This is a genomic window from Phenylobacterium sp. (assembly GCF_030645195.1).
Classification (GTDB): Bacteria; Pseudomonadota; Alphaproteobacteria; order Caulobacterales; family Caulobacteraceae; genus Phenylobacterium.
In genome coordinates this window covers 168177-210893 of sequence record NZ_JAUSLW010000198.1, presented here as the reverse complement: position 1 = coordinate 210893, position 42717 = coordinate 168177, and the positions used below count along the sequence as shown (strand labels likewise).

Here is a 42717-nt window from a genome sequence, read left to right as displayed (position 1 = left end):
AGTGGATGAGCGAGTGCCAGCGCGTCCTGAAGGACGACGGCGCCATGTGGGTGATCGGCAGCTATCACAACATCTTCCGGGTCGGCGCCATCCTGCAGACCCTCGGGTTCTGGATCCTGAACGACATCGTCTGGCGCAAGTCCAACCCGATGCCGAACTTCAAGGGCACCCGCTTCACCAACGCCCACGAGACCCTGATTTGGGCCGCCAAGGGCCGAGGCTCGCGCCGCTACACCTTCAACTACGACGCCATGAAGATGGCCAATGACGACCTGCAGATGCGGTCGGACTGGACCTTCCCGCTGTGCACCGGCGAGGAGCGGCTGAAGGACGAGAACGGGGTCAAGGCCCACCCGACCCAGAAGCCCGAGGCCCTGCTGCGCCGGGTGATCCTGGCGTCCACCAAGCCGGGCGACATCATCCTGGACCCCTTCTTCGGCACCGGCACCACGGGCGCGGCGGCCAAGCAGCTGGGCCGCAAGTACATCGGCCTGGAGCGCGAGGAACAGTACGCGACCCTGGCCCGCGAGCGGATCGCCAAGGTGATCCCCCTGACCGAGGCCGACCTGGAGACCATGGGCTCCAAGCGCCAGGAACCGCGCATCCCCGTCGGCCAGATCGTGGAGTCGGGCATGCTGCGCCCCGGCGACACTCTCTATTGCTCCAAGGGCGAGCGCTCGGCCCGGGTGCGGGCCGACGGCAGCCTGGTGATCGGCGACATGGCCGGCTCCATCCACAAGGTGGGCGCCATGATCCAGTCGGCGCCGGCCTGCAACGGCTGGACCTACTGGCACTTCAAGACCGACAAGGGCCTGGCCCCGATCGATGTGCTGCGGATGAAGATGCGTTCGTCCATGGCGCAGCTGGCCGCCTGACTCCAATTCACCCGGCCGCCGTCCATTTTGTCTGGCGGTCGGTACGTCGGCGGTTAAGCTCGGGTCCATGAACCCGCGTATCTACGTCCTGACCCTGGTGACCTTCGCCTTCGGGTCGGGAGCCTTCATCTTCGCCGGCTTGCTGGAGAGTCTCGCCGCCGACCTGGGGGTGACGACCGCCGTGGCCGGCCAGTTGCAGACGGTCTTCGTCCTGACCTCGGCCGTGCTGGGGCCAGTGGCGGCCTGGCTGTTCGCGCGGGTGGACCGCAAGATCATGGTGATGACGGCCCTGGCCCTGGGCGCCGCCCTGCATATCGCCTGCGCGCTGACGCCGAATTTCGAGGTGCTGATGGTGCTGCGCGCCCTGGCGGGCCTTGCCGGCGCCATGTCGGGACCGGCCGCCAGCGTGGCCGCCGCGGCCCTGGTTCCGCCCGAGCGCCGGGGCTCGGCCCTGGCCATGGTCTCGGGCGGCATGACCCTGGCCTTCGTGGTGGGCATTCCGCTGGGCAGCATCATCGGCTCGGTCTTCGACTGGCGAGCCACCTTCCTGTTCGCCGCCGGCCTGTCGCTGTTCGCCCTGGCCGCCGTGGTGTTCTTCCTGCCCAAGGTGCCGGCGCCGCCGAAGCGCGAGGGCGGCGGCGACACGGTGAAAGTGCTGCTGCCGATCATCTGGCCCTTCTACCTGACCACCTTCCTGACCTTCGCCGCCAACATGACGCTGAACCTCTACATCGCCCCCATCGTGCGGGTCGGGGCCGGCGTCACGGGCGCCGGCGTCGGCGCCTTCCAGGCGATGATCGGGGTGGGCTCCATCGCGGGCCTGTGGCTGGGGGCGCGGGCCGCCGACCGGGCCGCCGGCCGGTCCTGGATCCTGCAGGGCTTCATGATCCAGGCCGCCGCCATGAGCGTGCACTTCGCCGCCACCCACCATGTCCTGCCCGACGGCTGGCCGAGCGCGACCCTGGTGGCGCTGGGGATCTTCCTGGCGGCCACGGCCCTGTTCTCGATCACCCCGGTGATCCAATCCAGCCTGATCCAGGCTACCGGCGGCGCCCCCGTGGCCCTGGCCTTGAACGGCTCGGTGATCTCGGTGGGTCAGGCCCTGGGCTCGACCGTGGGCGGGGCGGCCCTGGCCACCTACGGGGTGCCGGCCATCCCGGCCGCGGCGCTGGCCATGTCGCTGACGGCGCTGATCACGCTGACCTTCCTGTTCCCCCGGGCCGCGACGGTGGCGGAGGCCAAGGCGGAGGCCGGCAAGGTCTGACCACATCGATAGCCTTCCCCCTCGATGGGGAAGGGCGTCTAGAGCAGGTTGTTCAGCGCCGCCCTGGCCGCCTTCAGGAACACGCTGGGCAAGCCATCCAGATCGCGCCGCGGCGACCAGATCACGCCCTCGGCGTCGCCCTCGGCGCGGAGCAGTTTCAGGGTCAGTGTGAAGTGGGTGAAGCCGTGCTCCACCTCGCCGACATGGCGCCACGCCGCGTCGGCGGGGGCTGAGGCGCTAGCCTCGTCATCGCCAAACGGGTCGGCGCGCCAGTCGCTGGTGGGCAGGGCCAGCATGCCGCCCAGCAGGCCTTTCGGCGGCCGACGGACCAACGCCACCAAGTCGCCACGCGTGAGCACATAAGCCACGCCGTTGCGGTGGGGCCGCACCGCCTTGGCGGTCTTGCGCGGATAGGTCTCAGGTGACCCGGTGGCGAGCGCCGCGCAGTCGAGAGCCACCGGGCAGCGACCACAGAGCGGCGACTTCGGCTTGCAGATCGTCGCGCCCAGATCCATCAGGGCCTGGGCCCAGTCACCGGGCCGCTCATCACGCACCAGGGTCTCCGCCAGCCGCTTCAGCTCCGGCTTGGCGTCCGGCAGCGGGGCCTCGACCGCAAACAGCCGCGAGATGACCCGCTCGACATTGCCATCCACGACATTGGTGGGCCGGTCGAAGGCGATGGCGGCCACGGCGGCGGCGGTATAGGGGCCAAGCCCCGGCAGGCCCCGCAGCCCCTCCTCGGTGTCGGGGAAAACGCCACCGTGGTCGTTGGCCCCGGCCCGGGCGCAGGCCAGCAGGTTGCGGGCGCGGGCGTAGTAGCCGAGCCCCGCCCAGGCGGCCATGACCTCGCCGTCCTGCTCGGCGGCCAGGGCCGTCACGGTGGGCCAGCGGGCGGTGAACTTGAGGAAATAGGGCGTGGCGTGCGGCACGGTGGTCTGCTGCAGCATCACCTCCGACAGCCAGACCCGGTAGGGGTCCTGGCGCACACCCACCCGACCGCCCGCAGGCCCCACCCGCCAGGCGAGGTCGCGCGCCTGGTCGTCGTACCAGGCCAGCAGCCTGGCGCGGAGGACCTCGGGGTTCATTCCGCCTGGCGCTTGAGGAGGAACAGCGCCGTCAGGCTGATGAGGGCCGCGCCGCTGAGATAGTAGCCGACGGGGACGAGACCGCCCCGGTCGGCCAGGGCCTGGGCGATCATCGGGGCTAGGCCGCCGCCCAGGATGCCGCCGACATTGAAGGCCACCGACGCGCCGGTGTAGCGGACGCGCGCCGGGAACAGGCCGGGCAGGAAGGCGCCGAGGGGTCCATAGACCAGTCCCATCATGACCAGGGCCAGGGACAGGAAGCCCCAGATCAGCCAGAGCGAGCCGGAGCCCATCATCGGAGCCAGCAGGAAGCCCCCCGCCACCGTGGCGATGCAGCCGGCCATCAGGACCCGGCGGGGGCTGGTGGCGTCGGCCCAGTAGCCGGCGGCGATGATCCCCGCGGCCATGAAGCCGATGGCGCCAAGCTGCACCCCCAGGAAGGTCTCTCGGCTGTAGCCCAGCTTGGTCGTGCCATAGCCCAGGGCGAAGGCGGTGGTCAGGTAGAAGATGGCGAAGCAGCAGACCACGGCGAAGGTGCCGGCCAGGGTCTGCAGCGGATAGTTCTTGAGCAGCTCGCCCAGGGGCGCCTTGGCGGGCGGGGCCTCCTTCATGGCTTCGGCGAAGGCCGGGGTCTCGGTAAGCTTCAGCCGGACCCAGAGGCCGACGCCCACCAGGACGATGCTGAGCAGGAAGGGAATGCGCCAGCCCCAGGCCAGGAACTGCTCCGGCGTCAGCAGCACCCCCAGCAGCAGGAAGAGGCCGTTGGCCGCGACGAAGCCGACTGGTGCGCCGAGCTGGGGGAACATGCCGAAGCGGGCGCGCCAGCCAGGCGGCGCGTTCTCCACGGCCAGCAGGGCCGCCCCGCCCCACTCGCCCCCCAATCCGAAGCCCTGGCCAAAGCGCAGCACGCACAGCAGGAAGGGCGCGACCCAGCCGGCCTGGGCGTAGGTGGGCAGGAAGGCGATGGCGAGCGTGGATCCTCCCATCAGCATCAGCGAGGCGACGAGTGTCGACTTGCGCCCCAGCCGGTCGCCGAAGTGGCCGAACACGGCGGCGCCCAGGGGCCGGGCGAAGAAGGCGAGCGCGAAGGTGGCGTAGGCGCTCATCAACTGGGCCGAGGGCGAGGCCACCGGGAAGAACAGCTTGCCGAACACCAGGGAGGCGGCGGTGGCGTAGATGTAGAAGTCGTAGAATTCGACCGCCGTCCCCACCAGGCTGGCGGCCAGGATGCGGCGGTGCGAGGCCGCTGGCTTGGTGTCGGACATGGTTTCGGCCCCCCGGTTGTTGGGGCCGGTGATTGCGACCTGGGGACGGGGGCGTCAAGGCGGGCGGGAAGAGGAGAACCACGAACCTCTTCGGACTGGTGACCGACGGGGCTCCGACGCTGTAAGCTGCGCCCATGCCCAAGCGTCCCCTGCCCACCGCCGCGGAGGCGGCCTTCATCCTGTCGCGGAAGCGGACGCGGCCGCAGCGGCGGCCGCCGCCGGCGGCGGGGCGTGGCCTGTCCAAGCTGCTCAAGGATCTGGACGCACGGTTCGGCCAGGGGCCTGGCGCCCTGCAGGCGCGCTGGAAGGAGATCGTCGGCGAGCAGATCGCCAAGCGCACCGAGCCGGTGAAGCTGTCGAAGGTGAAGGCCGGCGAGCCCGCCGCCCTGGAGATCCGGGTGGCCGGGGCCGCCGCGGCTCTGATCCAGCACCAGGCGCCGGAAATCGTGGCCCGCGTGAACCTGTTCCTGGGGGCGGGCGCAGTGAACAAGCTGCGGATCGTCCAGGGGCCGCTGCGCAATGTGAACCCGGAGAGCGTGCGGCCTGTGCGCCGCCCCCTGCCCCCGCTGGACGCTGGAAAAGAGGCCGAGTTGGCCGCCAGCCTGGCCGCCGAGCCCGACGGCCCTCTGAAAGCCGCATTGCTGAGCTTGGGTCGGGGCGTGCTGCGCGATCGACGCACCCGTTGACTTTGCCCCCGGCCTGGGGGGAATCGCGCTTTAATCTTTCATTCGGAATTCCGTAGAGGGCTCAAATGCCGAACTTCAGCCGTCGCCTCCTCGTCGTCGCCGCCCTGGGCGCCCTCGCCCTCGCCGGCTGTTCCCAGGGCGGGGCCAAGACCGACGCCGCCGACATGACCCTGGGCGACCCCAAGGCGGCGGTGAAGATCACCGAATATGCCTCGGCCTCCTGCACCCATTGCGCCACCTTCCACAACGAGGTCTTCCCGGCTCTGAAGGCGAAATATATCGACACCGGCAAGGTGCACTACACCTTCAAGGAGTTTCTGACCCCGCCGGTGGAGGTGGCCGCCGCCGCCTTCCTGACCGCCCGCTGCGCTGGCAAGGACAAGTATTTCAGCGTGTTGGACGCCGTGTTCAAGGCCCAGAACGAGATGTTCACCACCGGGGACATGCGCGGCGTCCTGCTGCGGGTGGCCCAGTCGGCGGGTATGACCGAACCGCAGTTCAACGCCTGCATCACCGACGAGACGGCGCTCAAGGCCCTGAATGACCGCGTCGAGAAGGCCTCCCGCGACGAGAAAATCAGCTCGACCCCGACCTTCCTGATCAATGGCGAGAAGCTCAAGGAAGGCGAGGCCACCCTGGCCGAGTTCGACGCCGCCATCGCCGCCGCCCAAGCCAAGAAGTAGGAAGGGCCCCGCACCTCAGTGCACTTCCAGCGGCTTCGCCTTTCGGGCTTCAAGTCCTTCGTCGATGCGACCGAGTTCCGCATCGAACCCGGAGTCACGGGCATTGTCGGACCCAATGGCTGCGGCAAGTCGAACCTGCTGGAAGCCCTGCGCTGGGTGATGGGCGCCAATTCCGCCAAGGCCATGCGGGCCGGCGGGATGGACGACGTGATCTTCGCCGGCTCCGGCGGGCGCGCCTCGCGCAACCATGCCGAGGTGATGCTCACCATCGACAACGCCGATCGCAAGGCGCCGGCGGCCTTCAACGACCACCCGATCCTGGAGGTGGTGCGCCGCATCGACAAGGGCGAGGGCTCCACCTACCGCATCAACGGCCGCGAGGTCCGCGCCCGCGACGTGCAGCTGCTGTTTGCGGATGCGTCGACCGGCTCGAACTCGCCGGCCCTGGTGCGCCAGGGGCAGATCTCCGAGCTGATCGCCGCCAAGCCGCAGAACCGGCGGATGATCCTGGAGGAGGCCGCCGGCGTCTCGGGCCTGCACACCCGCCGGCATGAGGCCGAGCTGCGGCTGCGGGCGGCGGAGACCAACCTCACCCGGTTGGAGGACGTCGCCAAGGAGCTGGAGAGCGCGCTGAACCGCCTCAAGCGCGAGGCCCGCCAGGCCGACCGCTACAAGAAGATGTCGGCGGAGATTCGCGCCCTGCAGGGCGCGGTGCTCTACGCCCGCTGGAACGAGGCCCGCAGCGCGGCCGAACGGCTGCAGGCCGAGGCCGCCGCCGCCATCGCCGCCGTCGAGGCCACCGCCCGCGAAGCCGCCGTGGCCACCACCATCGCCGCCGCCGCCGAGGAGCAGATCAAGCCCCTGCGCGAGGCCGAGACCATCGCCGCGGCCGTGCTGCACCGCCTGGCCATCGATCGCGACCGCCTGGAGCGGGAGGGCGAGGCCCTGGCCGCCGAGGTGGAGCGCCTGACCGGGGACGTGGCCCGCATCGACGCCGACCGGGCCCGCGAGACCCAGATGGTGGAGGACTCACAGCTCGCCCTGTCACGCATGGCCGGCGACTTGGAGGCCCTGGAGATCGCCATCGCCGCGGCTCCCGAGCGCGCGCCGGAACTGGAGGCCGCCGCCCGCGCCGCCGAGGCCGCCCGGGTCGAGGCCGATGCCGCCGTGGAGGCCCTGGCCGCCCAGGCCGCCGCCGAGGAGGCCCGCCGCCGGGCCGGCGCCGCCCGGGTCGAGGAGGCCCAGGGCCGCGTCAACCGCACCCGCCGCGCCCTGGAACAGGCCCGCCACGAACGCGAACAGATCGGCCCGGCCATCAATCCCCAGGCCGCCGAGGCCAGGACCGAACTGGAGCGCGCCGAGGCGACGCTCGCGGCCCTGCGCGCGGCCCTGGAGACCGCCGAGGACGAACGCAGCAAGGCTCAGGAGGCCGAACTCACCGCCCGCGAGGCCGCCCGCAAGACCGACGAACAGCTCGGCCGCCTGACCGCCGAGGCCCGGGCCCTGGCCGGCATCGTGGCCCAGCAGAAGCGCGGCGGCTTCACCCCGGCCCTGGACGCGGTCTCCCCAGACCGCGGCTATGAACAGGCCCTGGCCGCCGCCCTCGGCGACGACCTGGACGCGGCCCTGGATCCCAAGGCGCCGGCCTTCTGGGGCGGCCATCACGCCGAGGCGCCGGCCTGGCCGCAGGGCGCCACGCCGCTCGCCCCCCTGGTCAAGGCCCCCCGCGAGTTGGCCGCCCGCCTGGCCTATGTCGCTCTAGTCTCCCGCGCCGACGGCGACCGGCTGCAGGCCGGCCTGCAGCCTGGCATGCGGCTGGTCTCCAAGGAGGGCGACCTCTGGCGCTGGGACGGCTTCACCGCCCGCGCCGACGCCCCCAAGCCCGCAGCCGTGCGGATGGAGCAGAAGACCCGCCTCACCGAGGTGGAGACCGAGATCGAGGCCCTGGAGCCCCGGGCCAAGGCCGCCCGCGACGCGCAGGCCGCCGCCAACGCCCGGGTCCGCGCCGCCGAGGACGCCCTGCGAGAGGCCCGCCGCCAGCCCCAGGCCGCCGAGCAGAAGGTGGCTGCGGCGCGGCTGGTGCTGGAGAAGCTCGACCGCGAGGCCACCCGCCGCGAGGCCCACGCCCAGTCCCTGGACGACGTCATCCGCCGCTTCGAGGCCGAGCTGGCCGACGCCGAGTCGATCCTGCGGGTCGCCCAGTCGGACTCGGCCGAGGACACCGCCGTCGGCGACCTCGCCGCCAAGCTGGCCGCCGCCCGCGCCGCCGCCGGTCCCGCCCGCGAGGCCGCCGCCGAGGCCCGCAGCGCCATGGACGTCGAGGCCCGCGAGCGCGAGGGCCGGGCGCGGCGTCTGGAGAACCTGACCCGCGACCGCGACGACTGGACCCGCCGCGCCCAGGCCGCCGCCAAGCGCCTGGAGCATCTGGAGGAGGCCCGCGCCAAGGCCAAGGCCCTGCTGGACCAGGCCCACGAGGCCCCGGCCACCCATCAGCAGCGCTTCGAGAAGTTGCTGGACGAACTGGGGGCCGCCGAGGCTCGCCGCGCCAAGAGCAGCGACGCCCTGGCCCAGGCCGAGGGCGCGCGGGCCGAGGCCGACCGCGCCGTGCGCGCCAGCGACGCCGCCGCCAGCGAGGCCCGCGAACTGCGCGCCAGCCTTTCGGCGAAGCTGGAGGCCGCCGCCGAGCGCCTGGCCGAGATCACCGCCCAGATCCGCGAGACCGCGCGGGTCGAGCCCGAGCAGCTGGCCCAGAGCCTGGCCGACGCGGCCATCGCCATTCCCGGCGACGCCGGCGGCATGGAGGCTCACCTCTACAACCTGGAGCGCCAGCGCGACGCCATCGGGCCGGTGAACCTGCGGGCCGAGGAGGAGGCGACCGAGCACGCCGCCCGCCTGGAGACCATGCAGGCCGAGAAGGCCGACCTCACCGGCGCCATCGCCAAGCTGCGCCAGGGGATCGACGAGCTGAACGGCGAGGGCCGCGAGCGCCTGGTGGCCGCCTTCGACGTCATCAACGAACACTTCAAGGCCCTGTTCGAGAGCCTGTTCGAAGGCGGCCAGGCCGAACTGCGCCTGGTGGAGAGCGACGATCCCCTTGAGGCGGGCCTGGAGATCTACGCCTGCCCTCCCGGCAAGCGCATGGCCACCATGAGCCTGATGAGCGGCGGCGAGCAGGCCCTGACGGCCGCGGCCCTGATCTTCGCGGTCTTCCTGGCCAACCCGGCGCCCATCTGCGTGCTGGACGAGGTGGACGCGCCCCTGGACGACGCCAATGTCGACCGCTTCTGCAACCTGCTGGACGAGATGCGCCGGCGGACCCAGACCCGCTTCATCGCCATCACCCACAACCCGGTGACCATGGCTCGCATGGACCGCCTGTTCGGCGTGACCATGGCCGAACGCGGCGTCAGCCAACTGGTCTCGGTGGACCTGCGCCAGGCCGAGGCCATGGCGGCGCAGTAGTCGTCTCTCCTCTCCCGCTTGCGGGAGAGGGTAGGGTGAGGGCTCTTTCTGAGGCTCAGTTGTTGCTCCAGCGCCGGAACGCGTAGCCTTGCTGCGCGCCCCCTCACCCTACCCTCTCCCCCTGAACGGGGAGAGGAGGCGCTTCGCGATACCCCGCCTTCAGGAGTCGCGGGCGAGACCGTTTGACGCGGGTCGAAAAACTGTTAGAAATCAGTCTCTTAAATATCAGTTTCCCAGCCTTGACGCACTGCACCCGGCTCTATAGGTTCCGCCGCGACCTGGCCGGGCCGCGGACAGTTGTCGCGGTCCCTTTAAAGACCTTACGCAAATGCCGCAGCCGGACGATCCGAACGAAGAGGCCATCAAGCGCCTCGACGAACGGCTCGACGCCTTCGAGACCGCGACCAAGCGTGGGCCACACAAGGCCTCAGCCGAGCGCGCGATGGGCGAAGGCTATCGCCTCCTGGGGGGGGTGATCGGCGGGGTCTTGGGGGGTTTGGGGTTCGGGTGGCTGTTCGACCACTTTCTCCACACCACGCCCTGGGGACTGGTCGCCGGCCTGATGCTGGGAACCGCCCTGTCGGCCTATAACGCCTACACGTCCGCGAACCGGACGGCGGCGAAACTGAACACCCCGGCGTCGCCGGACGTGCGTAACGAGGATGAGGACTTGAACCGCTAATGGCCGCCATCGAGCCCATGCACCAGTTCATGATCCAGAAGATCGTGGACCTGCCGCCCGTGATGGTCCCGGGCCTTGGCGCGATCGACCTGTCGATCACCAACTCTGTTTTCACGATGATGATGGCTGCGACCATCATCACCGTCTTCTTCCTGTTCTCGTCGCGGGGCGCCGTCGTCCCCGGCCGCATGCAGGCCCTGGCCGAGACCGTCTATGACCTCGTCGACAAGGGCCTCACCGGCTCGATGATCGGCGACCGCGGCCGGCCTTTCCTGCCCTTCATCTTCACCCTCTTCTCCTTCGTCGCGGTGCTCGACCTGATCGGGATGTTCCCCGAGCAGTTCGCGGTGACGGCCCAGCTCGCGGTGACCGCGACGCTCGCCCTGCTCACCTTCTTCATCGTGCTGGTGGTGGGCTTCGCCAAGAACGGCCTGGGCTTCTTCAAGCTCTTCGTGCCCTCCGGCGTCGCTTGGCCGATGCTGTTCATCCTGGTGCCGATCGAGTTCATCTCCTTCCTGGTGCGCCCGGTGACCCTGGCCATGCGACTGTTCGGCAACATCATCGGCGGCCACGTCGTGATGTATATGTTCGGCAGCTTCGTCGTCGGCCTGGGCGGTTTCGCCATCGCCAACGGCGGCCTAGCCTATCTGGGCCTGGTCGGCTCGGCCCTCAGCCTTTCCATGGTCATCGCCCTGATGGCCCTGGAATTCATCGTCGCCTTCCTGCAGGCCTTCGTCTTCGCGGCCCTGACCTGCACCTATCTCAGCGATGTCGTGAACCTCGATCACGGCCACTAACCCCACCTCTACAAAGGGATTTATCCAAATGGACGTTACTGCCGCCAAGTACATCGGTGCGGGCCTCGCCATGACCGGCCTCATCGGCGCCGGCGCCGGCCTCGGCATCCTGTTCGGCAACTACCTGCAAGCCGCCATGCGCAACCCGTCGGCCGCGGCCGCCGAACGCGGCATGCTGTTCCTCGGCTTCGCCGTGACGGAAGCCATGGGCATCTTCGCCCTCGTGATGGCCTTCATCATCCTCTTCGTTCAGGTCTAAGCCCCGTGGCCGAGCCCGTGACCGAAGCGGCTCACGCCGCAGCGGGCGCCGCCGCCGAGCATGGCTCGGGCGGTCTGCCTCAGTTCGACCTGGCCCAATGGCCGGGCCAGATGGTGTGGATGCTGATCATTTTCGGCATCCTCTACTTCCTGTTCTCCAAGGTGTTCGTCCCCAAGCTGGGCAACACCATCTCGGCGCGCGAGGATCGGATCTCCGGTGACATCGCCGCCGCGCGGAAGATGAAGGAAGAGTCCGAGGCTCAGGCCGCCGCGGTCGCCCAGGAAGTCGCTCAGGCGCGCGCCCAGGCTCAGAAGCTTGCCGGCGACGCCAAGGCGAAGGCCAAGGCTGAAAGCGCCGTCCGCCAGGCCGAGGAGGAAGCCAAGCTCGCCAAGAGCCTGGCCGCCGCCGAGGTTCGGATCTTCGAAGCCCGCGACAAGGCCCTCAGCCAAGTCTCCGGCATCGCCTCCGACACCGCCGAAGCCATCGTGGCCAAGCTGACCGGCAAGGCCGCCACCGCGGCCGAGCTCAAAGCCGCCGTGACGGCCTAGCTTAGAAAGACTCTGACCGTGGAACTCCTGCAAGACGCGCACACCTGGGTCACCGTCGGGCTCCTGGTGTTCATCGGCGCCCTGGTCTACGCCAAGGTGCCGGGCATGGCCGTGGGGGCGCTGGACGCCCGCGCCAAGGCCATCCAGGCGCAACTGGACGAAGCCCAGGCCCTGCGCGACGAAGCGACCCGCCTGCTGGCCGATGTGAAGAAGCAACGCGCCGACGCCGAGAAGCTGTCGGCCGAACTGCTGGCCAACGCTCAGGAGGACGCCAAGCGCATGGCGGCCGAAGCCAAGGTCCAGCTGGAAGACCAGATCAAGCGTCGCGGCGAACTCGCCGAGCGCAAGATCGCCACCGCCGAAGCCCAGGCCTCGGCCGAGGTCAAGGCCGCGGCCGCCGACCTCGCCGCCCAGATCGCCGAGACCGTGCTCACCACGCGTCTAGCGGGTCTGAAGTCCGACCCGCTGATCGACGGCGCGATCGGCCAGATGGGCGCCAAGCTCCAATAGGAGCCTACCTCATCGACGAAAGATCAGAACCCCTCCCTCACGGGAGGGGTTTTCTTTGGGAGCTACCGGCGGCGGAAGCGGCGGCGGGTCTTGACGGCGAAGCGCAGCTTCCTCGGCACGACGAGGCGCTCGATGCGCAGGGCCTGTTGCCAGGCCACCAGGATGATCTCCGGTTCCCGCCGCAGCAGGCGGCGGATGGGGAAGACCATCTTGGGGTGGGCGTGCTGGAACTTCACGAAGGTCCGGCGGGCCTTGAAGGAATTGCGCAGCACCAGCATCAGGCCGACGACGATCACCGGAATCCCGCCGGGGCCCGGCAGGGGCGACACCGCGATCCCGGCCAGCACGATCAGCACGCCGAGCAGGGCCAGACCCACGCGAAGGGTCCGCGCCACCAACTCGCGGGCGAAATCGTCTGAGGCGCGCAGGGCGCGCATGCTGGGCATGGCGTAGGACACGTTTTTTATTCGAACCAGGATTTGGGACGCGCGCCCGCTTGGGGAGGTCGGGCGGTCGTCCTGAAGCGCATATGCGAACGCAGAAGAGAGTCGTAAAGGCGACAGGCCCGTTAAATTTTAAGGTTTACGCCCATTTCGGGAACGCCGCGGCGCCGGCGCCACACCTCAAACGCGCTTAACGGGCGAAAATCGATCCGCGCCGCCGGGGATGCAGGAAGCGTCGCAGCCGGCGGGCGAAGCGGTAGCGGCCCGGCAGGACCACCTTCTCCATCCGCAGCATCTGTTGCCAGAACACCGCGGCGATCTCCGGCTCCCGGCGCATCAGGCGACGCAGGGGGAAGACCATCTTGGGGTGGGCCCGCTGGATGCCCACGAACCGCCGGCGCGCCTTGAAGGAGTTGCGCAGCACGATCATCAGCCCGACCACCAGGATCGGCAGCCCCAGGTGTCCCGGCAGCACGGCCGTCACCAGGCCCACGGCCATGATGGTCAGGCCAAGCATGACGAGCAGGAATCGACCGACCTTCGCCGCCAGATCGCGGGCAGACTCGTCGGAGGCGCGCAGGGCGCGCACGCTGGGGATGGCGTAGGACACGTTGTTCAACCTGGAGCGCGCGGCCCGCCCAATCGGGGAGGTCGGTCGGTCACCGCGCCCATCAGGTATGGGAACGCCCGAAGGAGTCGTAAAGACGCCGGCGGGTTAAATTTCGTCCAGACTGTAGCTATTCAGCCGCCATGGGCGCCGGCGCCACAGTTGTGGGCTCTGGGCGCCACGTCAACCGAGGCTTGCGGGCCGCCTGGGTCTCATCCAGGCGTCGCAGCGGCGCCAGATAGGGGGCGCCCTTGAACCGCTCGACATCGCCCGCCTTGGCGGCCTTGGCCAGCAGGATCAGGGCGTGGCAGAAGCGGTCCAGCTCCTGCTTGGACTCCGTCTCGGTGGGCTCGATCAGCATCGCCCCGTGCACCACCAGGGGGAAGTACATGGTCATGGGGTGGAAGCCCTCGTCGATCATCGCCTTGGCGAAGTCCAGCGTGGTGACGTCGGTGCCCTCCAGCCAGCTGTCATCGAACAGGGCCTCGTGCATGCAAGGGCCGTCCGGGAAGGCCGGGGTCATCACCGCCGAGAGCTTGGCCTTGATGTAGTTGGCGTTGAGCACCGCGTCCTCGGCCACCTGCCGAAGGCCGTCGGCCCCGTGGCTGAGCATGTAGGCGTAGGCGCGGACGAACATCCCCATCTGGCCGTGGAAGGCCACCATGCGGCCGAAGGCCTGGGCGGCCTCCCCTTCGGTCTCCTCCAGCAGCTTGAAGCCCTGCCCGTCGCTCACAACCCAGGGGGCGGGGGCGAAGGGGGCCAGGGCGGCCGACAGCACCACCGGACCCGCGCCGGGCCCGCCGCCGCCGTGGGGCGTGGAAAAGGTCTTGTGCAGGTTGATGTGCATGGCGTCGACGCCCAGGTCGCCCGGGCGCACCCGGCCGACGATGGCGTTGAAGTTGGCGCCGTCGCAGTAGAAATAGGCTCCGGCCGCATGGGTCAGGCGGGCGATCTCGATGATGTCGCGCTCGAACAGGCCGCAGGTGTTGGGGTTGGTGACCATGATCGCCGCGACGTCCGGCGAGAGCTTGGCCGCCAGGTCGGAAAGGTCCACGCGGCCGTCGGCGGTCTGGGCGATCTCGGTGACGTCAGAACCCACGAAGGCCGCGGTGGCGGGATTGGTGCCGTGGGCGGAGGTGGGCACCAGGACGGTGCGGCGATGGCCCTGGCCCTTGGCCTCGTGGGCCGCCTTGATGGACAGCAGGCCGCACAGCTCGCCGTGCGCCCCGGCCTTGGGCGACAGGGCCACGGCCGGCATGCCGGTCATGGTCTTCAGCCAGTGGGCCAGACGGTCCATCAGCTCCAGGGCGCCCTGGGCTGTGGACTGCGGCGCCATGGGGTGCAGGTCGGCGAAGCCGGCCAGGCGAGCCATCTTCTCGTTGAGCCGCGGGTTGTGCTTCATGGTGCACGAGCCCAGCGGATAGAGGGCCAGGTCGATGGCGTGGTTCTTCTGGGACAGGCGCACATAGTGGCGCATGGCCTCGGGTTCGGAGAGGCCTGGCAGGCCGATGGGGGCGCTGCGCACCAGGTCGCCGAGGTCCGAGGCGTCCTGGTTCGGCACGTCGAAATCGACGCCGGTCTTGTCCCAGCCGTCCATCTCGAAGATCAGGGCCTCGTCCTGCAGCAGGCCGCGGGCCCCGGTCAGCGAGGTATGGGCGACAGCGGCGACGCCGGTTTCAGGCCGCGTCGGGCGACCGATATTGGACATGCTCATCGGGCGGTCCTCGTGTGCAGGGCCTTGGCGAAGGCGGCGATATCATCGCGGGTGGTGGTCTCGGTGGCGGCCACCAGCAGCACGTCGTCCATCCCGGCCTTGGGGTCGAGGCGGCTGAAGGGCACGCCGGCGACGACGCCGTCGGCCAGCAGGTCCTCGACTATCTGGGTCGCGCGTCCGGGGACTCGGATGGCGAACTCGTTGAAGAATCGCGGCGACAGGATCTCCACCCCGTGGACGGCGGCGAGCGCGTCGCGCAGTTCGCGGGCCCGGCTGTGGTTGAGCGCCGCCAGCTCCCGCAGGCCGCGTTCCCCCAGCAGGGTCATGTGGATGCTGAAGGCGAGCGCGCAGAGGCCCGAGTTGGTGCAGATGTTCGACGTCGCCTTCTCGCGGCGGATGTGCTGCTCGCGGGTCGAGAGCGTCAGGACGAAGCCCCGCGCGCCCTCGGCGTCCACGGTCTCGCCGCACAGCCGGCCGGGCATCTGGCGGACGAACTTCTCCCGGGCGGCGAAGAGGCCGACATAGGGGCCGCCATAGTTGAGGCCGACGCCGATGGACTGGCCCTCGCCGACGGCGATGTCCGCGCCCATCTCGCCGGGCGGCTTCAGCAGGCCGTAGGAGACGGCCTCGGTGGTCACCACGATCAGCAGGGCGCCGGCGGCGTGGGCGGCCTCGGCGATCCTGGTCACATCGGTGACCACCCCGAAGACGTTGGGGGTCTGGACCACCACGCAGGCGGTCTCGGCGTCGATGGCCGACAGCACAGCGGCCTCGGCGTCGATGGCGACGGCTTGGCGGGCGATGTCCATGCCCTCGGCGTGGGCGATGGTCTGGGTGACCGCCGCATAGTGCGGGTGCAGGCCGCCCGACAGCACCGCCTTCTTCCGGCGGGTGACCCGCTGGGCCATCATCACGGCCTCGGCGCAGGCGGTGGAGCCGTCGTACATCGAGGCGTTGGCGACCTCCAGGCCGGTCAAGGCCGCCACCTGGGTCTGGAACTCGAACAGGACCTGCAGGGTGCCCTGGGCGATTTCCGGCTGGTAGGGGGTGTAGCTGGTCAGGAACTCCGACCGCTGGATGATGTGGTCCACCGTGGCCGGCACGTGGTGCTTGTAGGCCCCGGCGCCGCAGAAGAAGGGCCCCGCCCCCGCCGGACGGTTCTTGGCCGCGAGGCCCGAGAGCTCGCGCTCCACCTCCATCTCACCGGCGTGCAGCGGCAGGTCGAAGAGGTCGGCCTTGCGGGCGGCGGCTGGCACGTCGGCGAACAGGTCGTCGATGGTGTCGACGCCGATGACGCCGAGCATCTCGGCCCGGTCGAGCGGCGTGAGGGGCAGGTAGCGCATGGGTGCTTACAGGGTCCCGAGATAGTCTTCGTAGGCGGCGCGGTCCATCAGGGCCTCGAACTCCGCCTTGTCGGCGATCTTCAGCTTGGCGAACCAGCCGCCGGATTCCGGCACGGCGTTGACCGTCTCGGGGGCGTCGCCCAGTTCGGCGTTGGCCTCGACGACCTGGCCGGAAATGGGAGCGTAGACGTCGGAGGCGGCCTTGACGCTTTCGACCACCGCCAGGCCGTCCCCGGCCTTCACGGTCTTGCCGACCTCGGGGGTCTCGACGAACACCACGTCGCCCAGTTGCTCGGCGGCGTAGGCAGTGATGCCGACGGTGGCCACGTCGCCCTCGAGGGCGACCCACTCGTGATCCTTGGTGAAACGCATCGGGGTGATCTCCTCAGACCTTGCGGACGTAGCGATTGGGAACGAAGGGCATGGCCACGACCTGCGCGGCCTGCGGCTTGCCCCGGACAATGACCTTCAGGTTCGTGCCGAGCGCGGAAAGCGCCGGCGGCACGAAGCCCATGGCGATGGGATAGCCCAGGCTCGGCGAGAAGCCGCCGGAGGTGACGACGCCGACGACGGCGCCGCTCTCGTCGGCGATCTCGGCGCCCTCACGGGCCGGGGCGCCTTCCAGAATGCGCAGGCCGACGCGCTTGCGCGACGGACCTTGCGCCAACTCCTTGGCGATGCGGGCGGCGCCGGGGAAGTCGCGGGCGTCGCGGCGCTTGACCGAGACGGCGAAGGCCAGGTCGGCCTCGATGGGGCTGACGGTCTCGTCCACGTCGTGGCCATAGAGCGGCAGGCCGGCCTCCAGGCGCAGGGAGTCCCGAGCGCCCAGGCCGATGGGTCGGACGCGCTCGTCCTCCAGCAGCAGGTTCCAGATCTGCTCGGCCAGATGGGCCGGCACGGAGATCTCGTAGCCGTCCTCGCCGGTGTAGCCCGAGCGGGAGATCAGGATATTGGTCCCGAAGCCGGGCATGGCGCGTGAGTCCATGAACACCATGCGCAGGGCGGCGGGCAGGTGGCGGCCGACCACGGCGGCGGCCTCCGGGCCCTGGATCGCCAGCAGGGCGCGATCCTCCAGGCGCTCTATGGTCACCTGGCCGGCCAGCTCGTTGTCGATGACCTTGAAGTCGTTGTCCTTGCAGGCGCCGTTCACCACCACGAACAGGCCGTCGTCGTCGGGACGGGCGGCCATCAGGTCGTCGATCACCCCGCCCGTCTTGTTGAGCAGGACGGAGTAGCGCTGCTTGCCGGGCTTCAGGCCGATGAAGTCGCCCGGCGTGATCTCCTCGAAGGCCGAGAGCGGCGAGACACCGCGCAGCCGGGCCTGGCCCATGTGGGAGACGTCGAACAGGCCGGCGTGCTCGCGGGTCCAGAGGTGCTCCTTCAGCACCCCGTCCTTGTACTGGACGGGCATGGAATAGCCCGCGAAGGGCACCATGCGTGCGCCAGCGGCCACGTGCGCGGCGGCCAGCGGGGTGGTCTTCAGGGCTTCATCGGACACGTATGAGACTCCGGCTGACGATTGCAGACGCCCGCGGAAAATCCGCCGTCGCCCTGCCCCCGCTGTCCTTGGGCCTGAGAGATTTCGGATCGCGCCCGTCGGGCCAGGTCCTTGCTCCTTCGGCGAGCGACCCGAACGGGGGCCGCTACTTTCCAGCGTTCATCAGCCTTCGCGGTCCGTTTGCCTGAGCGTTTCCGGGGCGGTTGCGCCTTCGGCTCCGGGCTCAAGGCCCGGTCTCTCCCGCGAGAGTCGAGGCGGAACCTGTTCGAAGGGTGGGCCTGAGTCAACGCGCAAAGTCGCGCGGTTGGCCTCCCGCCCCTTCATGGGCAGGGTGGATGGCGCGAAGCGCCAGACGGGTGGGGCATTCAGGCGGGGTCTGCGGAAATTTCAGGCTTCCCCACCCGGGCGGCGGAGCCGCCTGTCCCTCCCCAAGAAGGGGAGGGAGGACGGCGCTACATCCGTGCCGGCGCGTTGACGCCCAGCAGGTCCAGGGCCTGCTCCAGCTGGCGCAGGGTGGTGTCGGCGAGCGCCAGGCGCGACGACCGCAGCACGGGCTCGGCCGAAAGGATCGGGCAGGCGGCGTAGAAGCGGCTGAAGGCCTGGGCCAGCTTGAAGGCGTGCTCGGCCACGAAGTGCGGCGCGCGCTTGTCGTAGGCGTCGTTGAGCGCCTGGTCGAAGGCGTCCAGCAGCAGGACCAGGTCCCGCTCCGCCGGATCGGACACGGTGATGGGGCCGGTCTTGACCCCCTCGTCGGCGGCCTTGCGCAGCAGGGATTTCACCCGCACCGCCTGGTACAGCAGATAGGGGCCGGTCTTGCCCTCGAAGCTGGAGAAGCGGTCGAGGTCGAAGACGTAGGATGTGCCGCGGAAGTTCTGCAGGTCGGCGAACTTCAGGGCCGCGACGGCCACCTTGTGGGCGGTGTCGTCGAAGGCGTCGGGGTCGAGCTCTGCGCCCAGGTCGGCCTCCCGCAGGCGCTCGCGCGCCTTGGTGCGGGTCATCTCGATCAGGTCGTTGAGCTTAAGCACCCCGCCCTCGCGGGTCTTGAAGGGCTTGCCGTCGGTCCCGTTCATGGTGCCGAAGCCGATGTGCTCCAGGCTGCCCTCCGGGGCGTATCCGGCCAGGTAGGCGGCGCGGAACACCACCTCGAAGTGGTCGGCCTGACGCTGGTCCACAACATAGAGGACGTGGTCGGGATCGAAGCTCTTCTCGCGGTCGAGCACGGTGGCCAGGTCGGTCGTGCCGTACATGGCCGAACCTTCCGAGGAGACCACTAGCAGGGGCGGCAGGTCGCGCTTGTCCCCCTGGCGGGCCACACGGATGATCCGCGCGCCCTGGTCGTCCACCAACAGGCCCTTGGCGTCCAGTTCCTTGACCATGGGCGCGATCAGGTCGTCGACGTCGCTCTCGCCCTTCCAGAGGTCGAAATCGACCCCCAGGGCATGGAAGTCCCGCTCCAGGGCGACCTTGGTCACCCGGGCGAAGTGGCGCCACAGCAGGTGATAGCCTGGGGTCTTGGCCTGCAGTTCGGCGGTGAGCTTGCGGGCCCGGTCGCGGTACTCCGGCTCTTCCTTGCCCCGGGCGGCGGCGGCCGGATAGAGGCGGTCCAGATCCTCCAGGCTGACGCGGCCCTCAAGCGCGGCGAAGGCGGTCTTCTCCTCCTCTGGGGTCACCGGCCGGCCGCGGCCGTTCAGCTGCTCCATCAGGGCCTTGATGAAGGGGTCCTCGTCCATGACGGCGCCGATGAGCAGGCCCATCTGGTAGCCCCAGTCGCCGAAGTGGGCGTCGCCCACCACCAGGTCGCCGCGGAACCGGAAGATCCGCTTGATGGCCTCGCCGATGATGGAGGACCGCAGGTGTCCCACGTGCATCGGCTTGGCGACGTTGGGGCCGGCATAGTCCACCAGGATGCGGCGTGCGGTCTCCACCTCTCCGGCGCCAAGGCGCGGATCGGCGGCGATCTCGTTGGCGCGCTCCGACAGGGCGGTGTCGGAGACCCGCATGTTGATGAAGCCCAGGCCGGCGATCTCCACCAGCGAGAGGCGCGGATCGGCGGCCAGGGTCGCGGTGACCCCGGCGGCGATCTCGCGGGGATCGCGGCGCGCGGTCTTGGCGGCCGCCAGAGCGCCATTGCACTGGAAGTCCGCGAGATCGGGCCGGTCGGACGGCGTCACCCGGCCCAGCTCGGCCGGCAGGCCCGCGGCGGCGAAGGCGGCGGCGACCGCTTCGCTCAGGCCCCTTTTCAGATCACTCATTGACGGTCGGGTGTCCCCGTCGCGGCGGCCGTGCCGGCGTTCACCCGGAAGCGCTTGCCGTCACGGTTGAAGGCCGCCATCTGCGGCGTCACGTCGAAGCCGACCAGGACCTCGAAATTGGCGCCGCTGGTGGTGTCCTTGGCGCGCGGAATGACGATCTGGGCCATCTTCTCGGTGACATAGACCCGGTCCTGGCCGGGGGCGAAGGTCACCGGCAGATCGAAGTACTGCTTGGCGATCACCGCCTCGTTGCGCTTGGTCACCGCCACCCAGTAGCGATAGGTCTTGGAGGAGCCCTGGGCTTGCGGGCCGCGGCCCAGCTCGAACAGCACTTCCATCTGGACCTGGATCGGATCGGACTCCTTGTACTGGCAGCCCGCCGAGATCCCCTGGATCTCGCCGGAATAGCCGACATTGGCCGAGGCTTCCTTGTTGTCCTTGAACTCGACGTAGCGGCCGGCGTCGTAGAGCACCTTCACGAAGGGGCACGGTCCGGCGTTGCGCAGGGCCTGCAGCGGCGCCTGGACGTCGTTCCATTCTTCCTTCTGCTTCTTCTTCTTGGCCGCCTCCTGCTCCTGGCGCTGCTGGTCGCCGCCGCGGCGGGCCTGGGCCATGGCGAGGTCGGGAAGGGTGGTGGCGGCCGCGAGGAACGCGCAGGCGGCCAGCAGGAGGGAACGGCGCATGGGGTCGTCCAGAACAGAGAGAGTTGTCGCGCGGGGGTCCGCACGGTCGGACCTCTACTACTGACTATCGATTGAGGCCGCAACGCGGCTGGCGGCGGAAGCCTCGGACGCCTAGTTTGGGAGCATGTCCGAACCTGCCCGCCCCCGCCCCCCGCTGACGGTCCTGCTCGCCACGCCGCGCGGCTTCTGCGCCGGGGTCGACCGCGCCATCCAGATCGTCGAGCGCACGATCCAGAAGTACGGCGCGCCGGTCTATGTCCGCCACGAGATCGTCCACAACCGCCACGTGGTGGACCGGCTGAGGTCGCTGGGCGCCGTCTTCGTGGAGGAACTGGACGAGTGCCCGGTCGACCGCCCGGTGGTGTTCTCCGCCCACGGCGTGCCAAAATCGGTGCCCGCCGACGCCAAGGCGCGCAAGATGCTCTATCTCGACGCCACCTGCCCCCTGGTCTCCAAGGTCCATGTCGAGGCCCAGCGCCACTATGACGCCGGGATGGAGATCGTGCTGATCGGTCACGCCGGCCACCCGGAGGTCGTCGGCACCATGGGCCAGCTGCCAGAGGGGGCCGTGACCCTGATCGAGACGGTGCAGGACGCGCGCGCCTTCACGCCGAAGGACGCCACGAACGTAGCCTTCGCCACCCAGACCACGCTCTCGGTGGACGACACCGCGGCCATCGTCGCGGCCCTGCGCGAGCGATTCCCGGAGATCGCCGCTCCGCACAAGGAAGACATCTGCTACGCCACCACCAACCGCCAGGAGGCGGTGAAAAGCGTGGCCGCCCGCAGCGATGTCCTGCTGGTCCTGGGCTCGGCCAATTCGTCCAACTCGGTGCGCCTGGTGGAGGTGGCCAGGCGCGAGGGCGTGGCCCAGGCCCACCTGATCGACGACGCCTCCTTCCTGGACCTCGCCTGGCTGGAGGGCGCGGCCACCGTCGGCGTCACCGCCGGCGCCTCGGCCCCCGAGGTCCTGGTCCAGGGCCTGATCGACAAGCTCGGCGAGACCTTCGACGTGACAGTGGAGGAGGTCGACGCCGCCCGCGAGACCGTCAGCTTCAAGCTGCCCCGGGTGCTGGTGGAGGGCTGATGTCCACGATCCGCGCCCTCGCCAGCTACGCCCCGCCGCCCCTGCGCCGCGCGCTCTCGGGCCTGTGGCTCGACATCAAGAGCCTGCCGACCCGTCGGCCCGGCGATCCGTGGAGCGTGATCCACAATGTCGGCAATGGCGACCACCACGCCATCGGCCTGCAGGCCGTGGGCTGGCTGCGGACCTATGGCGGCCTGCGCCCCGGCGACGCCCTGCTGGACATCGGCTGCGGCACCGGCCGGATGGCCGCCCACCTGAACGACCATCCCTATACGGGATTCGATCTCTCCAAGGCCGCCATCGGCATGTGCCAACGGCGCTATCCGCAGCTGAACTTCGTCCATCTCGACATCTGGAACGGCGACTACAACCGGTCGGGGACGCTGGCCGAGGACGCGGTGGTGTTTCCGGTGGCCGACGGGTCCATCGATGTCGCCTTCGCCATGTCGGTCTTCACCCACATGCGGTTCGGTCCGGTGGGGCGCTATCTGGAGGAGGCCCGTCGGGTGCTGAAGCCGGGGGGCCGCTTCGCTTTCACCGCCTTCTCGCCCCGGCCCGCCGAGGCGCCGCAGTTCGACTTCCAGCCCTATGACGCCACCTCCAGCGTCGTGGATCCGCGCAGCCCGGAGCGAGCCATCGCCCATGACGCCGAGGCCCTGACCCAGGCCATCGCCGCGGCCGGCCTGGAGGTGGTCTCCTTCCATCGCGGGAACTGGGCGGCGCCGAGCGACTATGACGGCGGTCAGGACCTCTGGGTGGTCTCCAAGGCTTGACGCCTGGGCCGGCCTCCCGCATCCCGGCGCCAGCATGGCCGTTTACACTGACATCACCGACGAGGAGCTCGCCCTCCTGCTCGCCGACTACGACCTCGGGACGCCGGTGGCGTTCAAGGGCATCGCCGAGGGCGTCGAGAACTCCAACTTCATGCTGGAGACCACGGTCGGGCGCTATTTCCTGACCATCTACGAGAAGCGCATGAAGGAGGAGGAACTGCCCTTCTTCCTGGACCTGATGCGCTGGCTGGCGCAGCATGACTACCCTTGCGCCTCTCCGGTCGCCGACCGCGCGGGAGAGACCATCAAGCGGGTGCGCGGCAAGCTCGCCGCCATCATCGAGTTCCTGCCCGGCCTGTCGGTCCGTCGCCCCACCGCCGCCCACTGCCGCGAGGCCGGCGAAGGCCTGGCGCGGCTGCATCTGGCCGCCCAGGGATTCCCGGGCACGCGAAAGCCCGCCCTGGGCCAGGCCGCCTGGGCGCCACTGTTCGCCACCCTCAAAGACGACGCCGAGGCCCTGAAGCCCGGCCTCGCCGCCACCATCGGCGCGGACCTGGACCGGCTGGCCCGGACCTGGCCGCAGGGCCTGCCCCAGGGGATCATCCACGAGGACTACTTCCCCGATAACGTCTTCTTCTCGGGCGGGAAGTTCGCCGGGGCCATCGACTTCTATTTCGCCTGCGTCGACGCGCTCGCCTACGACATCGCCGTGGCGCTGAACGCCTGGTGCTTCGAGGCCGACGGCAGCTTCAACATCACCAGCGCCCGGGCCCTGGTGGCCGGCTACGAGCGCCACCGCCCCCTGAGCGGCGGCGAGCGCGCCGCCCTGCCGGTCCTGGCCCATGGGGCGGCCATGCGGTTCTTCCTGACGCGGCTGGAGGCCTGGGGGGCGACGCCGCCCGGCGCCCTGGTCCGCCCCAAGGACCCGCTGGAATACGAGCGAAAGCTGGCCGTCCACCGCGAGGCGCCGGACCTGGTGCTGTTCGGGGACCCCGCGTGACCCCCAAGGTGGTGATCTATACCGACGGCGCCTGCTCGGGGAATCCGGGGCCGGGCGGCTGGGGCGCCCTGCTGATCTCCGGCGGCCATCGCCGCGACATCTGCGGCGGCGAGCCCGACACCACCAACAACCGCATGGAGCTGATGGCCGCCATCCAGGCCTTGGAGGCCCTCAACAAGCCCTGCGAGGTCGAGCTCCACACCGACTCCACCTACGTGATGAAGGGCATTTCGGAGTGGATCCACGGCTGGAAGAAGCGCGGCTGGAAGACCGCCGACAAGAAGCCGGTGAAGAACGAGGACCTCTGGCGGCGGCTGGACACCGCCCGCGAGCGTCACACGGTCGACTGGCGCTGGGTCAAGGGCCACGCCGGCCATGAGCTGAACGAACACGCCGACGCCCTGGCCGGGCGTGGCCTGAAGGAAGCCCTGGCCGCCAACCGGCGTTAGGCGAATCTGCGCGCGGCCCTTGCGGCGCCCCGCGACACAACCCATATCGTTCAAGATTGAACGATATGGAGGCGCGCATGACGACACCCAACCCGCTGCGCAACGCGCCGCTTGCCCACGACCACCCCTATGTGGAGGTGTTCGGCGAGATCGGGATGATTGAACACTATCTGCGCATGGCGGTCTGCCGCCACCTGCCCGAGGGCATGACCCACGCCCATTTCGAGCTGCTGCGCTGGTTCATGCGCCACGGCGACGGCCAGACCCCGGCGGAGCTGGCGCGCATCATGCTGATGACCAAGGGCGCGCTCACCAACATCCTGCAACGGATGGAGGCCATGGACCTGGTGGCCGTGCTGGCCGACACCGCCGACCGCCGCAAGAAGCGGGTGAAGATCACCCGCACCGGGATCGAGACCGCCACCACCGTCATGAAGGCGATGAAGGCCAAGACCGAGGCCCTGCGGGATGGTTTCACCGACAATGAGTTCCGCGCGGTGACGCCCTTCCTCAAGGCCCTGCGCAGCTTCCTGGCCGAGGTCAGCGAGCCGGACGCACCCGCAGCCGCGCCCCGCTGACGCCGGTCACCTCCACCGCCGCGCCGCGAGCCAGCGGGGTGTCGTCGTCAAGGTCGGCGGCCCACTCCTTGCCGTCGATGAACACCCGGCCCGCGCGGTCGTGGAAATTGGCGATCGCCTTGCCGTGATGGCCCACCAGCCGGGCCACATTGTCGTTGATGTCGTCGGCCTCGCCGGCCTGCCGCGCCGGCCAGAAGCGCTGGGCCAGCAAGGTCGTGACGATGGTCAGACCCGCATAGAGGCCCACCGCCCCCACCCAGGGCAGGCCAAACAGCGCCACAGCCACGGCGGTCGCTGCCGCGCTCGCCGCCGGCCATAGCAGCCAGCCGGAGCCGGTGGCCACCTCGGCGGCCAGCACCAGGGCGCCGATCGCCGCCCACACCCAGAACGGATTGACGACCGCCAGTTGGATCAGGCCCTCCACCCGATCAGCTCCCCGCCTTGGGGACCGCCGTCGCGCGCGGCGGCTGGGGTGGGCGCGGCGGCGGCGGGCGGTCCGACTGGATGGTCTTCACCAGTTCGCCGATCCCGGCGATGGAGCCGACGATGGAGCTCATGTCGGCGGGCACGATGACGGTCTTCTGCTGCGGGCTCTCCGCCAACTTGGCGAAGGCCTCGACATATTTGAGCGCGACGAAATAGTTGATGGCGTTGACGTCGCCGCTGGCGATGGCGTCGGAGACCAGCTTGGTGGCGGTTGCCTCGGCGCCGGCCGCCCGCTCGCGGGCCTCGGCGTCGCGGAAGGCGGCCTCCCGGCGGCCCTCGGCCTGCAGGATGGCCGACTGCTTGGCGCCCTCAGCCACGGTGATGGCCGCCTGCTTCTCCCCGTCGGCCTCGGTGATCACCGCGCGGCGCTCCCGCTCGGCCTTCATCTGCCTCGCCATCGCGTTGGTGATGTCCGGCGGCGGCTGCAGGTCCTTGATCTCGATGCGGGCCACCTTCACCCCCCAGGGGCTGGTGGCCTGGTCGATGACGTCCAGCAGGCGGGTGTTGATCTGGTCCCGCTGGCTCAGCACCTCGTCCAGCTCCATGTTGCCCACCACCGTGCGAAGGTTGGTCATGGTCAGCTGGGTGATGGCGTAGTCGAGATTGGTGACGCGGTAGGCCGCCGCCGCTGCGTCCATCACCTGGATGAAGACGATGGCGTCCACCTGCACCGAGACGTTGTCCTTGGTGATCACGTCCTGGCGCGGCACGTCCAGAACCTGCTCCATCATGTTTATGCGCCGGCCCACCCCCTCGACGAAGGGGGTCAGGAAGGAGATGCCGGGCTTGAGGGTGCGGGTGTAGCGGCCGAACCGCTCTACGGTGTACTCGCGCCCCTGGGGCACGATCTTGATGGCCCCCAGCACGATCACCAGGGCCAGGATCAGGAAGGCGATCGACGCGATTGTCGCAGCGGCCATGACAACGTCTCCGAGTGTTCGGAGACGACCTTAGCGCGGGCCCGGGCCCGCCGTCTCGCCTGGCGCGTTCAATTCGAAGATGGTGGGCGGCGCCTCGCGCTCGGTTCTGACCATCACCTTGGCCAGGCGGTTGGAGATGTCCAGGCCGTGGCTGGCGGCGGCCATCTCGGCCCGCCGGCTGGCGGACGTGCAGGCCTGGAACTCGCTCTGGCGGGAGGCGAAGCCGGTGTTGAAGCTCTCCTTCAGCCGGCGGTCCAGGGACTCGTCGGGCTTCTCGGCCTCCACCATGTTGATCATGCGGGTGCGCCAGTACTGGTCCTCGACGCCGACGCAGGCCTGCCGCAGGGCATGGCTCTCCCCCAGCACATAGGCGAGATCCACCAGGCTCTGGCGCAGGGCCGGGCTGCGGTCCTGGGCGAGGGCCGGTAAGGCCAGGGCGGCGAGCGCGAGCGGGAGCATCAAACGGCGCATGGCCCTACCTTAGGAGAGGCGGCGCGCCCTTGTCATCCCGGCGCGCGCGGCGGGCGAGCGCCATTCTCCTGCCGCCGGATACGGGGAATTGAGCTATGCCCACGCTTCGCATCGCCCAAGGAAGACCCATGCGCACCGTTCCCCTCGCCGCCGCCGTCGCCGCCCTGGCGGTCGCCGCCCACGCGGCCACCCCCGCCAAGCCGCTGTTCGACGTGCGCGATCCCGCGGCCCTGGTCACCCTGCTGAAGTCGATGAACGCCAAGGCGCAGATCGCCAAGACGGCAGGGACCGAGGTGTTCGTCAATGTGGAGACCCCCGGCGGGGATTTCGGCGCCCAGTACGTGGACTGCGACGCCAAGGGTAAGGCCTGCCACGCCCTGATCTTCACCACCGCCTTCTCGGCCAAAGGGGTGAGCTTTGCGGAGATGAACAGCTTCAACAAGGGCCAGGTGGCCTGCCGCGGCTTCATCGCCGACGACGGCAAGCCCAACGTCGCCTACGCCACCCTGGTCAATCTGCGGATGACCGCCGACGAGGTGAAGCAGCACATCGGCGTCTGGCAGGGCTGCCTGGGATCCTTCGCGGAGTTCACCAAGGGCGCGGAATAGCGGCGGGCTTCAAGGCGCCTCCTCCGCCACCGCCCAGGGCGCCGTCGCCAGGCGCTGCGCCAGGAAGTCGTGCAGCACCCGCACGCGGGCCGGCCGCTGTCGCCCGGGCGGCGAGACCAGGTGCAGGGCGATGGGCGGGGTGCGCCAATCGCACATCACCGGTTCCAGGGTCCCGTCGGTCAGTTCCTGCCAGATCAGGAACTCCGGCTGCAGGGCCAGGCCTAGGCCTTCGCGCAGGGCCGGCCCGAGCGCGTCGGAATTGTTGACCTTCAGCGGCCCGCTCACGGTGACCGCCTGCTCCCCCTGGGTGGGGTGCGAGAACCGCCAGACCTCCGGGGTCAGGACATAGGCGTAGGTCAAGGCCTTGTGCAGCATCAGGTCACGGGGATGGGCGGGGCGACCGTGGGCCTGGAGATAGGCCGGCGAGGCCACCAGCACGATCCGCACCGCGCACAGCCGGCGCGCCAGCAGGGAGGAGTCCGGCAGGGCGCCGATCCGCAGGCCCAGATCGAACCCCTCCCCCACCAGGTCCACCTTCTGATCCGACAGGCTGAGGTCGATGGAGACATCCGGGTAGAGCTTCAGGAACTCCGGGATCAGGGGCGCCACGTGCCGCACCCCGAAGGACATCGGCGCGGCCAGCCGCACCAGGCCCTGGGGCGTCGCCGACTGGGCGGCGGCCTCGGCCTCCACCGCCTCCCCCTCGGCCAGCAGGCGCTGCGCCCGCTCCAGGGCCGTCCGCCCGCTCTCGGTGAGGGACAGCTTGCGGGAGGTGCGGTGGAAGAGGGTGGTCCCAAGCCGGCCCTCCAGCCGCGCCACGGCCTTGGAAACCGTGGCCTTGGAGAGCTCCAGCTCGGCGGCGGCGCGGGCGAAGGCGCCGGTTTCGGCCACCTTGGCGAAGATGGCCCAGGCCTCGAAGTCGGGAAGACGTGGCATGACGATTTCCGAAACGATCTGTTTCCATCGTTTCTATTTCGGATTGGGCTGCAATGGCTACCTTGATCTCAACAAGCGACGCGACGGCTTGCCGCGCGTTCCTTCAAGATCAGGAGACCACGAGATGATCGAACGCAGATCCTTTGACTCCCTCGGCGGCGCCAACCACGGCTGGCTCGACGCCAAGCATCACTTCTCCTTCGCCGAATATTACGACCCCAAGCGCATGGGCTGGGGCCCTCTCCGGGTGTGGAACGACGACAGGATCGAGCCCAATTCCGGCTTCCCGCCGCATCCCCACGCGAACATGGAGATCATCACCTATGTCCGCACCGGGGCCATCACCCACCAGGACAGCCTGGGCAACACCGGCCGCACGCAGGCCGGCGACGTCCAGGTGATGAGCGCGGGCTCGGGCATCCGCCACGCCGAGTTCAACCTGGAGAGCGAACCCACCACCCTGTTCCAAATCTGGATCCAGCCCAACAAGACGGGCGGCGAACCGAGCTGGGGCGCCAAGCCCTTCCCCAAGGGCGACCGCGCCGGGAAGTTCGTGACCCTGGCCAGCGGCGTCGAGGGCGACACCGACGTCCTGCCGATCCGCACCAATGGCCGGGTCGTGGCCGCCACCCTCAAGGCCGGCGAGACCGCCGAATACGAGCTGGGCGCCGACCGCTACGGCTACCTGGTGCCCGCCACCGGCTCAGTGGAGGTCAACGGCGTGACCCTGAAGGCCCGCGACGGCGCCGCCATCCGCGACGAGGCCACAGTGCGGGTCACCGCCCTGGAAGACGCCGAACTCGTCCTCGTCGACGCAGCCTAACTCTCTCCCCCCGCCCCGGTGAAAGCCGGGGCGCCCTCTCCTCCCCGGAATCCTCCCATGACCAAGGTCCTCGTCCTCTATCACTCCGCCTACGGGCACATCGAAACCATGGCCAAGGCCGTGGCCGAAGGCGCCCGCACCACCGGCGCCACGGTGGACATCAAGCGCGTCCCCGAGACCGTCCCCGACGAGATCGCCAAGGCGGCCCACTTCAAGCTCGACCAGGAAGCTCCGATCGCCAGGATCGAGGACCTGGCCGACTACGACGCCATCATCATCGGCGTCGGCACGCGGTTTGGCCGCATGAACTCGCAGATGGCGGCCTTCCTCGACCAGGCCGGCGGCCTCTGGGCCAAGGGCGCCCTGAACGGCAAGGTCGGCGGAGCCTTCACCTCCACCGCCACCCAGCACGGCGGCCAGGAAATGACCCTGTTCTCGGTGATCACCAACCTGCTGCACTTCGGCATGGTGGTGGTGGGCCTGGACTACGGCTTCGCGGGCCAGATGACCCTGTCGGAAGTCACCGGCGGCAGCCCCTATGGCGCGTCGACCATCGCCGGCGGCGACGGCTCGCGTCAGCCTAGTGAGAACGAGCTGGAAGGCGCCCGCTACCAGGGCCGCAAGATCGCGCAGACCGCCGCCAAGCTGGCGGCCTAGCGAACGCGCCGTCGTTCGACCTCCCCCGGAGGACGACGGCCGACGCCGCCAAGGCTGACCCCCAGCCCGGCGGCACGCGAGGGGTGGAGGCGCGCCGCGCCTCCACCCCGATCGTTTGATGAGAAAGTCTCCCCTGCGACCCGGGGAGGGAGAAAACTAGGCCGTCACCTTCACCAGCTTGCTCGCCCGGGCCAGGGCGGCTTCCGCCTCCGAGATCAGGTTGGCCACGATCTGGGCCGCTGGCAGCACGGTGTGGATGCCGCCCGCCGACTGGCCCATGGCGAAGCAGGACTTGTCGGGGTCCAGACCCTCGATCTGGCCGCCGATGCCGCCCATGACGCCGGCCTGGGTGGAGATCATCGCCTGCATGGGGAAGGGCTGGATGTCCTGGGGACGGGTTTCCCAATCCTCCACATAGGGGTTCTTGCGCACCCGCATCGGCTTGCCGGAATAGGACCGTGTCCGGACGGTGTCCTCGTCGGCGGCCTCGACGATGGTCTGGCGGTAGAGCTCGCCGGCATGGGCCTCATGGCTGGCGATGAAGCGGGTGCCCATCCAGACGCCGACGGCGCCCAGGGTCAGCGCCGCGGCCAGGCCGCGCCCGTCATAGAGGCCGCCGGCCGCCACCACCGGGATCTTCACGGCCTCCACCGCCTGGGCCACCAGGGGCATGGTGCCGACAAGTCCGGTATGACCGCCGCCCTCGCCGCCCTGGCAGATGACGGCGTCGCAGCCGGCCTGCTCGGCCTTCACCGCGTGCTTCACAGCCCCGCAGACCACCATCACCTTGAGGCCGGCCTTCTTCAGCTTCTCCATGATCGGCATGGGCACGCCCAGGCCCGCCACGAAGCTGGAGGCGCCCTCATCGATGATGATCTCCACGGAAGCCGTCAGGCTCTCGGGCGAAGCCGCCAGCAGGTCGACGCCGAAGGGCTTGTCGGTCAGGCTTTTGACCTTGCGCATCTCGTCGCGGATGAAGTCGGGCGTGCGGCCGGCCATGCCCAGCACGCCATAGCCGCCGGCGTTGGAGACCGCGGCCACCAGCTCGGCATAGGAGACGCCCCCCATGCCGGCCAGCATGATCGGATGCTTGACCCCCAGGAGGTCGCAGAGCGGTGTGTGCAGGGTCATGGCGTCTTCTCCCGAAATCTCGTTGGGCGCAGGATGGCGCCACGGGTGGCCTAAGGAAACCATGACCCAAGGTCACTGTGGGTGGCACAACCGCGAGCCGGCACACCGTGTGTTGCGACCACACCTCAACAATGGGTAGATTGTGGTCCTTCGGCATGGAGTAATGATGCGGTGAGCACGCAGAAGCCCGATGACGCGCCCGTGACATTCGGCGAGCTAAGGCGCGCGATGAAGCTTGCCGTCGATTACGCTTCTGAGATGACCCTCTACACGACGGGCGGCCTTGCAGAGGCAATCTCCGGAAAGAAGGACCATCCGGAGGGAACCGAGGCGAGCAAGCGCCTGCTTGAGCTCGCGACGAAGATCGAGCAGGAGTTTCACCTCGACGAGCTAAGCGACGATGACAGTCGATAGTCGGATTCGAAAGGTGCTCGCAGACGCGCAGAGAGCTCGCGACGAACTCCGAAATGCTCACGGCGAACTTGAAAAGTTGCGCGGAGGCGGAGGAGGAGGCACCTCTGACGGCATGGATCACTGGCAGCAATCCGTTGAAACCCGCCTCGGGGAACTACGAGGCGATATCCGCCAAGTGTTGCAGGTCTCAATCGGCGGCGTTGTGCTGCTTCTCTGCGCCTTCGCTACTGGATATCTGATCCTCAGCGCCAGGATGGACACGGCAACCGAGAAGGTGTCCTCCAAGATCGACGCCCTGACCGCTCAGATTTCTCAGCAATCTGAGCGGTTGGCGCGTCTTGAGGTCAAGCCAGCGTCACCGCCAGATGTGAAGTAGTCTTCGACCTAGAAGATCCCGTAGCCGCCGTCGATGAGGAAGCTGTCGCCGGTGTGGAAGGCCGAGGCGCCGGAGGCCAGATAGACCGCCATGCCGCCGAAGTCCGCCGGCTGGCCCCAGCGGCGCATGGGCACCCGCTTGATCACCGCGTCGTTGAACTTGTCGTTGCCCTGGGCGCCGGCGGTCATGTCGGTGGCGATCCAGCCGGGCAGGATGGCGTTGGCCCGCACGCCGTAGCGGGCATGCTCCACGGCGATGGCGCGGATCATGGAGATCACCGCCCCCTTGGTGGCGGCGTAGGCCTCGTTGCGCGCCGCGCCATCGAGGGCCGACAGCGAGGAGATGACCACCAGGGAGCCCCCGGCCTTGTCGCCCGACCCGGCCCGCTCGACCATGTGCTTGCAGGCCTCGCGGAAGGTGAAGAACACCCCGTCCAGGTTCACCGACAACACCTTGCGGTACGTCTCGGTGGAGAATTCGGAGAAGGAGGGCGCCCCGCCGCCGATGCCCGCATTGGCGATCACCGTGTCGATGCGGCCCATCTTGGCCACGGCTTCCGCCATCCCCGCCTTGACCGCCTGCTCGTCGGCCACGTCCACCACCTGGGTCAGGACCCGGACGCCCGCGCCCTTGAGCCTGGCCTCGGCGTCGGCGTTCTTCTTCCCGTTGGAGCCCCAGATCACCACGTCGGCGCCGGCCTGGGCCATGGCCTCCACCATGCCAAAGCCGATGCCGCCATTGCCACCGGTGACAAGGGCCACCTTGCCGGTCAGGTCGAAGGGTTTGTAGGCCATGACGTCTGCTCCCAGTCTCTTATCTGACGATTGTTGGGACGACAGAGGCGGTGTTGACGCCCGGTCCGTCAAGCCGCGGCCGCGCCATTTGACTTACCCGGCGGCGGGGGCTCCGGATGGGCGAAAGACGTCCCGGGAGGACCGCCATGCTCACCCTCTATGACCACCCGCTGTCGCCCTACGCCCAGAAGGTCAAGATCGCCCTGCGCGAGAAGGGCCAGGCCTTCCAGGCCGTGGCCCCGGGCGGGCTGGGCGCGGGGGGCGCCCAGGGCGACTTCCTGGCGGCCAATCCCCGCGCCGAGGTCCCGGCCCTGGTGGACGGCGAGGTGGCCATCTTCGATTCCACCATCATCCTGGAATATATCGAGGACCGCTGGCCGACCCCGCCCCTGCTGCCGGCCAGCCCCGCCGAGCGCGCCCGGGTGCGGATGCTGGAGGAGGTGATGGACACCCACTTCGAGGCCATCAACTGGGGCCTGTCGGAGATCTACTGGTTCCACCGCGCCGAGGGGGACCTGGCCCAGGCTCTGATCGCCACGGCCGCCGAGCAGACCGCAGGATTCTTCGCCTGGCTGGAAAGCCAACTGGCCAACCGCCCCTGGTTCAACGGCGAGAGCTTCGGCTGGGGCGACCTGGCCGTCGTTGCCTATCTCAACGGCTCGGTGGGCCACGGCAATCCGCCGGCCGAGGGGAGCCGGCTGTCAGATTGGCTCACCCGCGCCAACGCCCGGCCCTCCGTCGCCGAGACCACCAAGGAAGCCGGCGCCGCGGCGGCGGCCTCGGCCATGCCCAATGTCGCCGAGCTGGTGAAACAGGGCCTGTTCAAGCGCGAGTACCGCGACCACCGCCTGGAATGGATGATCAAGAGCGGCGGCGCCCAGGTGGTCATTGACGGCCTGGCCCGCGACAACATCCGCTTCAGCCCGACCTTCGGCTAGAGCGTTTCCCGCCTGACTTGGATCAAGTCAGGCGATCAGGAAGAGCGACCAAGTAGGACTCTAAAGCCCCGTTTCGATTCATTCGAAATGGGGCTCTAGGCCGTCTTCAGCGGCGGCTGCGGACGGGAGAAGACCCACTCGGTCTCGCTGGAGGCCTGGGGCTGGAAGCGGTAGCCCTCGCTGTCGAAGGCCTTCAGGTCGGCGGCCGCCTCGATGCGGTGGTCGACGGCGTAGCGGGCCATCAGGCCGCGGGCCTTCTTGGCGTAGAAACTGATCACCTTGGCCTGCCCGTCCTTCTCCTCGACGAAGCGGGGGGAGACCACCGGCAGCTTCAGCGCCTTCAGGTCCACGACGCCGAAATATTCCTGGCTGGCGCAGTTCACCAGAGTCGGGTCCTTGTGGCGGGCGGCCTGCTCATTGAGCGCCGTGGCGACCTTGTCGCCCCAGAAGGCGTAGAGGCTCGGGCCGCGCTTGGTCTTCAGCCGCGTCCCCATCTCCAGGCGGTAGGGCTGGATGCCGTCCAGGGGCCGTAGCAGGCCGTAGAGGCCCGACAGGATGCGGACGTGGTCCTGGGCGAAGGCCAGCGCCTTCCTGTCCAGCTCGCGGGCCTTGAAGCCCATATAGACGTCGCCGTTGAAGGCGAAGGCGGCCTGCAGCCCCTCCTCCATGGCAGCGTCGAAGGCCTGGAAGCGTTCCCGGTTTAGCTTGGCCAGATTGTCCGACAGGCTCATCAGCCGCTTCACCTGGGCCACCGTCAGCTTGCGGGTGGTCTCCGACAGCAGGGCGATGTCCTCCCCCATCTCCGGCGTCGTCATCGGCAGGGATTGGTCCGGCGCGGCGAAGTTCATCGCCTTGGCGGGGGACAGGACAATCAGCATGGCGGCTCAGAAGAAGACGCGGGGATTCATGATCCGCTTGGGGTCCAGGCTTTGCCGGATCGCGCTGAGCGCCGCAACCTCCACCGGGCTTTTGTAGCGCCGAGCCTCCTCGGTCTTCATGGAGCCCAGGCCGTGCTCGGCGGAGATCGATCCGCCCATGGCCGCGGCGATATCATGCACGATCCGCGAGCCCTCATTGCGCCTGGCCGAGTGGGCGGCGTCTTCGCCGCCGTCGGGGCGAATGACGTCATAGTGGATGTTGCCGTCGCCGACGTGGCCGAAGGCGGTGATCCGGCAACCCGGCGCAAAGGCCTCCATGGCCGCCGTCGCCTGCGCGATGAACTTCGCCACCTGGCTGACGGGGACGGAGATGTCGTGTTTCCAGGTCGCGCCCTCGGGCTTCTGGCCCGGCGACTGGTTCTCCCGCACCGCCCAGAAGGCCTTGGCCTGGGCCTCGCTCTGGGCGATAGCGGCGTCGAGGATCAGGGCGTCCTCCAGGGCCTTGCCCAGCAGGCGCTCCATGGCCGATTCCGCCGCGCCCGGCTCCCCCGAGGCGATCTCGATCAGCACATACCAGGGATAGGCCTGGTGCAGCGGGTCGCGTTGGCCCGCGATGTTCTTCAGGACGAACTCGACGCCGCGCCGGCCCATCAGCTCGAAGGCCTCGACGGCGCCTCCGGCCTCCTCCTTGGCGCGGACCAGCAGCTGGATAGCCACCTCCGGCGACTCCACCGCCGCCACCGCCGTGGCGCGGCTGGCCAGGATGGGGAACAGCTTCAGGCTGGCGGCGGTCACGACCCCCAGGGTCCCCTCCCCGCCGATGAAGAGCTGCTTCAGATCATAGCCGGTGTTGTCCTTGCGAAGGCGCTTCAGGCCATTCCAGATCTCCCCGTTGGGGAGGACGGCCTCCAGGCCCAGCACCAGGTCCCGGGTGTTGCCATAGCGCAGCACCGCGGTGCCGCCGGCGTTGGTGGAGACGATCCCGCCGACAGTGGCGCTGCCCTCCGAGGCCAGGCCCATGGGGAAGCGCCTGCGCACCTTCAGGGCCGCCTCGTGAACGGCGGCGAGCGTCACGCCCGCCTCGGCGACGATGACGTCGTCGAAGGCGTCGACGTCGCGGACCTGCGACATCCGCTCGGTGGAGAGCAGGATCTCCCCCTGCGGAATCTGACCGCCGACGAGCCCGGTATTGCCGCCCTGGGTGGTGATCGGCACGCCGGCCTCGTGGCAAATCCCCACCACGGCGGAGACGTCGGCGGTGGTCCTGGGCAGGGCCAGCAGGGGCGTCGTCCCCTTCCAGCGGTCACGCCATTCCAGCAGCTTGGGCGCCAGCCGCTCGAGCTCCTGGCTCCAGCCCCCCTCGCCGAGCACGGCCTTCAGGCGGGACAGGACATCGGCGGGAACGGAGATCGTCATGGGACTGCAGCCTACGCTTCCGTAGTCGCTCAGACCAGTATATACTGCGTTATATAAGGGAGATCGGCATGGCCATCCTGATCAAGAATGTCGATGTGGAGAAGAGGGCTCGGGAGCTTGCGGCCCTGACCGGTGAGAGCCTGACCGGCGCCATCGATAAGGCGATCAAGCTGCGGCTGGAGCAGGAGAACGCCAAGCCCCGGAAGAAGGCGACCTTGGCCGAAATGATCGAAGCCACCGATCAATTCCGCAAACAGATCGGCCTGGATGATGGCCGGCAGATAGACACCTCGAAGGCGGCCATGGACGCGTTGAACGAGATTCCCGGACTTGAGGATAACCTTTGATCATCGTCGACAGTTCGTCGCTGGTGGCCATCGCCGTGCGCGAACCGGACTGGATGGAGCATCTCGCGATCATCCAGGCCAGCGCATCGGTCACCATCAGTCCGATCAACTATGTCGAGGTGGGGATCGTGCTTCGCCGCCATGGCTTCGTCGAAGATCAGGCCAGCCTCGACTCCTGGCTGAACACCTTGGATGTGAAAGTGTGCAACGACTTCGCCTTGGCCGACGCCGCGCTCGCCGCCTATTTCATGTACGGCAAGGGCTTCCACCCAGCGGCTTTGAACCTAGCCGACACCTTCGCCTATGCTCTGGCAAAGGCAGCTGATCTTCCCCTGCTCTACAAGGGCGACGACTTCACCCGCACCGACATCCGCTCGGCGCTTCAGCCGACATAGCCCGCGGCGCGGCTCAGCCGGTCGTTGATGGCCTCGCCCAGACCCTCGGCCGGGATCGGCGCGACGGCGATGGCGGTGGGTTTGGTGCGATCGGCGGCCCGCAGGAAAGCGAAGAGGTTGGCGGCGGCCTCGCGCAGATCGCCGGCCGGGCTGAGGTTCAGGACATTTCCCGTCGCGCCGGTGGATCCGAAGGCGAGATAGGCCTCGCCCGCTTGCGGCGCCTCGGCGTTCAGCCGCACCGGCGCTTCCGGCGAATAGTGCCGCGCCAGCCGGCCCGGCGAGCGCTTGGCGTCGTCATCGGCTTCGGCCAGCGGCCCGATCACCGCCTCGATCTGGTCGCGCGTCACCGACCCCGGCCGCAGCAGACGCGGCTGGTCCAGCAGGGCGACGACGGTGGACTCCAGCCCCACCGCGCAAGGTCCGCCATCCAGGGACGCGGCCGCCTTGTCGCCCGTCTCCTCCATCGCGTCGGCGAAGGTGGTCGGGCTGGGCCGCCCCGAGCGGTTGGCCGACGGCGCCACCACCGGGCCGCCGAACCGGGCCAGCAGTTCGCGGGCGAACGGGTGGGCGGGGACCCGGATCGCCACGGTCTCCAGTCCCGCGCGCGCCAGGTCGCAGACCACGGTGTCGGGCGCGATGGGCAGGACCAGGGTGAGCGGCCCGGGCCAGAAGGCGGCCGCCAGGGCCCGCGCCCGGTCGTCGAACACCGCCAGGCGCTCGGCGGTGGCGAGGTCGGCCACGTGGCTGATGAGGGGATTGAAGCGCGGCCGACCCTTGGCCTCGTAGATGGCGGCCACGGCGGCGGGATTGGCGGCGTCGGCGCCCAGGCCGTAGACAGTCTCGGTGGGCAGGATCACCAGCGACCCCGCGCGCAGGGCCGCGACCGCCGCGTCTAGCGCGTCGCCGTGAGCTGGACACTCACCTTCACCTGTGCGGGAATCTGATCGGTCGCCTGCCACTCGCCCTGCCCCACGCCGAAGGCGGTCCGGTCGAGGCTGGTTACACCGCTCATGCGCGCCTTGTCGCCGTCGATCTTCAGGGTGAAGGCCAGGCGCACCGGCCGGGTGACACCCCGCAGGCTGAGCTTGCCCCGGGCGACATAGCGGTCCCCGCCGACCGCCTCGAACCGGTCGGCCGTGAAGATCGCCTTGGGACAGGCCGCCACATCGAAGAAGTCCGCACCCGGCAGGGCCGCGTCGCGTTGGGGATCGCCCGTGGCGACGGAGGCGAGGTCGATGGTCACCTTGGCGTGGCTGCGGTCCAGGGCGTCGGGGGAGAAGGCGATATCCGCCGTCCACTGGTCGAACCGCCCCTCCAGCGCCTGGCCGCCCCAGGAACTGGAGAAGCCGATGGCCGAGCCCTTGGACACGGTCCACTTCGAGGGCTCCGCGGGGGTCTCGGCGACCTCCGCGACCGGCGACGGCGCCGCCCTCGGCGCGGCGGCCACGGGCTCGGCCACCTGGGGAACCGGAGGCGGCAGGGGCGCCGAGGCCGGGGGCCGGGGATGGATCAGCCAGGCGCCGCCGATGGCCGTGGCGACGCCGAGCGCGATCAGCAGCAGACGCGGCTCCAGCCAGCGGCCGGCCTGGGCGCCGGGCGCCATGCGATGCAGGACCGGCTCGTCGCGGCTGAACAGCTGGTGCTTCAGAGCGCCGGCCACGTGCAGGCCGATCAGGACATAGAACCCCCACCCCAGGGTCTCGTGGGTCTCATGGGCCGCGCCGTTCCAGACCGCCTTGCCGGCGGCGGGCAGCTCGGCCAGGCCCGGGACGTGGGGCCAGGGGATCAGGCCCCAGAGCACCGTCGGGATGCCGGTCTTGCTGGTGGAGACCATGATCCAGCCGGTGATCGGCATGCCGATCATCAGGGCGTAGAGCCCCCAGTGCACGGCCTTGGACAGCCACAGCTCCCAGACCGCCAGGGTGGCGGGCTCCGGCGGCGGCGGGTTGGCGATCCGCCAGCCGAGCCTCGCCAGGCTGAGCGCCAGGATGGTGATCCCCACCGACTTGTGCAGCTGGATCAGCGCGAAGGCTTCCGGTGTCTTCAGGTCGTGGAAGCGCCAGGGCAGCTGCATCTGGAACAGGATCGCCGCGGCGATCAGCCAGTGCAGGACGATGGCGGGCGTGGCGTAGCGGTCGCGCCTCATGGCCTACTTCTTCACGAACTCGACCTCGAACAGCAGGTCGAGGTCATCGCCGGCGAACTGGCTCATGGTGGTGACGCCGAAGTCCGAGCGCTTGAGATGGGTGGTTCCGGAGAAGCCGATCCGCGTGCCTGCCCCCAGCACGCCGGGGCCCACGCCATTGAAGGTCATGTCCAGCACCACAGGCCTGGTCACGCCGTGGAAGGTGAGGTCGCCGCTGACCGTGCCCCTGCCGTCCGTCCCCTCGGCCTTGTTGGAGACGAAGGTGATGGCCGGATACTTGGCGCTGTTGAAGTAGCTGGGGCCGACGATGGTCTTGTCGAAGTCGGGCAGGCCGGTGTTGATGGAGGTGGGATCGACGGTGATGGTCACCTTGGTGGCGCCCCAGGTCGCCGGATCGTAGGTGAAGCCGCCGTCGATGCGGTCGAAGCGCATGGTGAACTTCGAAAAGCCCCCCATGTGCGGGACCTTCACCAGCAGGCTCGCGTGGCGCTTGTCCAGGGCGTAATCGCCGGCTGGAACCTTGGCCGGGTCCTGGCTGGCGGGATTGGCCAGGGCGGCGGAGGCCAGGGCGCCACCGAGCGCCACGGCGAGCAGGGGACTACGGACCACGGCGATTTCCTCGGCGGCGCCGGCGCAGGCGCACGGGCAAGCGGATATTCGAAGCCTAAAGTGTGGCGCGCGCAAGACGTCCTAGGGGACCATGAAGCAGCGGCTGACCAAGGCTACCAGGGCGTCCTCGTAGCGGGTCGGCGGATCGTCCGTCAGGCCGGTGAGCCAGGAGCGGGCGATCCACTGGCTGGGGCCGAAGACCAGGGCCGCGAACACCTCCGGCGGGGCCAGGGGCAGCTTGCCGGCCACCAGCCAGGGGGTGGCCCAGGCGACGAAGCGGGCCTCGAACTCGGCGTTCAGCGCCCGCACCGGCTCGCTGTGGCGCGACATCCAGTCGGAGCTGGCGCACTCGATCATGAAGGTGTGCCGCTGGGGGTGGGCCTCCTGGTAGCGCAGGGTGGCGCGAATGGCGGCGCCGATGGCCCCGACCGGATCGGGGTGGTCGCCCTCCAGGGCGGTGACCGCCGCCTCCCAGTAGGTGCGGCGCTCCAGCAGATAGACCTCGATGCCGACGCCGTCCTTGGAGCCGAAGTGGTGGAAGATGCTGCCGTGCGAGACGCCCGAAAGGCGGCCGACCTGCGCCAGGGAGGTCTGGTCGTAGCCCTGCTCGGTGAACAGGGTCAGGGCGGCGTCGACGACCTTCTGGCGGGTGGTGGTCTGGAACATCGATACACTCAGGGTGGCGGACTAGATTGACAGTCTAGACCTATAGTCTAATAGGCTTCGCTCGGCGGGACCACCGATCCGAAGGTCCAGGTGACAGGAGATGTCGCTTGTCGCGTGATCTGATGAAGGCCCAGGTCGAGCTGATCGACGCCGCCTACGCCACCGCCACCGACGCTGGCCGATGGGCCGACATGGTGGCCTGCGCCCAAGCGTGGTTCGGGGGACTGGGCGCCGTCTACGCCCGCTCGGCGGACCGGCCCGCCGCCAACCGCCTGCTGGCCACCAGCTATGACGGGGCCTTCAAGGCCAGCTACAACGCCCGCTACGCCGGCATCAATCCGCTGATCGCCAACCCGCGCAAGGTCGCCAAGCCCCTCCTCCACAGCGAGGAGGTGATCGCCTATGACGCCCTGACCCGGACCGAGTTCTACGCCGACTGGATGGCGCCCCAGGACATGGACTACGGGATCAGCCTGGAGATCTCTGGCGGCGGCGACTCCACCCTGAACTTCGCCATCCTGCGCTCCCGCACGCTCGGCCGGTTCAGCAACGACGAGCAGCGGCTCTGCGAGAGCCTGATGCCCCACCTGCGCCGGGCCCTGAAGATATCCGATCGCCTGGGCCTGCTGGAGACCAGCCTCACCGCGTGTCTGGACAGTTTCGAGACCCTGGCGGCGGGCGTCCTGGTGGTGGACGGTCGCGGCCGCCTGCAGTTCGCCAACGGCGAAGGCGAGCGGCTGCTGCGGGCGGGCGACGGCCTGTTCCTCTCGGGCGACCGACCCACCGGACGCGCCAGCCGGGCCGAGAGCGCCCTGCGCGCGGCGGTCCAGGCCGCGACGCGCCGCGATGGCGGTCCCCGCACGGCCGCCACCTTCGGTGTCTCCCGCCATGAGAGCCACGCCCCCCTGTCGGTCACCGTGACCCCGGCCCGCGGCGAGGGCGGCCTGGCCCTGGTGCTGCTGCACGATCCCGACCGCCGGCCCCGGCCCGACCCGGAGGCCCTGCGGAGAGTCCACGGCCTGACGCCGGCCGAGGCCCGGCTGGCGGCCGCGCTCTGCGACGGCCTGACCCTGGCCGACCATGCCCTCATCGAAGGGGTCAGCCAGACGACCCTCAAGAGCCACCTCAAGGCCGTGTTCGCCAAGCTGGACGTGAACCGGCAGACCGACCTCGTGGGCCGCCTCACCGGCGATCCCAGCCTGCGCTTTTCCCCGGACTGACGGCGCGATTGTCGCCGCGCCTCCCTCGAACGGAGGAGGCGGGCCTCGCGCCCCGCCCCTAAGCCGTCTCCAAGCCGCCCGCTGATGGGCGAGGCCAAGACGGAGAAACCCATGTCGATTCGAAACCGCGTCCTGCTTCTGGCCGCCGCCTGCGCCCTGTCGGGTCCGGCCAGCGCCGCCGGCTATCTCAAGCTGGGCGACATCAAGGGCGAAGCCGCCGTCGCACCCCAAACCCGCCCCCAGGCCGCCGGCGGCGCCAAGGCTGACATCCTGATCGAGGCCCAGGCCGCCAGGCGCAAGGCCGCCCGGGACGCCGCCGGCCGCAGCGCCGCCTCCCAGGCCAACCAGACCCCCGACATCATCACCGGCGCCGGCGCGGGCGGACATCCCGCCCTGCTGGTGCCCGCCGTCCAGAAAGCCCGTGTGGCGCCCGGCGACGGCGAATAGCCTCCGCGACGCGACGACCAGGCCGGGCGACCGGCTTGGTCCGACGCCCGCCAGCAGCTACACAGCGGCCCTGAGCCTCAGGAGCCGCCCATGACCTTCCGCGCCCCGGTCCGCGACCTCGCCTTCGCCCTCAAGACCGTCGGCCACTCGGCCCTGATGGCCCAGGCCTTCCCGGACCTGGACGAGGACACCGTGGTCGCGGTGCTGGAGGCCGCCGGCGCCTTCGTGGAAAGCGAGCTCGCCCCCCTGAACCGCACGGGGGACACGCAGGGCGCCAAGTACGCCAACGGCAAGGTAACCGCCGCGCCGGGCTTCGCGGACGCCTATCAGGCCTTCGTGGCTGGCGGCTGGAACGCCCTGTCGTCGGACCCCGAATATGGCGGCCAAGGCCTGACCGGAGCGCTGGGCCTGGCGGTGTTCGAGATGGTGCACGCCGCCAACATGGCCTTCGGTCTCTGCCCCATGCTGACCCAGGGCGCCATCGAGGCCCTGGCCCTGCACGGCACGGAGCGCCAGAAGCGGCTGGTCCTGCCCAAACTGGTGAGCGGCGAATGGACCGGCACCATGAACCTCACCGAGCCGCAGGCGGGCTCGGATCTCGCCGCCGTCGCCACCCGCGCCGAGCCCGATGGCCAGGGCGGCTACCGTCTGCACGGCCAGAAGATCTTCATCACCTGGGGCGACCACGACGCCGCCGACAACATCTGCCACCTGGTCCTGGCCCGCCTGCCCGACGCGCCTCCGGGGGTGAAGGGCATCAGCCTGTTCCTGGCCACCAAGCGGCTGGTGGACGACGAGGGAAACCTCGACGCCCCCAACGACCTGCGGGCCGGCTCCATCGAGCACAAGCTGGGCATCCACGGCTCGCCGACCTGCGTCATGCTGTTCGAAGGCGCCCAGGCCGAGCTGGTGGGGGAGGTCAACAACGGCATCGCCCACATGTTCGTCATGATGAACGCCGCCCGCCTGCAGGTCGGCGTCCAGGGCGTGGCCATCGCCGAGCGGGCCTTCCAGCAGGCGCTCGCCTTCGCCCAGGAGCGCAGGCAGGGCCGCGCGGTCTGGAGCGCCGAGGGCGTCATCTACGGCCACCCGGACGTGCGCCGCTCGCTCATGTTGATGAAGGCCAAGATCGAGGCCGCCCGGGCCATCTGCCTGTCCACCGGCGTCCTCAACGACGTGGCCCGGCTGGCGACCGACGAGGCCGCCCGCGCCGTGGCCAAGGCCCGCGCCGAACTCTTCACCCCCATCGCCAAGGCCTGGTCCACCGATGTGGGGGTGGAGGTCGCCTCCCTGGGGGTGCAGATCCATGGCGGCATGGGCTTCATCGAGGAGACCGGGGCGGCCCAGCACTATCGCGACGCCCGCATCGCCCCGATCTATGAGGGCACCAACGGCATCCAGGCCATCGACCTGGTGGGCCGCAAGGCGCCGATGGAGAACGGCGGCGTCATGGACGCCCTCGCCGCCGAGATGCACGCCACCGCCCAGGTGCTGAA

48 protein-coding genes and 1 riboswitch (1 of these 49 cut by a window edge) are annotated in these 42717 nt (G+C 69.5%); of the genes, 26 read left to right on the top strand and 22 right to left on the bottom strand.

Annotated elements, in window-relative coordinates:
• On the top strand, window positions 1–875 hold an 875-nt coding region (locus Q7T09_RS17965; protein ID WP_304701565.1), incomplete at its 5' end, for a site-specific DNA-methyltransferase.
• Between the two features lie 67 nt (window positions 876–942).
• Entirely contained in the window at window positions 943–2139 is a 1197-nt protein-coding gene (locus Q7T09_RS17960; RefSeq protein ID WP_304701564.1) for an MFS transporter, read from the top strand.
• Window positions 2140–2177: 38 nt separating this feature from the next.
• On the opposite strand, the gene mutY is transcribed toward Q7T09_RS17960, so the two are convergent.
• Together mutY and Q7T09_RS17950 are read right to left on the bottom strand one after the other, a co-directional pair.
• Entirely contained in the window at window positions 2178–3224 is a 1047-nt protein-coding gene (gene mutY, locus Q7T09_RS17955) for an A/G-specific adenine glycosylase (protein WP_304701563.1), read from the bottom strand.
• Window positions 3221–4489: an MFS transporter gene (locus Q7T09_RS17950; RefSeq protein WP_304701562.1), complete on the bottom strand. Its 1269-nt coding sequence runs from the start codon at window positions 4487–4489 to the stop codon at window positions 3221–3223. Before Q7T09_RS17950 ends, mutY begins: the two co-directional genes overlap by 4 nt.
• 134 nt (window positions 4490–4623) lie before the next feature.
• On the opposite strand from Q7T09_RS17950, the gene Q7T09_RS17945 reads away from it, so the two are divergent.
• The 8 genes from Q7T09_RS17945 (at window position 4624) to Q7T09_RS17910 (ending at window position 12116) form a co-directional block, all read left to right on the top strand.
• Complete coding sequence (locus tag Q7T09_RS17945; RefSeq protein WP_304701561.1) at window positions 4624–5175, top strand: DUF721 domain-containing protein; 552 nt, start codon at window positions 4624–4626, stop codon at window positions 5173–5175.
• A gap of 65 nt (window positions 5176–5240) precedes the next feature.
• On the top strand, window positions 5241–5858 hold the full coding sequence (locus Q7T09_RS17940) for a thioredoxin domain-containing protein (protein WP_304701560.1): 618 nt from the start codon (window positions 5241–5243) through the stop codon (window positions 5856–5858).
• Window positions 5859–5876: 18 nt separating this feature from the next.
• Window positions 5877–9320, top strand: a complete 3444-nt coding sequence (gene smc, locus Q7T09_RS17935; RefSeq protein ID WP_304701559.1) for a chromosome segregation protein SMC — start codon at window positions 5877–5879, stop codon at window positions 9318–9320.
• 328 nt (window positions 9321–9648) lie between these two features.
• On the top strand, window positions 9649–10002 hold the full coding sequence (locus Q7T09_RS17930) for an AtpZ/AtpI family protein (RefSeq protein ID WP_304701558.1): 354 nt from the start codon (window positions 9649–9651) through the stop codon (window positions 10000–10002).
• Window positions 10002–10799: a F0F1 ATP synthase subunit A gene (locus tag Q7T09_RS17925; RefSeq protein WP_304701557.1), complete on the top strand. Its 798-nt coding sequence runs from the start codon at window positions 10002–10004 to the stop codon at window positions 10797–10799. Before Q7T09_RS17930 ends, Q7T09_RS17925 begins: the two co-directional genes overlap by 1 nt.
• 28 nt (window positions 10800–10827) lie before the next feature.
• Complete coding sequence (locus Q7T09_RS17920) at window positions 10828–11058, top strand: F0F1 ATP synthase subunit C (RefSeq protein ID WP_215342062.1); 231 nt, start codon at window positions 10828–10830, stop codon at window positions 11056–11058.
• A 17-nt stretch (window positions 11059–11075) separates the two neighbouring features.
• Window positions 11076–11606, top strand: a complete 531-nt coding sequence (locus Q7T09_RS17915) for a hypothetical protein (protein WP_304701556.1) — start codon at window positions 11076–11078, stop codon at window positions 11604–11606.
• 18 nt (window positions 11607–11624) lie between these two features.
• The gene (locus tag Q7T09_RS17910; protein ID WP_304701555.1) at window positions 11625–12116 is read left to right on the top strand and encodes a F0F1 ATP synthase subunit B; all 492 of its coding nucleotides are present in this window, start codon (window positions 11625–11627) and stop codon (window positions 12114–12116) included.
• Window positions 12117–12178: 62 nt separating this feature from the next.
• Here the strand turns inward: Q7T09_RS17910 and Q7T09_RS17905 are convergent, their stop codons facing one another.
• From Q7T09_RS17905 to Q7T09_RS17870, 8 genes are all read right to left on the bottom strand, one after another.
• On the bottom strand, window positions 12179–12583 hold the full coding sequence (locus Q7T09_RS17905; RefSeq protein ID WP_304701570.1) for a PGPGW domain-containing protein: 405 nt from the start codon (window positions 12581–12583) through the stop codon (window positions 12179–12181).
• Between the two features lie 166 nt (window positions 12584–12749).
• Complete coding sequence (locus Q7T09_RS17900) at window positions 12750–13169, bottom strand: hypothetical protein (protein ID WP_304701554.1); 420 nt, start codon at window positions 13167–13169, stop codon at window positions 12750–12752.
• Window positions 13170–13296: 127 nt separating this feature from the next.
• Window positions 13297–14880: an aminomethyl-transferring glycine dehydrogenase subunit GcvPB gene (gene gcvPB / locus Q7T09_RS17895; protein WP_304701553.1), complete on the bottom strand. Its 1584-nt coding sequence runs from the start codon at window positions 14878–14880 to the stop codon at window positions 13297–13299.
• Window positions 14877–16223 carry an aminomethyl-transferring glycine dehydrogenase subunit GcvPA gene (gene gcvPA, locus Q7T09_RS17890; RefSeq protein ID WP_304701552.1) on the bottom strand — a complete coding sequence of 449 codons (1347 nt, stop codon included), beginning with the start codon at window positions 16221–16223 and terminating at the stop codon, window positions 14877–14879. Before gcvPA ends, gcvPB begins: the two co-directional genes overlap by 4 nt.
• A gap of 6 nt (window positions 16224–16229) precedes the next feature.
• Entirely contained in the window at window positions 16230–16595 is a 366-nt protein-coding gene (gcvH, locus tag Q7T09_RS17885) for a glycine cleavage system protein GcvH (protein WP_304701551.1), read from the bottom strand.
• 13 nt (window positions 16596–16608) lie between these two features.
• Entirely contained in the window at window positions 16609–17721 is a 1113-nt protein-coding gene (gene gcvT, locus Q7T09_RS17880) for a glycine cleavage system aminomethyltransferase GcvT (protein WP_304701550.1), read from the bottom strand.
• 162 nt (window positions 17722–17883) lie between these two features.
• Window positions 17884–17974, bottom strand: a riboswitch (glycine riboswitch).
• A gap of 199 nt (window positions 17975–18173) precedes the next feature.
• Window positions 18174–19973: an arginine--tRNA ligase gene (locus tag Q7T09_RS17875; protein WP_304701549.1), complete on the bottom strand. Its 1800-nt coding sequence runs from the start codon at window positions 19971–19973 to the stop codon at window positions 18174–18176.
• Window positions 19970–20656, bottom strand: a complete 687-nt coding sequence (locus Q7T09_RS17870) for a Tat pathway signal sequence domain protein (protein WP_304701548.1) — start codon at window positions 20654–20656, stop codon at window positions 19970–19972. The genes Q7T09_RS17875 and Q7T09_RS17870 overlap by 4 nt, the downstream gene beginning before the upstream one ends.
• A gap of 124 nt (window positions 20657–20780) precedes the next feature.
• Here Q7T09_RS17870 and ispH point away from each other — a divergent pair, with 124 nt between their 5' ends.
• From ispH to Q7T09_RS17845, 5 genes are all read left to right on the top strand, one after another.
• A complete protein-coding gene (gene ispH / locus Q7T09_RS17865) occupies window positions 20781–21743 on the top strand; it encodes a 4-hydroxy-3-methylbut-2-enyl diphosphate reductase (protein WP_304701547.1) in 963 nt (320 codons plus the stop codon).
• Window positions 21743–22516 (top strand): class I SAM-dependent methyltransferase, encoded by a 774-nt coding sequence (locus tag Q7T09_RS17860; protein ID WP_304701546.1) that lies wholly within the window; start codon window positions 21743–21745, stop codon window positions 22514–22516. Before ispH ends, Q7T09_RS17860 begins: the two co-directional genes overlap by 1 nt.
• Before the next feature lie 34 nt (window positions 22517–22550).
• A complete protein-coding gene (gene thrB / locus Q7T09_RS17855) occupies window positions 22551–23516 on the top strand; it encodes a homoserine kinase (protein WP_304701545.1) in 966 nt (321 codons plus the stop codon).
• The gene (rnhA, locus tag Q7T09_RS17850; RefSeq protein WP_304701544.1) at window positions 23513–23965 is read left to right on the top strand and encodes a ribonuclease HI; all 453 of its coding nucleotides are present in this window, start codon (window positions 23513–23515) and stop codon (window positions 23963–23965) included. Before thrB ends, rnhA begins: the two co-directional genes overlap by 4 nt.
• Window positions 23966–24042: 77 nt before the next feature.
• Window positions 24043–24543 (top strand): MarR family winged helix-turn-helix transcriptional regulator, encoded by a 501-nt coding sequence (locus tag Q7T09_RS17845; protein ID WP_304701543.1) that lies wholly within the window; start codon window positions 24043–24045, stop codon window positions 24541–24543.
• Here Q7T09_RS17845 and Q7T09_RS17840 read toward each other — a convergent pair.
• From Q7T09_RS17840 to Q7T09_RS17830, 3 genes are read right to left on the bottom strand one after another with little or no spacing between them, the layout of a single operon-like run.
• Window positions 24506–24967, bottom strand: coding sequence for an NfeD family protein (locus tag Q7T09_RS17840; RefSeq protein WP_304701542.1), 462 nt, complete (start codon window positions 24965–24967; stop codon window positions 24506–24508). The two genes, Q7T09_RS17845 and Q7T09_RS17840, sit on opposite strands and share 38 nt — an antisense overlap.
• A 4-nt stretch (window positions 24968–24971) precedes the next feature.
• Window positions 24972–25949, bottom strand: a complete 978-nt coding sequence (locus tag Q7T09_RS17835) for an SPFH domain-containing protein (RefSeq protein ID WP_304701541.1) — start codon at window positions 25947–25949, stop codon at window positions 24972–24974.
• A gap of 30 nt (window positions 25950–25979) precedes the next feature.
• Window positions 25980–26420, bottom strand: a complete 441-nt coding sequence (locus Q7T09_RS17830) for a TIGR02301 family protein (protein ID WP_304701540.1) — start codon at window positions 26418–26420, stop codon at window positions 25980–25982.
• 128 nt (window positions 26421–26548) lie between these two features.
• On the opposite strand from Q7T09_RS17830, the gene Q7T09_RS17825 reads away from it, so the two are divergent.
• Window positions 26549–27028: a hypothetical protein gene (locus Q7T09_RS17825; protein ID WP_304701539.1), complete on the top strand. Its 480-nt coding sequence runs from the start codon at window positions 26549–26551 to the stop codon at window positions 27026–27028.
• 9 nt (window positions 27029–27037) lie between these two features.
• Here the strand turns inward: Q7T09_RS17825 and Q7T09_RS17820 are convergent, their stop codons facing one another.
• Complete coding sequence (locus Q7T09_RS17820; protein WP_304701538.1) at window positions 27038–27964, bottom strand: LysR family transcriptional regulator; 927 nt, start codon at window positions 27962–27964, stop codon at window positions 27038–27040.
• A 124-nt stretch (window positions 27965–28088) separates the two neighbouring features.
• Between Q7T09_RS17820 and Q7T09_RS17815 the strand changes: the two genes are divergently transcribed.
• Together Q7T09_RS17815 and wrbA are read left to right on the top strand one after the other, a co-directional pair.
• Window positions 28089–28787: a pirin family protein gene (locus tag Q7T09_RS17815; RefSeq protein ID WP_304701537.1), complete on the top strand. Its 699-nt coding sequence runs from the start codon at window positions 28089–28091 to the stop codon at window positions 28785–28787.
• A 57-nt stretch (window positions 28788–28844) separates the two neighbouring features.
• Window positions 28845–29444, top strand: coding sequence for an NAD(P)H:quinone oxidoreductase (gene wrbA / locus Q7T09_RS17810; protein WP_304701536.1), 600 nt, complete (start codon window positions 28845–28847; stop codon window positions 29442–29444).
• A 156-nt stretch (window positions 29445–29600) separates the two neighbouring features.
• On the opposite strand, the gene Q7T09_RS17805 is transcribed toward wrbA, so the two are convergent.
• Window positions 29601–30575, bottom strand: coding sequence for a nitronate monooxygenase family protein (locus tag Q7T09_RS17805; RefSeq protein ID WP_304701535.1), 975 nt, complete (start codon window positions 30573–30575; stop codon window positions 29601–29603).
• A 171-nt stretch (window positions 30576–30746) separates the two neighbouring features.
• Here Q7T09_RS17805 and Q7T09_RS17800 point away from each other — a divergent pair, with 171 nt between their 5' ends.
• Entirely contained in the window at window positions 30747–30989 is a 243-nt protein-coding gene (locus Q7T09_RS17800; protein ID WP_304701534.1) for a hypothetical protein, read from the top strand.
• Between the two features lie 112 nt (window positions 30990–31101).
• Window positions 31102–31365 carry a hypothetical protein gene (locus tag Q7T09_RS17795; protein WP_304701533.1) on the top strand — a complete coding sequence of 88 codons (264 nt, stop codon included), beginning with the start codon at window positions 31102–31104 and terminating at the stop codon, window positions 31363–31365.
• An 8-nt stretch (window positions 31366–31373) separates the two neighbouring features.
• Here the strand turns inward: Q7T09_RS17795 and Q7T09_RS17790 are convergent, their stop codons facing one another.
• A complete protein-coding gene (locus Q7T09_RS17790; RefSeq protein ID WP_304701532.1) occupies window positions 31374–32159 on the bottom strand; it encodes an SDR family NAD(P)-dependent oxidoreductase in 786 nt (261 codons plus the stop codon).
• A 146-nt stretch (window positions 32160–32305) separates the two neighbouring features.
• On the opposite strand from Q7T09_RS17790, the gene Q7T09_RS17785 reads away from it, so the two are divergent.
• Complete coding sequence (locus Q7T09_RS17785) at window positions 32306–33097, top strand: glutathione S-transferase family protein (RefSeq protein ID WP_304701531.1); 792 nt, start codon at window positions 32306–32308, stop codon at window positions 33095–33097.
• 95 nt (window positions 33098–33192) lie between these two features.
• On the opposite strand, the gene yaaA is transcribed toward Q7T09_RS17785, so the two are convergent.
• Window positions 33193–33975, bottom strand: a complete 783-nt coding sequence (gene yaaA / locus Q7T09_RS17780) for a peroxide stress protein YaaA (RefSeq protein ID WP_304701530.1) — start codon at window positions 33973–33975, stop codon at window positions 33193–33195.
• A 6-nt stretch (window positions 33976–33981) separates the two neighbouring features.
• Window positions 33982–35391: an FAD-binding oxidoreductase gene (locus tag Q7T09_RS17775; RefSeq protein WP_304701529.1), complete on the bottom strand. Its 1410-nt coding sequence runs from the start codon at window positions 35389–35391 to the stop codon at window positions 33982–33984.
• A 68-nt stretch (window positions 35392–35459) separates the two neighbouring features.
• On the opposite strand from Q7T09_RS17775, the gene Q7T09_RS17770 reads away from it, so the two are divergent.
• Window positions 35460–35738, top strand: a complete 279-nt coding sequence (locus tag Q7T09_RS17770) for a type II toxin-antitoxin system VapB family antitoxin (protein ID WP_304701528.1) — start codon at window positions 35460–35462, stop codon at window positions 35736–35738.
• Window positions 35735–36133, top strand: coding sequence for a type II toxin-antitoxin system VapC family toxin (locus Q7T09_RS17765; RefSeq protein ID WP_304701527.1), 399 nt, complete (start codon window positions 35735–35737; stop codon window positions 36131–36133). Before Q7T09_RS17770 ends, Q7T09_RS17765 begins: the two co-directional genes overlap by 4 nt.
• Here the strand turns inward: Q7T09_RS17765 and Q7T09_RS17760 are convergent.
• From Q7T09_RS17760 to Q7T09_RS17745, 4 genes are all read right to left on the bottom strand, one after another.
• Window positions 36121–37092 carry an L-threonylcarbamoyladenylate synthase gene (locus Q7T09_RS17760; RefSeq protein ID WP_370689279.1) on the bottom strand — a complete coding sequence of 324 codons (972 nt, stop codon included), beginning with the start codon at window positions 37090–37092 and terminating at the stop codon, window positions 36121–36123. The genes Q7T09_RS17765 and Q7T09_RS17760 overlap by 13 nt on opposite strands.
• Window positions 37026–38279 (bottom strand): YceI family protein, encoded by a 1254-nt coding sequence (locus tag Q7T09_RS17755; protein ID WP_304701526.1) that lies wholly within the window; start codon window positions 38277–38279, stop codon window positions 37026–37028. The genes Q7T09_RS17760 and Q7T09_RS17755 overlap by 67 nt, the downstream gene beginning before the upstream one ends.
• A 3-nt stretch (window positions 38280–38282) precedes the next feature.
• The gene (locus Q7T09_RS17750; protein WP_304701525.1) at window positions 38283–38888 is read right to left on the bottom strand and encodes a YceI family protein; all 606 of its coding nucleotides are present in this window, start codon (window positions 38886–38888) and stop codon (window positions 38283–38285) included.
• Between the two features lie 81 nt (window positions 38889–38969).
• Entirely contained in the window at window positions 38970–39554 is a 585-nt protein-coding gene (locus tag Q7T09_RS17745) for a TetR/AcrR family transcriptional regulator (protein ID WP_304701524.1), read from the bottom strand.
• Window positions 39555–39661: 107 nt separating this feature from the next.
• Here Q7T09_RS17745 and Q7T09_RS17740 point away from each other — a divergent pair, with 107 nt between their 5' ends.
• From Q7T09_RS17740 to Q7T09_RS17730, 3 genes are all read left to right on the top strand, one after another.
• The gene (locus tag Q7T09_RS17740; protein WP_304701523.1) at window positions 39662–40774 is read left to right on the top strand and encodes a hypothetical protein; all 1113 of its coding nucleotides are present in this window, start codon (window positions 39662–39664) and stop codon (window positions 40772–40774) included.
• 111 nt (window positions 40775–40885) lie between these two features.
• Window positions 40886–41221 (top strand): hypothetical protein, encoded by a 336-nt coding sequence (locus tag Q7T09_RS17735; RefSeq protein WP_304701522.1) that lies wholly within the window; start codon window positions 40886–40888, stop codon window positions 41219–41221.
• Window positions 41222–41311: 90 nt separating this feature from the next.
• Window positions 41312–42717 carry the 5' portion of an acyl-CoA dehydrogenase gene (locus tag Q7T09_RS17730; RefSeq protein ID WP_304701521.1) on the top strand. The gene runs 337 nt beyond the window's last position, so the window shows 1406 of its 1743 coding nt (coding positions 1–1406); the start codon lies at window positions 41312–41314; its stop codon lies beyond the right edge, outside the window.

Bases quoted from the DNA above. Each gene is read 5' to 3' on its own strand.
- gcvPA (WP_304701552.1), bottom strand. From the start codon at position 16,223: ATGCGCTACCTGCCCCTCACGCCGCTCGACCGGGCCGAGATGCTCGGC.
- Q7T09_RS17745 (WP_304701524.1), bottom strand. From the start codon at position 39,554: ATGTTCCAGACCACCACCCGCCAGAAGGTCGTCGACGCCGCCCTGACC.
- thrB (WP_304701545.1), top strand. From the start codon at position 22,551: ATGGCCGTTTACACTGACATCACCGACGAGGAGCTCGCCCTCCTGCTC.
- Q7T09_RS17820 (WP_304701538.1), bottom strand. From the start codon at position 27,964: ATGCCACGTCTTCCCGACTTCGAGGCCTGGGCCATCTTCGCCAAGGTG.
- gcvH (WP_304701551.1), bottom strand. From the start codon at position 16,595: ATGCGTTTCACCAAGGATCACGAGTGGGTCGCCCTCGAGGGCGACGTG.
- wrbA (WP_304701536.1), top strand. From the start codon at position 28,845: ATGACCAAGGTCCTCGTCCTCTATCACTCCGCCTACGGGCACATCGAA.
- Q7T09_RS17925 (WP_304701557.1), top strand. From the start codon at position 10,002: ATGGCCGCCATCGAGCCCATGCACCAGTTCATGATCCAGAAGATCGTG.
- Q7T09_RS17805 (WP_304701535.1), bottom strand. From the start codon at position 30,575: ATGACCCTGCACACACCGCTCTGCGACCTCCTGGGGGTCAAGCATCCG.
- Q7T09_RS17835 (WP_304701541.1), bottom strand. From the start codon at position 25,949: ATGGCCGCTGCGACAATCGCGTCGATCGCCTTCCTGATCCTGGCCCTG.
- Q7T09_RS17770 (WP_304701528.1), top strand. From the start codon at position 35,460: ATGGCCATCCTGATCAAGAATGTCGATGTGGAGAAGAGGGCTCGGGAG.
- Q7T09_RS17875 (WP_304701549.1), bottom strand. From the start codon at position 19,973: ATGAGTGATCTGAAAAGGGGCCTGAGCGAAGCGGTCGCCGCCGCCTTC.
- Q7T09_RS17950 (WP_304701562.1), bottom strand. From the start codon at position 4,489: ATGTCCGACACCAAGCCAGCGGCCTCGCACCGCCGCATCCTGGCCGCC.
- Q7T09_RS17870 (WP_304701548.1), bottom strand. From the start codon at position 20,656: ATGCGCCGTTCCCTCCTGCTGGCCGCCTGCGCGTTCCTCGCGGCCGCC.
- Q7T09_RS17795 (WP_304701533.1), top strand. From the start codon at position 31,102: ATGGATCACTGGCAGCAATCCGTTGAAACCCGCCTCGGGGAACTACGA.
- Q7T09_RS17960 (WP_304701564.1), top strand. From the start codon at position 943: ATGAACCCGCGTATCTACGTCCTGACCCTGGTGACCTTCGCCTTCGGG.
- Q7T09_RS17930 (WP_304701558.1), top strand. From the start codon at position 9,649: ATGCCGCAGCCGGACGATCCGAACGAAGAGGCCATCAAGCGCCTCGAC.
- Q7T09_RS17735 (WP_304701522.1), top strand. From the start codon at position 40,886: ATGTCGATTCGAAACCGCGTCCTGCTTCTGGCCGCCGCCTGCGCCCTG.
- Q7T09_RS17825 (WP_304701539.1), top strand. From the start codon at position 26,549: ATGCGCACCGTTCCCCTCGCCGCCGCCGTCGCCGCCCTGGCGGTCGCC.
- Q7T09_RS17860 (WP_304701546.1), top strand. From the start codon at position 21,743: ATGTCCACGATCCGCGCCCTCGCCAGCTACGCCCCGCCGCCCCTGCGC.
- mutY (WP_304701563.1), bottom strand. From the start codon at position 3,224: ATGAACCCCGAGGTCCTCCGCGCCAGGCTGCTGGCCTGGTACGACGAC.
- Q7T09_RS17755 (WP_304701526.1), bottom strand. From the start codon at position 38,279: ATGAGGCGCGACCGCTACGCCACGCCCGCCATCGTCCTGCACTGGCTG.
- Q7T09_RS17920 (WP_215342062.1), top strand. From the start codon at position 10,828: ATGGACGTTACTGCCGCCAAGTACATCGGTGCGGGCCTCGCCATGACC.
- Q7T09_RS17785 (WP_304701531.1), top strand. From the start codon at position 32,306: ATGCTCACCCTCTATGACCACCCGCTGTCGCCCTACGCCCAGAAGGTC.
- Q7T09_RS17790 (WP_304701532.1), bottom strand. From the start codon at position 32,159: ATGGCCTACAAACCCTTCGACCTGACCGGCAAGGTGGCCCTTGTCACC.
- Q7T09_RS17775 (WP_304701529.1), bottom strand. From the start codon at position 35,391: ATGACGATCTCCGTTCCCGCCGATGTCCTGTCCCGCCTGAAGGCCGTG.
- yaaA (WP_304701530.1), bottom strand. From the start codon at position 33,975: ATGCTGATTGTCCTGTCCCCCGCCAAGGCGATGAACTTCGCCGCGCCG.
- Q7T09_RS17845 (WP_304701543.1), top strand. From the start codon at position 24,043: ATGACGACACCCAACCCGCTGCGCAACGCGCCGCTTGCCCACGACCAC.
- Q7T09_RS17940 (WP_304701560.1), top strand. From the start codon at position 5,241: ATGCCGAACTTCAGCCGTCGCCTCCTCGTCGTCGCCGCCCTGGGCGCC.
- Q7T09_RS17815 (WP_304701537.1), top strand. From the start codon at position 28,089: ATGATCGAACGCAGATCCTTTGACTCCCTCGGCGGCGCCAACCACGGC.
- gcvPB (WP_304701553.1), bottom strand. From the start codon at position 14,880: ATGAGCATGTCCAATATCGGTCGCCCGACGCGGCCTGAAACCGGCGTC.
- Q7T09_RS17945 (WP_304701561.1), top strand. From the start codon at position 4,624: ATGCCCAAGCGTCCCCTGCCCACCGCCGCGGAGGCGGCCTTCATCCTG.
- ispH (WP_304701547.1), top strand. From the start codon at position 20,781: ATGTCCGAACCTGCCCGCCCCCGCCCCCCGCTGACGGTCCTGCTCGCC.
- Q7T09_RS17830 (WP_304701540.1), bottom strand. From the start codon at position 26,420: ATGCGCCGTTTGATGCTCCCGCTCGCGCTCGCCGCCCTGGCCTTACCG.